Genomic DNA, 52803 nt, shown 5'->3' on the forward strand with positions numbered 1-52803 from the left:
ATTTTGGCGCCGACGGTGGTGTCGAGCATGTTGAACAGTTTCACGATGGATACGGCGGGGGTGGTTGGGGACGCGGTTCGGGGTGATGGGAAGGACGGTCCGAAGTCGGGTGGTGTGTCGGCGGATGTTGATCCGGACACGGTCGCGGATCGGGATCCGGTGCCGCCGTATGTGGCGGTTGATCCTGACGGTCCGCCTGGGTATTCCGGGTCTGCTACCGATTCGCCGCCCGGGTATTCGGGGGGTGGTCCGGGTTCCCCGCCGTCCTATTCGCAGGCTCCTCCGGCAAACCCAGGCTCGGGGTCGGGCTCGAACTCGGGTCCGGGCAGGTCGGGTTCGTCGACGGGAAGTGGTGCCGGGTCGTCGGTGGATGGAGATGAGGTGTTCCTGCCTGGTGTCCCGCCGGCTGGTGAGGTGCCCGGATCCGACGTGATCATCCCGTCGGACGTCATCACCGGACCGGACGTGATTATTCCGCCGGACGTCATCACCGGGCCGGACGTGATTATTCCGCCAGAGGTGATTATCGGGCCGGACCAGGATCTGTCGTCAATGCCGCTGGACACGCCGCCTGTGCTGGTACCGGCCGACCTGCCGGGGCCACCCGTGTTCCTCGCTCCCGTCCCGGGACTCGTCGACGTGGATGCCCCGGCGCCGGGCAGTGACGGCGTCCCACCGAACACCGACACGTCCGGGATGAACGGCGAGCAGGAGCACTGGTTTTCGCCGGGGCCGGGCACCCCGGGCACCTCCGCCGCCCCGGACGTACCCGCGATGCCGTCCACTCCTTCGACGGATACGGCCCCGGAGTTGACAGGACCGGCACCCGTACCGTCCGTCCCGCCCGGTCTGGCCGGTATCGGTCCGGCTGGCATTAGCTCGACACCGGTCCCGGGCACCGTCACGCCGACCCCGACCACATCGGTTTCGACGCCCAGTCCGGTGACGTCGGCCGCCCCGCCGGCCCCGAGCACGTCGGTTTCCACGCCGTCCCAGGTCACACCGTCCCAGGTCACGCCGGCAGTCACGCCCGGGCCAGCGCCCCTCTCCAGCCCTACGCAGATCAACTCGGCGCCGGGAACCGGCCCGGTCACCACGCCGCCCGGTGCTTCGGTCGTATCGTCGTCGCCCCCGACGGACAGTTCGACGCCCGCGCCCGCACGGTCGACCGGTCCGTCCCATACGGTCACCGAGCCTCCCCTCCGTAGCCCGGCCACCACGTCCACCACGTCCACCACGTCCACCCCGGCTACCCCGCCGCCCGGCGAATCTCCTGGCCCGGTCCGGGACGGCGCTGGCGGACCGCCGTCGAAGATCGGCACGGAACCCGGCCCGGTACGTCGGGACGCGCCGGTCGTACCGGATCGACTGCTCCGTCCTGAGCCGGTGGACGCCCTGCCCGACGGCAACCGCTCCAACGGCCAGCGCCCGGACACCGGACCGGAGCAGCCGCGTCGGGTGCTCACGCCGGAGCCCGCCCGAGTGCTTCCGAAGGACTCCGAGGTGCTGCGACGGGTGGCGGCGGACTTCGGGCGACGGGACGTGTCGGCACCCCGGAACCCGCATGAGGTCAGCGCCAGCCTGGGACGGCTGCTCACCGATCCGACCCGACCCACCTGGAACGGTGAGCCGGACTGCTATCCCGGCCTGCTCGCGTCGTACCTGGCGAAACATGGTCGGATTGCCCGGCGGACGGTGGACGAGACGCTGTTGCACCGGGGCGACCCCCGGGAGTTCGCGCATGCCATCGACGGTTCATGGGAACAGTTCGGGGGCGACGCCGACGCACTGCGGAGCCTGTTGACCGATGCTGACGGCGCTCGGCGGGACGGCTGGAGCGCGTACGTGTGGGTACGTCCGCCGGGCGGCGACGCGCACATGTTCGAGTTGCACGCCGACGCGACCGTGCCGGTGGGGGAGCCGGGTCGGCTGAAGTGGGTGGATCTCCAGCGTCCCGCGGGTTGGCAGGACGCAACGTCTGACCAGGGACTGGCGGAGAACCTGCCACTGGCCCGGGTCATGCTGACCGACGCCTCCGGCCGCTGGGTGCCGCTGGCCGGGGAGGCCGGATCGCAGCACGGGCGCGGCACGTCGTCCCTCGTCGACGCGTTGGTGGACTCGCCGCGCAACCCTGGCCCCGGCATGTTCTCCCGCCGTTTCGGGTCCGGGTCGAAACCCCAAACCCGAGTTGAGCAGTTGAAAAAGGAGGCATCCACGTCGACCGTGGTGCCGAAGCCGAGCGGCTCGCTCTACCAGGATCAGCCCGATCTGCTGTACGAGGTGGACGGCGCCGCCGACCTGGAAAAGCTGGTCCACGACCTGCGAATCGATGTCGAGCAACAGGTACGAGCCCGGATTCGGCCAATCGTGCACCGGTTCACCCCGGGCGGCCGACAGGCGATCAGCGTCGACTTCAGCGGCATCGAAAGCGCGCTCCGTGAGGACCTGCAGTCGTTCTTCACCAGCGGTGGGCGTACGTTCGACGTCCGCGACGGCAGCGGTCGTTGGCACAGCGTCACCGTCTCCACGACCCGCCTGACCGACCAGCAGGAGCGGCTGGACCAAAAAGACGACAAGGCCAAGTACGACACCAGGAACGACTTCAGTACGGCGCTGAAGGAGACCGAGAGTTCCGGTGACAGCCTCGCCGTCGGCGCCGGCTTCATGATCGGTGGCCGGTTCGGGCCGGGTGGCGGGGCGTCCGGCGAGGTGGCCCTGGCCCAGGCGGCGGTGACCAGTGAGAGCGGCGCGACCCTCTTCGACTCGCACAACATCCGCAGTGGCGGGCCGTCCCACCTGATGTTGGCGCCGGTGCGGTTCGCCGTGCACGTCGGCAAACCGGGGTCGGTGCCGCCCACCCCGCCGCCGGCCCACCAGACGACGGCAGACGACGCGGGAGTGCCGCCGAACGTGGTCACCGCTCAGGTTGGCTTCCGCACGCTGGACGACATCGCCAAGGCGACCCCACGCACCGACCACATGCAGCGGGGCCGGTTCGACGTGTCGACGCTGGTCCAGAACCTGAATGTGGTCCGGATTCTGGATGCCCGGACGGTGACCGTCGCCCAGCCAACCACCTTCAGTTCGACCGACGGAGCCGTGGCCCCCCTGACCACTATCGAGGACGACGGCGGCACGGATCCGCGGACCTGGAACGAGGTCGTCGAGGAGATTCTGCGCCAGTTCCAACCGACCGGCACCGCCGACCAGGGGAGCCTCAGCCGGGAGCAGCTTCGGACGTTGTTGAGTGAGCCCAGCGTGCTGGGGCAACTGCTCCCGGCGTTGGAGAGCGACGTGAACTCGCCGTTGATCCTCAGCCCGTCCCGCCGTCAGGCGGTGGCCCTTCAGCTCAACGCGGAGGTTACCGGGGTGCAGTTGGTCGCGGACGTCAAGAAGTCCTCGTTCCGGTGGCAGCCCGGGTATACGGTCAACGGTCGGGAGCAGCACATCAGCTCGGTCGGCGGCGGCGGTAGCGTGGTACCGATCCGCTGGGGCTTCGGGTGGGCGTACGTGCAACTGCGACTCAGCGCGGGTTTCCGGCGCAACACCACCACCAGCGCCCGGCAGAGCAGCACCACCCGGACCGGCACCGAGTTCAAGGACATCGAAAACGTTCTGGCCAAGGTGAACGTGCGGCTCACCCTCAACACCGCTACCCGGGTCAATGCCTTCCAGACGCCTTTCCGTTCCGGCGTACGCCCGATCGTGCTGGATCTGAACGTGCTGTCCCGCCTTCCGAAGGCCAAGGCCGAGGAGATGATCAGGAACGCGCGACCGCCGGTGCTGAAGAGGACTGGCACGGCGCCCGGGAGGACAAGCGCCGGGTCGGCCAAGGAAGACGGCAGAACCAGCTCCGATTCCGTCGTACCGCCCAAGGAGCAGCGTAGGACCAGCATCACGTTGCCGGAGTCGCCCAAGGAGCAGCGTAGGACCAGCATCACGTTGCCGGAATCGCCCAAGGAGAAGCGTAGGACCAGCGCCACGTCGCCGGAACGGCCGAGGTTGTTCCGCCGAGACAGCACGGTGTCCATTGCGGGCAGCACCGATGACGACCAGCACGATCCTCAGCAGGAAAGGTTGTACCGCAGGACAAGCACTGTGTCGATCGTTCCGAACACCAAGGGTAAGAACCGCGAGGTCGACCCGGAGGAGGGGCCGGGCAAGCATCCGCCGCCGTTCGCCGACAAGGGCGGGCATGCGATGCCGTACGAGATGAGCCAGTTCGCCGATCTGCATCAGCAGACCGCGCGGCTGGTCCGGCGGTTCGGCGGTGGTTTCCTGCCCCGGTTTCGCCGTGAGGGTGTGGTCCACCGGATGGGTTTTGCCAGCTCCGCGAGCGAACGCCAGCGCAACCAGATGGAGCTGGACCGGGCGCTGTCGGTGCCGGCGTTGCGGCAGAACTACACCACGTTGCTCAACGGCGGGATTGCGGTCCGACTGACGCGGACCAAGTGGTTCTCCAGCCGCCAGGTGGTGGTCCACGTGACCGCCCGGCATCCGCAGCAGTTGGTGCACGACGGTGTGGAGAAGAACGTCGCCGTACGTAACTTCCAGAGCCGTGGTGAGCAGGACAGTGCCGCTGGCGGTGCCCAGTGGCGGACCGCGGTGGCCGTCGAGGGCGGGCTCATCTTCCGGTCCAGCGACGGTGCGGTGAACACGGGTTTCAGCCCAGCGGCCTCGGTCGAGTTGCAGGGACGCCGGGCGCAGCAGGGCGGTGTGGACGTGAGCGCGCAGGACACCGCACTGCACGGCGGCACACCGAGCTCGGAGCGTTACCACGGCGACCTGGAGCTGGTCGTGCGGGTCTACCCGTACAAGGTCGGGCTCGGCCGCGAGAAGGGCTCCCGGATCGGGTTCGGCACCCGGGTCAAGAGCATCCGGCACGTGGACGGCACGACGTTCAAGCGTTGGGACAAGGCGGTGCGGGTCGGTGGGAAGGAACTGCCCCGGTACAGCCTGCGCGAAAGGCACCCGGTCGACGTCCTCTACTCGGCCAGCGCCGCGCCGAAAGAGCAGGTGACCCTCCCGGTGAAGGTCACCAAGGGGCGGCGGGAGCCACTGGCCAAGAGCACCAGAACCGTCCTGAACACCTTGCGCAATTTTGTCAACGACACCCCGACCCAGCCGGCACGCTCCGGTCTCGCCGCCACGCCCTCCGGTTCGGCCCCAGGCCAGAGGGAGGTCAAGGAGTGGCAGTTCGTCGAGTCGATGCCCGGCAGTGGCGAGCTGCTCAACCTCGCCCGGGCCACGATCCGGGAGACACAGCAGTACGAGGACCGTATGTCCCGGCGTCATCTCGGCGGCCTGCGCGGTGACACGAGCCTGAAGGAGGGCATGCCGCTCTGGACTGACCTCACCGACAGTCTCACCGCCGCTCAGCAGGCCACGAACCTCGGCGCCATGACCGAGAAGCAGTGGGATCTCGACCCGCTCACCACGGACATCGACGGTGGGCGGCTCGACGTCTCGATCGCCGGTAAGCTGGTCAACCCGCGACTCGTACCGGTCCAAGCGGAGATCACCACCGAGCACGCGCCGAGCGGCGGGGTGCAGGTGTGGAGCAGCCGTACCCGCGAGACCCAGCTCGTGGCCCGGGGACAGTTCGGTGTCTCGCTGCGGGAGGCGGCGCGCCCCGGGGACAAGTACGGCGGTGGTGGCACCGGTACCGGCGGCTACCAGCGGACGTTGATGTACCGGATGACCCGTAAGCGGAGCAAGGTCAGCGGCGGAATCGAGCGCAACGTCAACAACCGTAAGGGGAAGAAGCGGACCTACCTGGTGGTGGCCGACCTGCGGGCCACGGTGGCCGCCGAGGTGACGAACGCCGCCGATCTCCCCAAGGCGCTGGTACCCAAAGCGTTCCAACCGGACCGCTGGGAGCGTCACAAGTCGGTGCGCCACAGCGCGGTCATCCACAACGCCGTCTACCTGCGGGTCAGCGAGGAACAGGCGGTGGCGATGGGCTTGTTCGGTGACGTGAAGCCGCCGGTGACGTCCGCCCCCACCGGACCGGGATCGAGCGGCAATCCGGTCACCGACGAGGCGCGCGACGCCAAGCTGACCCTGCGGCCGGGCGGGTCACCCGGGCTGGGACTGCAGACCTTCCACGACGTTCCATCGCTGGTGGAACCGGCGATCGCGGCGCTGAGGGACGCGGTGAGCCATCCGAATCCGCAGCCGCTGGCCCGCCCGATCCTGGACACGTTGACCGGGCCCGGGCTGGCGGACCCGATGCTCAACCGGCGCCGGATGCTGCATGCGCTGTCCCGCTCCGGCGTACGGCGGAACTGGGCGGCGCTGTTCGACGGCGGTGTCGCCTGGATCCACGCCGAGCCCGGGATCTTCAGTCAACGGCTCTACGAGGTACGCCTCGATGCGGTCCTCGACAACGGGATGACGTTCGACCAGTTCGTCGCCAACCACGACGACATTGATGTGCGTACCGTTGGCGCGCAGGGGCAGACCGACCTGATCCGGACGGCCCGGGGCGGGGGGTTCTACGCCAACGTCGCCGCGTCGGCGGTGCTCAACCCGCACGGTCAGCCGGTCGCGATCGGTGGTGGCTACCAGTACAACACCAGCAGTCTGACCACGACCACGACCACGACCGAGTCGGAGCAGCGGACCACCGACATCAGCTCCGGTCGAGGGGTGAAGGCGCGGATCACGCTCGAGCCCCGGTTCCAGCTCCGGATCTACCACCGGGGGAAGGCCGTGCCGGGTGGCGCGATTACCTTTCGGGCACCGGTGACCGTCGACCGGTGGGCCGGTGATCTGCGGCTCCCACCGCCACCCCAGTCTGCCGTGAACGCCCCGAAACCGTACCGACCCGACCCGACACCCGGCCCGGAACCGGGCTGGCAGGTGAGCAACGGTCTACTGTTGCCGCCCCGGTACGCGCCGGAGGATCTCTTTGGTGCGACCCACCTTCAGGAGGCGACCCAGGCGTTGCTGGCCAACGCCGCGGATCGTTTGCATGTCTCCGGTTACGTCGGGGCGCACCAGGTGCATCAGGGGTTCACCCCGGAGGTGTTGCTGCCGAACGTCGGGCGGGCCTTCGACACGGACGGGTTGGAACTGCCGCCGGTACCGAGCGCCACAGTGTCGATGCAGGAGGCACTGATCAAGGTTGGGCTGAAACCGGTGGCGGCCAGGCTGGCTGGCGTCGACTCCGCCGTGTACCGGGAGCACGTCGCGCAGAACACGGCCAGCATCAGCAGCGGGTCGAACCGGCTCACCCAGTCGCTGCACGCTCCCCGGCTGCTGCTCGGCCGGGGCTACCTGGGCGATCCGTACCAGGCGCTGGAGAGCAGCAACAGTGGTCCGGTCAGTGGCGAGACGGTCGCGTTGGCGGCCGGTGGGGAGAACTCGTCGACCAGCTTCGGCAACGTCAAGCCGGAGGGCCGGTCGGTCCTGATCGAGTACGTCTGCGAGCCGACCGTCACGGTGACCCTGCCCCGCACCGCGCGCGCCGACCGGCATCACAGCGACAACCGGGTCCCGCCGGTGATCGTGACGGTGCGGATGTCGCTGGACGACGCCCGGCGGGTGCTTGGCATCAAGAGCGGTGCTCCGGACAATGCACGCCGCGATTTCGAGGCGATCGTGACGCAGGAACAGAAGCTGGCCCGCCTCGGTGACGAATTCGTCGCGGCGGGGGAGGCGGAGGCGGCAGCGAAGTACGCGGCCCTGGGTAGCCAGATAACCAACCCGTCCGAACCCAGGCCAGCGGTGCCCCACGGCAAACCAATGGACCCGGCTCTGCGTGAGCGTTGGCGGGACGCGATCGAAAAGCGGGAGTTGGCCGAGGCCGCGTGGTGGAAGTCGATGCAGGACCACTACCAGCAGCTCGACGAGTTCAGCGCCAAGTACGAGGCCAGGCCGGACGCGAAGAACGACTCGAAGTCCGGCACGGTGCCAGAGGTCAAGGTGGTTCCGAAGAGCGATCCGCCGCCGCTACAGAAGCCGCCGCCACCTCAGAAGCAGCCACCGATCGACGAGCTGCCGCCGCTACAGAAGCCGCCATCGCTACAGAAGCAGGCACCGATCGAGGAACCGCCGCCGCCCAGAATGCTGGCGCCGATCATGGAGATGCCACCGGCGCATCTGCGGCGGATCACCGAGGAAGCCGAGCACCTGGAGCCTGAGCGCAGGAGGAGAAACGATGCCCTGACGGCGACGGTGCCGCCGCCGCTGCTGTTCCGGCCGCAACGCGAGCAGGATCTGCCTGCGCTGGACCACGATGCGGTAGATGAGGAACTGGCCGGGCGTACGCCAGCCGAGCGGAAGCAGACCCGGCTGCTCGCCGACGCGGTCCAACGCCCGTACGCGGGCCCGCTGCCGGTCTCCACCCAAGATGTGGTCGACGCGCACTCTCGGACGACAGCGGCACTGCTCGGTGGCGCTGACCCGTACACCGTGTCGACGACCCTTGGCAGGGGCCGGTCGACCCGGCCGCGCGATGTGATCATCCCGGCGGAGGAGCCGGTCGTCCCGCGCCGGGTCGAGCAGTTGGCGAAGGAGCCGAAAGCGCCGCACCGGGAGGAGGCCGCATCGGCGCTGCCCAAGCAGGCCGAGACGGTCCCGGCCGTACCGGTACCCACGGATCCGGCCGTACCGATGCCCGTACCCGTACCCGTACCCGTACCCGTGCCCGTGCCCGCAGCTCCGCGACAGCACTCCGTCCCGCTGGACTCGCGACAGCATTCCGTCCAGCCGGATTCGCGACAGCACTCCGTCCAGTCGATTCCACCGGCACCGGTGGTGGAATCGTCGTGGTCGGTCCCTCCGCCGGCCGGGTCCACGTCGGCGAGTGCCACCCAATCGGCTCCGGACAACATGTTCCTGGCCGCCGAGGCCATGGTCCGCCCGTACCGGCGGATGCCGATCCAGACGGAGGATCCGGACTTGAACCGGCTCTGGAAGGTCGCGATCGATGCGTTGTCCGGCGGGGCCGACCAGGCGGAGGCGGCCCGGCAGGTGGGGGATGTGGCGGCGTCGCTCGGCCGCACCGCCACACCCCACCAGCCGAACCTGACTCGCTGACCGAAGGCCGGGCGCGGGCCGACGCACGATGGCCGTCAGACACCGTTGTCGGCGATCACCCTCCGGTACCAGTGGGCGCTGCGCTTGAGGATGCGCCGCTGGGTGGGGTAGTCGACGTAGATCAGGCCCCAGCGCTGGTCGTACCCTTCGGCCCATTCGAAGTTGTCCATCAGTGACCAGACGTGGTAACTCTCCAGCGGCACCCCGTCCCTGATCGCGCGGTGAGCGGCGGCCATGTGGTCGCGCAGGAACGTGATCCGGCCCGGGTCGTCCACCGTGTCGCCGTCGAGAGTGTCCGGTGTGGGCAGGCCGTTCTCGGTGATGGTGAGCGGCAGAGGGCCGTATTCGCGGTGCACCCGGTTCAGGATGTCGTACATGCCGTCGGGGTAGATCTGCTGCCAGTTCGCCTCCGAGGTGGGCCATTTCTGTTCCGTGCCGCCGCTCGGCGTGACGTAGATCGGGGTGTAGTACTGCACGGCGAGCAGGTCGACCGGGGCGGAGATGATCGTCAGGTCGCCGTCGCGGATAGCCCGGACCATCCGGCTGCGCGGGCCGAGGTCGTCGAGCACGTCAGTGGGGTAGCTGCCCTTGAAGATCGAGTCCAGGTAGAGCCGGTTCTCGTACCCGTCGTAGAGCCTGGTGGCGGCCTCCGCCTCGGCGCCGTCCACGGCGGGGTAGCACGGGTGCAGGTTGAGCGCCGGGCCGATCCGGCCGCTGCCGCCGGTGGCCCGGAGCGCGGCGACGGCGAGGCCGTGGGCGAGTTGCAGGTGGTGGGCGACGAGGTAGGCCGCGTCCGGGTCGCGGTGTCCGGGGGCGTGATGGCCGTGCAGGTAGCCGTTCTGCACCACGGTTTTCGGCTCGTTGATGGTCAGCCAACTCGCCACGTTGTCGCCGAGGGCCCGGAACACGTGGTCGGCGTAGTCCGCGAAGCGGTAGGCGACATCGCGTGATTCCCAGCCGCCGCCCTCCTGTAGCGACTGGGGCAGGTCCCAGTGGAAGAGCGTGGCCATCGGGGCGATGTCGCGGGCCAGCAGGCCGTCGACCAGCCGCCGGTAGAAGTCGAGTCCGCGCTGGTTGGGCGAGCCGGTGCCGTCGGCCTGGATCCGGGACCAGGAGATGGAGAAACGGTACGTCCGTAGTCCCAGCTCCCGCATCAGGTCGAGATCCGCTTCGTAGCGGTGGTAGTGGTCGGCGGCGACGTCGCCGGTGTCCCCGCCCCGGGTCCGTCCCGGGGTGTGGCTGAAGGTGTCCCATACCGACTCGCCCCGGCCGTCGTCCTTGGCCGCTCCCTCGATCTGGTACGCCGAGGTCGCCGCGCCCCAGCCGAAACCGTCCGGGAACCGTAGCCCGAGCCGACGCTCTGGTTCCGGCCCCGGGTTCGGCTCGGAGTCGGTTTCGCAGCCGTCCAGGGCGGCGCTCGCCGCGACGGCTGCCGTTGTCGCCGCGCCCGCGCCCACCCGGGAGGCGGTGGCGGCGCTGGCGGAGAGCGCGGCGCGGCGCAGCAGGTGGCGCCGGGTCAGTACGGACATAGGGCTTGTCTCCTCGTGTGTGGGGGCACGTCCGCGTCGCGTCGGGAGCGCTCCCATCACAAGGTAGCGGCTGCCCAGGTAGTTGCGTATGGGTTGTTCGGTGGTCTGGCGGTTTTGGCGCCAGGCACGCAACAGGTCGACCGGGCGGCGCGGCGCGCCTGTCCTGTCGACCTATTTCCCCTTCGCTGAAGGGGGTATAGCGTGGGGACGGGGAGGGCAACCCCCGTCCCCACCATCAGTTGCACACACACGAACGGAATTGGCGTCCAGGTCGTGCGTGTCGCGCGGGAGCCGGGCCACGCGAGTGGCTCTGGTTCCACCTCCTCTCGACGGTGGTGAGTTGGCTGGCGATGGAGTCCGGGCTGGCCCACCGTCAGCCCCACGGCTGGAGGTCCGCGTTGCCCTGGGCAAGGGTGACGCGTTGACCGGAGGTCGGTGCGGGGCCGGGCAGTGCCGGTTCCGCACGTGTACCCCGTAGTTGCCATAAGGTCGAACACTTACACAGGTATCGATGGAAGCGCTCCCATCGACGTTGATTGGACTGTATCCCGCGTCACGGGTTTGTGAAAGACCCAAAATAAGATCGAAACATCAGACCAACGTCAATGTAACGCTGATGTGTTCATCTTGATCATTCTCAATGCAGGTCAGCGCGAAGACGGTCTGTCTTCAATGGAGTCAACTGGCTTCCTGCTTGCTGCGGGAGCGCTCCCATGCAAGACTGTCGAATTATCGCGGAGCGGGAGCCATGCCGACCGCGGGCAGCCGAGGGCATCCGACATTTTCGGTACGGCGCCCAGCACCGACCAGAGCCGCCACCTCCGGTGCTCTGCGTCGATCGCCGACCCCGGTCCGGGACGGGTCGACCACCTTCCCGGCGCCTTCCACCCACGCGCGGCCCCACCATCCACACCCGCGCACGAAGGCGCCCAGCCGAGGCGGCAACCGCCCCGGCCTGGTCCGCGAGGAGAAGTCAGGAAATGAAGCTCATCGCAAGAAGACGCCGGGTGGCGATCCTGGCCACCGGTGTGCTGGCAGCGCTCGGCGTGGTCGTCGTCCCCGGCGCCGCCCAGGCGGCCCCGGCCTGCGACGTGGTCTACGCGACCAATGACTGGAACAACGGGTTCTCCGCCAGTGTCACGATCCGCAACACCGGCGACCCGATCAACGGCTGGACCCTGCGCTTCGCCTTTCCCGGCAACCAGCGGGTCACCCAGGGCTGGTCGGCCAACTGGACCCAGTCCGGCAACCAGGTGACCGCGACCAGCATGTCCTGGAACGGCAACCTGGCCACCGGCGCCTCCACCAACATCGGCTTCAACGGTTCCTACTCTGGCACCAACGCCAAGCCCACCTCGTTCTCGGTCAACGGGGTGACCTGTGGCGGCACCAGCACGCCCCAGCCGCCGACGGTGAGCCTGAGCATCCCGGCCGGCCCGTTCGTGGCCCCGGCCGACGTGCCGCTCACGGCCACCGCGAGCGACCCGGACGGCACCATCGCCCGGGTCGAGTTCTACCGCAACGGGTTGCTGGTGAACACCGACACCACGGCGCCGTACAGCTATCTGCTGGAGGACCAACCGGCGGGCAGCTACACCGTCCAGGCGCGGGCGTACGACAACGCGAACCTGACCGCGACGGCGGAACGGGCCTTCACCGTCAGCCCCGGCAGCGGGCCGGTGCTGGTGGCGACACCGACCTCGGTGAACGTCGCGGAGGGGAGCACCGCCTCGGTGAACCTGCGGCTGAGCGCCGCGCCGTCGGGCAACGTACCGGTCACCATCGCCCGGACAGGTGACACCGACGTCACCGTCACGCCGACCTCCGCGACGCTCACCACGGCGAACTGGAACACCGGCGTCAACCTCACGGTCGCCGCGGCGGAGGACACCGACACCGCCGGTGGCACCGCCACGCTCACCGCCTCGGCCACCGGATACGCCCCACTGTCGATCGTCGCCACCGAGATCGACAACGACACCCCGGGCGGTGGCGACAACGTCTACACCGCGCGCTTCCTTGAGCAGTACGGCAAGATCAAGAACTCTGGCTACTTCAGTCCCGAGGGCGTGCCGTACCACTCGATCGAGACGCTGATCGTCGAGGCGCCCGACCACGGGCACGAGACCACGTCCGAGGCGTTCAGCTTCTGGATCTGGCTTGAGGCGCAGTACGGCCGGGCCACCCAGAACTGGGCCCCGTTCAACAATGCCTGGACCGTGATGGAGCGCTACATCATTCCGTCGCACAACGACCAGCCGACCGCAGGTGTCGCCGGCACCCCGCAGTACGCGGCCGAATACAACCTGCCGAGCCAGTACCCGTCGCAGCTCCAGCCCTCCGTCCCGGTCGGCACCGACCCGCTGCGCAACGAACTCCAGTCGACGTACGGCACCGGCGACATCTACGGCATGCACTGGCTGCTCGACGTCGACAACACGTACGGCTTCGGCCGCTGCGGTGACGGCACCACCCGCCCGGCGTACATCAACACCTTCCAGCGCGGCCCACAGGAATCGGTCTGGGAGACGGTGCCGCAGCCGTCCTGCGACACCTTTGCCCACGGTGGCCCCAACGGCTACCTGGACATCTCCATCGGTGACCCGAACAGTCCCGCCAAGCAGTGGAAGTACACCAACGCCCCGGACGCCGACGCACGCGCCATCCAGGCCGCGTACTGGGCGCTGACCTGGGCCAAGGCGCAGGGCAAGCAGGCCGACGTGGCCGCCACCGTGGCCAAGGCCGCCAAGATGGGCGACTACCTGCGGTACGCCATGTTCGACAAGTACTTCAAGAAGATCGGCAACTGTGTCGGGGCGAGCACCTGCGCCGCCGGCACCGGCAAGGACTCCGCCCACTACCTGCTCTCCTGGTACTACGCCTGGGGCGGCGCGACCGACCCGGCCGCCGGCTGGTCCTGGCGGATCGGCTCCAGCCACAACCACTTCGGATACCAGAACCCGTTCACCGCCTGGGCGTTGACCAACGTGACCGAGCTGCGGCCCCGTTCGGCGACCGCGGTGGCGGACTGGACCAACAGCATGAACCGGCAGTTGGAGTTCTACCAGTGGTTGCAGTCGGCCGAAGGCGGCATCGCCGGTGGCGCGACGAACAGTTGGAACGGCTCGTACGCCCAGCCGCCGTCGGGTACGCCGACCTTCTACGGCATGTTCTACGACGACCACCCGGTCTATGAGGACCCGGGCAGCAACCAGTGGTTCGGGATGCAGGTCTGGTCCCTGCAACGGGTCGCCGAGTTGTACTACGTGACCGGCAACGCCAAGGCCAAGGCCATCCTGGACAAGTGGGTGCCCTGGGCGATCGCCAACACCACCATCGGCACCGGCGGGAACTTCCAGATCCCGTCCGACATGCGGTGGACCGGTGCCCCGGCCACCTGGAACCCGACCACCCCGGTGGTCAACAACAACCTGCACGTCGAGGTGATCAGCCACGGCACCGACGTCGGCGTCGGGGCGGCGTACGCCCGGACCCTGATGTGGTACGCGGCCAAGTCCGGCAACGCGGCGGCGAAGAACACCGCCAAGGGCCTGCTCGACGCCATGTACGCGCACGCCGAACCGAGGGGCATCTCGACCACCGAGACCCGGGCCGACTACCAGCGGTTCGACGACGTCTACAACGCCTCCACCGGACAGGGTCTCTACCTGCCACCGAACTGGCGCGGGGAGATGCCCAACGGAGACGCGATCGCCCCGGGCAAGAGCTTCGTCGACATCCGCTCGTTCTACCGCGACGACCCGGACTGGCCGAAGGTCCAGGCGTACCTCAACGGTGGGGCGGCACCCACGTTCAACTACCACCGGTTCTGGGCCCAGTCGGACATCGCGATGGCGTTCGCCGATTTCGGCAACCTCTTCCCGAACGGCTGACCCTCTTTGATCGGCCTGATTCCCACGGTCAGGCCAAGCAGTGGTGAGCCGGTCGGCTCGGCCAACGCAGCGGACCGGCCGGCTCACCACCCCGGCGTAACAGCCGGTTCACCAGCACCGGGCGGGTGGCACCACGGTGTCACTCGCCCGGCTCCACCTGCCGTACGGATGAATCCTTTTCGGGCAGCGCTTTCCCGGGTCGCGCGCGGCCGTCGTGCGGAGTACCGTCTTGTTACGGAGAGGCCGCTCCCCCCGTGGCGGCCTCTCCGCTTACTTTCACAGCCCATCGGCCACGTTCTACGCCCCGCTTTCTACGCCCCGCTGACCACGCGTTCGGCCGGATGCCGCAGCCCCGGATGGCCGGGTGGCAGCGTCCGTCGGATCACCCACCAGCTCACCGCCACGCACGCGGCGACCAGCGGCCAGGTCAGCACCACCCGGGCGGCGACCAGGGCAACCACCTGGTCGGCGGCGTAGAGCGGGAGGAAGACCGCCAACCGGACGGCGTACTGGCAGACCCAGACCCAACTGCCCCGCCGGTAGGCCCGCAACAGGTCCGGGTCTCGCCGCCACCGCCCACGCTGGCCGAGCAGGGTGCCGACCACCACGCCGAGCAGCGGCCAGCGCAACACGATGCTGACCAGCCAGGCGAGCGCACTGGCCGCGTTCGAGACCAGTTGCAGCAGGAAGAAGTCACTGGCCCGTCCGGTACGGAGCACGACCAGCGCGGCGAGACAGACGGCGAGCAGACCAACGAGGACGGAACCGGGGCGATCACCTCGTCGCAGTCGCCACCCGGCGACCAGGACACCGCAGACGAGGGCGGCGACGACGCCGTACCAGACCGAGCCGCCGCCGATCAGCCAACCAGCGCCGAACGCGACCGGCGCAACGGTGGCATCCACTCCGCCCCGGCGCCCTCCGAGCAGGTCGGTGAGGGACTCCGGGCGGTCCCGGTCGGACGCCATCAACCACCCCCCACTCGTCTTAGGAGAGCCTAACCTACGGGTACGTGACGAGCCCGTCACCCACCCGCTGGCAGGCGTTGGTGGTGCGCGCCGCCCGCCAACTTGCCCCGATTCGTGGGTTCGTTACCGTGTCCGGATGCATGGGCGCGCAAGGGCGTTGACGGTGGCGTGGCTGGTCCTGCTGACCGCGCTTCAGGTGCTGGCATTCGTCCTGCTCTGGCGCTTCGCCGTACGCACCGAACACGGCCAGTTACTCGACACCATCGCGCTCACCGGGAACAGCATCGGCCAGGACCGGATCGACGGGCTGGTCGGCACCGTACTCAACGCCATGTCGGTGGTCTCCCTGCTCGCGGCCACCGCCGTCATCGGTTTCATCGCGCTGATCCGTCGCCGGGTCGCGCTCGCGGTGGTGGCGACCATGCTCGTCGCCGGCGCCAACGTCACCACCCAGGTGCTGAAATACCTCATCCACCGGCCGGATTTCGGCGTCGACCCGGAGCGGGCCGGTGCCGGCAACAGCCTGCCGAGCGGGCACACCACCATCGCCGCCGCGGTCGCCATCGCCCTGGTCCTGGTCCTGCCCCCCAAGGTCCGAGGCTGGGGGGCGGTGCTCGCCGCCGGATACGCCGCCCTCGCCGGGGTGGCCACCCTCTCCGCTGGCTGGCATCGGCCCAGCGACGCGATCGCCTCCCTGCTGATCGTCGGCGCCTGGGCCGCCGCCGGCGGCATCCTGCTCATGGTGACCCAGCGGGAGCACGCACAGGTCGAGTCGGCGGACGCGCACGGGCGCAGCGTCGCCCTGCTCGGGCTGGTCGGGCTGGGCCTGCTCGCCGTCGCCGCCTACGCGCTGCGCTCGACCGACGAGGTGCTGACGATCCCGGTCGAGGAACTCAACCGACCCCGGCTCTTCGACGCCTACCTCGGCGGAGCGGTGGGGATCGCCGGCACGGCCAGCTTGGTGATGGCGCTGGTGCTGACCACCGTGCACCGCGTGGTGCCCCGGCGCAACGGCTGACCGTGCCCAGCGATCACGCGGTCGGGGCCGGGCTCGCCCGCAAGGCGCGCCACGGGGTACGTCGATCACTCATCTTCAAGGTCTGGCATCTCCTTCGCGATGCACCAACTGTCGCCCTCGTTCGCCATCGCGTAGACGACCTTGGCCTCCAGTGGCTCGGTCCTGCTGAGCACGGAAACTGACTGCTCCGTGCGGACGCGGAGTTGTCCTTCGTGGATCGTGACGTCACCGACCGAGAAGGTCATGAGCGTGAACCGCTTACCGAAGCTGCTCGCCGATGTGGTGAGGGCGACGTCGAAGTCCGGGCGCAGATCACCGTCCGGCCACTGGTCGCGTCCTTGGCCTTCACCCTTCAGTGGGACGACCAGATCGTGTCGCGTGACCAGGGCCTGGCGTTGTTCGACGCTCTGGCGTCGGCTGAGAAGACGCTGCACGTCAACCCCGGCAAGCATGGGGATGTGCCGCCTTTCGAAGCGGACAACTCGCTGAGGTTTTTCGCCCGGCACCTGAGCTGACCCGAGGTAGCGGTGTCCCGACGTGCTGGCCGGAGGTCGTTTCCGGTCAGCACGTCGGGATCCTGGTCGAATCGTTCGCCACCTGCGCTACGTCGATAACCTCATCCACCTGTATGGCGCGGATGGGCGCGTCGAGGGGATTGGCTCGTTGGGTCCGAACCGATGCCGCAGCCGTACCTCCGAGGATGCAGCTTTGCCCCCATAGTGTCGGGTTTGCGAGGATTTCACCCTTGATCAACTTGGGTTCGGGGGCTGCCGGCGGAATGTTGGCGGGGGTGGGGTCGTTATACATCGCGTACGACCGGAGCAGCGCCGGGGCAGTGTTCTTTCCCGCCTCATAGAGCCTGTGGCCTCGTACTTCTTCCCGAGTGACGCACCTGTTTCCCCCTGTTACGTGTGTGCGGCTCGGTACCCCCGATTGGAAGGTGAACCATCGTGAAGACGACTTTCACCGCTGTTGCCAAGACTTCGTTCGTTCGTAGGACCGCTCTGGGTGTCGCCAGCCTCGCCTTCATCGGTGGTGCTGTCGCCGGTCCCGCGTCGCACGCGTTCGCGTCCCCGGCCGGGCACACTGCCCCGGCGATGACCACCGTCGCGCAGGAGACTGCCGTCAAGCCGGGCATGGACAAGCTCGTGCCGCACGGCACGCAGGGTGCGCAGTCGCAGATCAGCCTGTCGAAGGAGCAGCTCGCCAACGCCAAGGCGATCACTGATACCGCCAAGAAGCTGGGTATGGGTGAGCGTGGTGCGGTGATCGCGGTCGCTACGTCGATGCAGGAGTCGAAGTTGGAGAACCTGGGTCATCTGGGTGACATGAACGACCACGACTCCCTGGGTCTGTTCCAGCAGCGCCCGTCGTCTGGTTGGGGTACTCCGGCCCAGATCACGGATCCGACGTACGCGGCGACGGCGTTCCTGAGCAATCTGAAGCAGGTGGATGGTTGGCAGGACCTGCCGTTGACGGTGGCGGCGCAGAAGGTTCAGGTGTCGGCGTTCCCGGACGCGTACGCGCAGTGGGAGAACCAGGCCGCCCACATCGTCCAGGACGTCTGGACCAAGTAAGCAACCAGCACAACAATGCGAAGCCGGGCCCCGGAAACGGGGCCCGGCTCTTCGCGTACCCAGGAGATCTTTATTTGGCGAACACCTGGCTCTCGTCGCGGAACGCCTTGAACTCCAGGGCGTTGCCGGCCGGGTCGCGTACGAACATGGTCCACTGTTCGCCCGGCTCACCGGCGAACCGCAGGTACGGCTCGATGACAAACCTGATGCCACCGCCCCGGATCCGTCCCGCCAGGTCGTGGAAATCCTCCACCGACAGCAACAGGCCGAAGTGCGGCACCGGCACCTCGTGCCCGTCGACCGCGTTGCGCCCCGCGTCGACCCGCTCGGACCCCGGCACCACATGGGTGACGAGCTGGTGGCCGTAGAAGTTCCAGTCCACCCAGACGTCGGTCGAACGGCCCTCGTCCAGCCCGAGCACACCGCTGTAGAAGGCGCGTACGCGTTCCAGGTTGTCGACCGGAATCGCAAGGTGGAAACCAGGACGGGTCATCGCGGACTCCCTTGTCGTCGTCAGAAATTCCGCCCACCACCGGCCCCCACGCGGCCGGTGCGACAACGGGTCGGTGGGACGGCGTCGGCGCTACAACGGCGATGATGGGGCGGGTCTGTCGCCCCAACAGGTTGTCAGACTGTTGATCAATCCGTCAATGTCGATGGCCAAACTCTGGATGCGTCGAAGATGCGCGCAGGGGGCGGGCGAGCGCGTCAGGGGTCGAGGCGGGCGATCGCGCCGGTTTCGAGGGCGGCCCAGACGACGCCGCCGGGGTCGACGGTGATGCCGTGCGGCTCCGAGGCAGGGCTCGGCAGGTCGTGATGGGTGAACTCGCCGGACGGGCTGACGCGTCCGATGCGGTTCGCGCCCCACTCGGTAAACCAGCATCCGACCGCCGGGATGGCGGCGATCGCGTGCCACAGCTTCGGCACGGTCGAGGCAACTGTTGTCGCCGTCCGGTGGCGACGCAACCGATCTGCCGACGTACGGGCGCAGGCTGCCCGACGACCGTGCCCCCGCACACCGCAGGCTCAGGACAACGTAGGCCGGTAGGTTCGGGGGTACCGGCGTCAAGCCGCGTCGTGTCATCCTGGCCGGATGCGAGTCGCCTCGATTCACACGTACCCGGTGAAGGGGTGCCGCCGGATGGATCGCGACACGGCGCGAGTCGAGCCGTGGGGCCTCGACGGCGACCGACGCTGGCTGATCGTGGACGAACACGGGCTCGGCCTGACCCAGCGCCAGCACCGGGAACTGGTGACGATGCGGGCGGTGTCCCGGCCCGGCGGGCTGACCCTGGACGCGCCGGGGCTGGCCCCGCTCGATCTGGCCGAACCGACCGGCGGCGAGGCGATCGAGGTTCGGGTGTTCCGGGGAAGGCCGCCGTCATCGGTACGCGCCGCCGGCCCCGAGGCGGACGACTGGCTGCACCGGCTGTTGGGGCGCACCGCCCGGCTGGTCTGGCTCGGTAACCCCAGCGGCAATCTCGTTCCCTGGGCAGTTCCGGCCGGTTCCGGCGCCGAGGTGAGCTTCGCCGACGGCACTCCGCTCCTGCTGGCGAACACCGCGTCGCTGGACGCGTTCAACGACTGGCTGCTGGAGTCGGGCAGCATCGAGGGACCACTGCCGATGATCCAGTTCCGCCCCAACCTGGTGGTCAGCGGTGCCGCTCCGTGGGCCGAGGCCGAGTGGGTCGGCCGGCGGATGAGGATCGGCGGGGCGGTGTTCCACGGTGTCGGCGAGTGTGGGCGCTGCCTGGTCGCGACGATCGACCAGGAGACGGGGGAGCGGGGACGGGAGCCGCTACGGATGCTCGCCGCGCGGCGGAACATCGGCCAGAAACTTCTCTTCGGTCTCCAGATGACGGTACGCGCCGAACCAGGTGAACCTTCCCCCGAAGGTCGTACGGTCAGCGTCGGTGACACCGTGGAGGTGCTGGACTGACCGGAACGGCCCGCTCGGGCGGCGTCACACAGGGGGGTGCGGCGCCATCAGGCGCCGTCACTGGATCAGGCACGAGCCCCGAAGAGCGGCTCTGACAGGTCCGCATCGAACCATCGAGCTTCATTGCGGTCGTACGCTAGGTTGCCGACATGTCCCTTCTCGGCCGTATCCGTAGACGCGCATACCGGCCGCCACTCCTTCCGAGAACGTTGATTGTTTTCTCCGTCCTGTCCCCCACGTTCCTGCTGATCGGCATCTTCACCAGCCCGACTCCTCCAGTGCCCGCAGGTGAGTTGTTACCGGGCACGGTGGTCGCGGTCGAGCCCTTAGGTGACTCGGCGACAGTGCTGATCCAGGTGGAGACGGTGGACGGGCCGGTCTTCTGCGGGATCGGCAGCCGGGATTTTCCGAAGGGACAGGCGCCCGGTCAGGGGGAGCTGCTCACGGTGGACTACCAGCCGGCCGGTTGTGCCCCGCCGCCGGACTCGGACCAACTGCCGCGCTGGTTCTATCCGGTGCTCGGTGGGCTCGGAACGATTCTGACCGTGGTGTACCTGTGGTTGGTCTGGCCCATCACCTACGACGCGTTCGTCGCCGCCTGGGTGGGCGGCTACATCGGTGGGCGCCGTTAGCCGGGCTGCACCGCGAGAAGATCCGGGTCGTACCAGACATCTTCGTGACCGGGTGCCAGCAGCACCCGCCATCCCGGCGGTAGCGCCAGATACGGCATCAACTCGGGTGCGTGGTCCCGAAGGTGCGCCACATGGAGGGTGGCGAAGAAGTCGTCCTCGTCCTGCGGGATTTCCGACCCACGCCAGACAAACCACCCGTTGCCCTGGCCGCTAACAGGGTGGCGGAGAGCGTGGAGTGGTACGAGGTCACGTCGCCTCGACAGGGCGACCCCGATCATCGTGCCCCGCGCGGGAAAGTGAGGCGTCACGGCGAAGCGGCGGCAGGTTCGGCGCTGCCTCCAGGCGATGGGCACCAGACATGTTGACACTGAGGACGGGTCGCCTTGCGGACCACCCACCGGTTTCGTCAATGCGCCCGCTCGTCCGGCAGCTCCACGAGCTGTGGTGCGACATCGCGGACCGCCGCGACCGCGTCCAGATAGATCTGGTGCAGATGGGGGGACGTGTTCTGCCGTGCGAGGCCACGCAGCACGTCGAGTGTCTCGACAGCCTGATGCACGCGGTTGACCCGGGCGAGCTGGATGGCGGTCACTTTGAGACACCAGGCGTGTTCTGTGTCGTCTTTACCCGGCTCGGTGCGGGACAGCGCCTGGTAGACGGTGGTGGCCCGGTCGAGGTCGGGTACCGCCTCCGCGGGCCGGCCGTTGTCGGCCAGGTACTTCGCCCGGCGGCACAGCGAGATCGCCAGACTCCGACGATTCTCTGGTGTCGGGTCGAGCCGGGTACGGATGGCGATCACCTCGTCCAGGTGCGCGATGGCCTCTTCGACTCGACCCGTGTCGGCGAGCGTCAGGGCCAGATTCGCCAAGGTGAGGGCGAGTGACGACTGATGGACGTCGTCGGTGCCGCTTCGGTAGATCGCAGCGGCTTCTTGATAGGCGGCGGTCGCCTCCTCGGCGCTGAGGCTCGCGTCGATCAGCCGGTTCGCGAGGTTGTTCAGCCCCCTGGCAAGGTCCGTCTGATCGGCGTCCGGCTGGCTCCCTGTGAGCCGACGTCTCAGGGCTACACTTTCCCGGGCCGGTTGCACCGCATCGGCTTCCTGCCCGGTCCGTGCCATCAAGAAGGAGAGCGTGTAGAGGCAGGCGGCGAGCATGTCCAGGTGCGAGTCCTGCCCGTCGTCGGCGAGGCGACGCGCGACGGTAGCAGCCTCACTCGCGGCATCCCTCGCGTTGACGAGGTCGTCCGCGTCCTCCAGCCGGTTCGACCAGGCGTCGAGGGCCTCAACGAATCGTGGCTCCTCGGCGGGGTCATTGGCTGCCGCCTGACGGTAGAGCTCCACTGCTTGCCCGTACGCCGACGATGCCTCGCCAAACCGGTGGAGCGCCGACAGCGTATCGCCCAACGCCCACAGATCGTCCGCGTGTTGGGCCCGGTGTTCCTCGGGTTGTGCGGACGACAGACCGCTACGGATCTCGACGACCTCGCGTAGCGCGGTGACGGCATCCGCAGGGCTGGTCGAGGCACGGAGGTCGGCCCAGGAGCGCAGCGCGTCGGCGAGTTGCGCCTGGTGGGCCGGGCCGCGATCGGATAGCGATCGACACAGGGTCACCGCGGACCGGGCGGCTTTCGCTGCTCGCTCATGGAGCCCCAGCTCCGCCGCTGTCCTCGCCTCCACCTGGCGAAGCCAGGACAGATGGGACCCGAGGGTGGTCGGGTATCGCCAAGCGAGTACCTCCGCCGCCGTCAGTGCCGCATCCAGGTGGACGAGGGATTCCTCGTGTCGACCCACGATCCGCAGGTGATCGGCGAGACGGACCCGGGCAGCGCTCGCATGGTAGATGTGACCGACGTGTGCCCGCAGTGTCAGGCGTGGGTACAAATCGACGGCCTCACTGCCGACGGCGACGGCTTTTTCGTACTGACCCAGCCGGCCCAGGGGTACCGCACCGAGACTGAGGGCTCGGGCGAGGCGGTACCCGTACCGCTTCGGGTTGCTCGGCAGTAGCGCCCGCCAGGCATTGATGGCATTTTCGGCCGCGACCAACGCCTCGTCCGGCCGGTCTTGAGAGATCAGTGTCAGGGCCAGCATGCCGTCTGTCTCCGCCAGTCCGGCCGTCACCCCCTGCGGCGATGTGTCGCGGGCCGCCTCGTAGTGGGCGCGCGCCTCCGTGAGTTCGGCCAGTGCCTGATCGAAGGCGCCGCCGCTGTGTTGGCACGCGGCGTGCTGACCCACCGTCCTGGCCAGGAGCAGCGTGTGCTTGCCCGGGGCTGCGGCGGCGAGTCGGCGGGCCAGCCGGACGGCCTCGGCGGATGCCGCCTCGGCGGCCTCCGTCCGCTCGCCGAACGACTCGAAGTCCGACAGTTTCATCAGCGCTGCCACCAGGAGTGGCTGGAACGGTCCGGGCCAGACGGTGGCCAGTGACCGCAGAACCATCAGACGGATCCGTCGCGGGTTCTTTCGCATGTCGTCAGTCTCGGTCACCGGTTCAAGCCGTGCGGAGGACAACGACGATCGATTCGCGGCGGGCTGCCTGCGCGGCAGGGTTGGTGGGTCAGGTGACTGCCAGCAGCACGGCTTGGCCCTTCGCGGCCGCAGCATGGTGAAACCAGCGAAGTTCGACGTGAGGTAGCCGGTCAGCTCGACCTCCCGCGTCGGCGGGCAATCGACCGGAGGGGTCAGCCCTGGGCCACGGCGTAGCCGAGGATCACGGCGGCGGAGACCACGATGTGACCCGGAGCGAGATCCTGAGCTGTGGTGGCGGCGGCTTCGGCGTGGCTACGGTAGCGGGAGGTGCCCGGCTGTTCTGGGTCGACGTCCTCGACGTGCAGGACCGCGCCGACGCGGACGCCGGCGGCCTCGGCGTACAGGTCGGCCTTTGCGCGGGCGGCGGCGACGGCCTTGCGTCGGGCCTCGGCCCGCAGTTCACGCTTGGCGATCACGTCGAAGTCGACGCCCTCGATCTCGTTCGCGCCGGCCGCCACGACGTCGACGAGCAGCGGCTCGACGTCGTCCAGCACGCCGGATTCGATCGCGAAGGCGGCCTGGCACTGGTAGCCGACAAAGTTGCGCGCCCCGCCCACGTACTCGGTGGCGGTCTTGAGGTCCAGCCGGGAACCGTCAACCGCCGAGTCGTCAATCCGGTGCTGCCGCAGGACGCCGCGCACCGCCCGTACGGCGGCACGGGCCGCCTCGAACGCGGCGGCCGGGGCCTGCTCCACGCGAACGATCTTGAACCGTATGCGCACGAGGTCCGGGACGGCCTTCACGCTCGCCGCGCCGAACGCGGTAATTCCCCACGGGCGTTCCACCATCTGCATGGCTGTTGATCCAAGCAGATGGTCCGCCGTTCCGTTACCCCGACTGAACCGCATGGGTCGGTGGCCACGTCACGAGGGGCTGTGCGGTCGAACGCCTACGCGTCAACGCCTCCCACGCGTCCCGCTCCGCACCCGTCAACTTCAGCAGGGCCAACTTCGGCCCACGACCATCACTCATACCAGAACTAACAGGAAACTACGGACTCAGTACATTAGGCCGGGGCTGGGTCTCGGCCGGGCGTTGACGTGGGTGCCGGGGCCGGGCGTGGAGCGGGAGCAAGCAACACGGTGGCCGTGGCGACCAAGGCGAGCACGATGGCGAACGGCAAGGTGCTGGCGGCGTCGGTGGTCGCGTTTCCGAGGAGAACGAAGAGCACGACCGGCGCCAGCAGGACCAGCGCCAGGCGGACCAGAACCGGCACGACGCCGACCGCTCGCCGTACGGCCTGTGCCGCTGGATCCTGTGCCGCCGCGAGCCACGTCACGGCCGCGACCACCACCGTCCCCAGTACCGCCTGCACCCAACCGCCGGCCAGGCCGAGCAGTAGTACGGCGGTGACCACCACGCGGATGGCCAGCCGTGCCGACTCCGGCAGGCGAGCCGAGAGGGGCACGACCGGGTCGGCTTGCTCGTGCTGCTGCCGCAGGCTCTCCAGGGCGGGGAGGTCCGCCACCAACTGCTGGGCCACGAGGCGTCCAGCGGTGGCCACGACCACGATCGGCACGAGAATCCAGGGATTGGAGAAGATCTCGGCGGGCGGCTGGTGCAGCCACACCACGACCGGGCGTACGAGCGCCGGAGCGGACCAGCACCACTGCAACGTGAACAACCCGGCGATGAAGACCCAGACGCCCTGACGTAGGAGCGCTGACCGGCCCAGCGGTAACCCCACGGCCAGCGCCCGCGCCACGCTCGGCACACCGAAGGCGACCAAAGCAACCGCGATGGCCACCACCGGGACGACACCGTGCGCGGCGGCGCCGACGACGAGCCCGACGCTGAACCAGACGCCGAGCCCGGCTGCGCCCGCCACGACCGCGGGGATGAGCACCCACGCCGGCGCGGTCTGCGTGGTGAGGAGGCCACCGGCGAAGCCGGCAGGCGCCACCACCCACGGGGCGAGCCAGCCGAGCGGCACCGCCGCGAGCCAGGCGGCGTCGGTGAGGGTGCCTGCCAGCCCGGCCCCCAGTCTGCGGGCGCCCAGCGGCAGTGTGCCCCAGACGAACCGAGCGCTCATGCCGTGGTCCCCCTCTCTTCGCGGCTCAGGGCGGCCTCGGCGAGTTGGTTGCCGGCCGGGGTGTTGCGCAGCCAGGCGATGTCGCCCGGGTTCAGGTCGTTGATGTCCATCGTCGACAATTCGGCGGAGATTCGGTCCGCCGCCTCATCGGGCGGTAGCGGCCAGGCGACGAAGCCCTCTCGGTCGACGTCACCGGCTTGCATGGTGGCGTCCCGTAGGGCGCGGCGGACGGCCGCGACCGCCAGTTGGGGGTCGAACGTGGCCTCAAAGACAACCTCGGTCATGGTCACCCAGTCATCCAGGCCCCGGATCAGTACGCGCTCATATATGTCGATCATGGTTGGTGGTTCTCCGGTCTGATGTGGATCTTCTTCAGGTCTCCGTTGGGCAGCCTGAGGTCGATTGTGGGACCGAACTCGCTCGATCCCTCGCGCAGACCCACGCCCACGCCGTCCGGATGCTTGACAACTGGACCCGGGTACTCCTTGCCAGGTTTTCCCCACGTGGTTGGTTCACCGCCCCGGATCAGATCCTGGTGGATCTCACGCAGGCGGGCCTCGTTCTCGACAAGCCGCACGTCCTGAGCTCTCCGGCCGGTGTTGCCGCCGAGCGGCAGTTCATCAAGGTAACGCGTGGTGCGGCTCAAGGCTCCGGCCTCCTCCGCGGCATGCGCGGCCCGCCCGGCCGTGGTGAGTCCCTCCGCGGCGTGCGCCGCCTTGCCGAGTTTGCCGAGGCTGGTGACCTTGCCGAACGGGACGACGTTGAGAACTCGTTCCCACGGGGCCAGCGGCGCCCGGGTGACGAGATCGACACCCGTGCCGGCCTCGATGACCCCCTTGCCCGTGCCGACGACGGGGATGAACGACAGGCCGATGCTCACCAGTGTGAGGACGAAGAGTCCGGTGACGGCGTCTCGGCGCCACTCGACGCGACCCTGGAGTGTGGGCGCGACGCCAGGCCCGCGAGCATAACTCGTTCGCGCCCACGGTTCTACAAGCTCACAAGGACAGTTCGGGGGATTCTGTGGGCCCAGGTGGGTGACCGTTGCGGACGTTCCGTCTGGGGCGAGATCGATACTTATGCTGCCGTCGCCAAGAAATTCGCAGGTAGATGCGTAATGAAAGGCACGTTTGCCTTCCAGACGATTGCCGTCACGGATGACATGTATAGATTTGACGGCATCGGTGCACAGGTACCGTTCGATGTCATACGGGCCTGGTGACAAGATGATCTCGTACGAATTCGGGCCGGTCGGCACTGCCTGATAGCGACTGCCGACAGGCCCCCACTCTCCGGCGAAGATGTCCTGCGGGCCGGCGGGAGCCGGTGCCGGCTCGGCACTCGCCGCGCCGACGGCGAGCAGGCTCAGCAGACCGCCGAGGACCACGCCCAACGCGGCGAGCACCCAGAGGCGGGCCCGGTGGTGAGCGCGCAGCAGCATCGATGTCTACCTCTCATGGGACGAGATGCAGCAGCGACGTTAGGGCGTAGCAACCTGATCGGGAATCAGGCGAACGGTGGTTCCGACGCCACGACCGTCCACTCACGACAAACGCGATGCCGCATTTCGAATCGCCGAGCAACCGCATCCCGGTGAGGTACGACCCGGCCTGGCATGTGCGTCGGCGAACTCCCGCGGCGTCGGCAACCCAGCCAACGCCGGATCCGGGCCGCGCACTCGTGGCCGATTCCCCGCCGTTTCAGGGGCGGGAGCGCAGGTGAGACAGGACCACCGGGTCGATTCTCCCCGGCACCATCCGCTCCTCCAGGTTCTCCACCCCGGCCCAGTCGGCGAGGGCCGCGTCGACAGCGGCGTCGCCGGCCTCGGCTGGGGCGTGCCCGGCCGCAGTCAGCAGGGCCGCGACCTCGGTGGCAAGCTCACCGGTCAGGTCCAGCAGCGTCGCCGGGTCGGGCTTCTCGAAGAGCATGACGTGTACGTCCAACAGCCGGGCCAGCTCCGACACCGGATCGGCATGGTCGTCGACCCGCAGGTCGATCACCACATCGGTGCCGCCGCCGTACCCGCCCCGCCGGGCGACCACCAGCAGCGCGGCGCTCTGCCGTCCACGCCGGTCACCGCCAGCCTCGTCACCGGCGCGCAGCGCGTCGAGCAGCCGTTCGGCGAACCGTCGCCGGGCGTCGCCACCGAGCCAGGCGTCCCGCATCGCGTCGACCACCTCCGGCCCGACCAGGATGTTGCCCTGCGCGGCCCAGCCGTCGCCGGCCTGCCCACCGGCCCAGTCGTGACAGTCAGGACCGGTGTACGTGGCCGCGCCGCCCTCGGCGTCGACCACACCGAGCTGTCGGCTGGCCCGACCCGAGTCGGCGGCGGTCAGCCCGGCGATCACATCGGCGGCACCGAGCCCGGTCCGGAGCAGAGCCAGCCCCTGCGGCCCGTACGCCAGGTTGGCGTGGGCCTGGGTGGCCAGCGCCCCGACCTCGGCCTCGGCGGCCGGCACCAACGCGCCGACGGCAAGGAACTTGCTGGCTACGGCGACCCCGTGGAACCGGCCGTCGTCGGATCGCGCCACGATCGAGAACGTCACGCGGTGAGGCTACAACCAGGCACGTTCCCCGGTGGAGCCTGCCTCGTCGGGTGGTGACGGTACGACCAGGATGTCCTGCCCGTAGATATTGCCCCTACACCGGGTGAACGGGCACGATCGACCGGTGACGAAACGTTGGGGCATCACGGTGCCGTTCACTGGGGTGCCGCTCGCCGATCACGCCACGGTCTACGCGGCGCTGGCCGGGGCCGGTTTCACCGACCTGTGGTCCGCTGAGGTGAACGGGGCGGACGCGTTCACCCCACTGACCCTGGCCGCCGCCTGGCGTCCCGACCTGCGCCTCGGTACGGCGATCGCACCGGTCTTCACCCGTGGCCCAGGGCTGCTGGCGATGACCGCCGCCGCGCTGGCCGAGGCCGCCCCCGGCCGTTTCGCCCTCGGCATCGGTTCCTCCTCACCAGTGGTGGTGGGGGACTGGAACGCGGTCGACTTCACCGAGCCGTACCGGCGTACCCGGGACATGCTCCGGTTCCTGCGTGCGGCCCTGCGGGGCGAGGCGGTCGACGAGCGGTACGACACCTTCGCCGTACGCCGGTTCCGGCTGGATCGGCCGCCGGCCGTACCGCCGCCGATCCTGCTCGCGGCCCTGCGGCCACGGATGCTGCGGCTGGCGAGCGCCGAGGCCGACGGGGTGATTCTCAACTGGTTGGCCGCCACCGACCTGCCCCGGGTCCTCGTCGAACTCGGCGAGCGGCGGGCCGGCTTCGAGGTCGCCGCCCGGATCTTCGTCTGCCCCACCGAAGACGCCGAGTACGCCCGTAACCTGGGCCGACGCATGATCACCAGTTATCTGACCGTGCCCGCCTACGCCGAGTTCCACCGATGGCTGGGCCGGGAGGAGGTGCTCGGTCCGGTGTGGCGGGCGTGGGAGGCGGGTGACCGTCGGGGCGCCGCTGCTGCCGTACCCGACAAACTGATCGACGAACTCGTGCTGCACGGCACCCCGGAAACCTGCCGGGCAAAGGTACGTGAGTACGCCGACGCCGGGGTGGACGTTCCGGTGATCGGGCTCCTCGCCACCCCCGAACTCGCCCAGGGCGGGATCGCCGCGCTGACCACCCTGATCGCCCAACTCGGCCCGGCACCGTCCCCGACGCTGGTGGTGACACCCGAGCCCGTACCGACCCCGGCCGCCGCTGCGGATCGCATCTGACCGCACCGGTGCCGCCGCATCGGTCAGCGACGCCAGCGGAGCGGGCCCGGATGCACCGACCAGAGCGCACGGCGCCACCATGGCCGGACCGCGCGCAGCGCGGTGGCGTACGCGACCGCGAGTGTGCCGGCCCGCCGGGCCTGCTCGTCGCTGGCCGTACCGGGGGCGAAGGTCGCCACGTTGACCAGGGTCGCCAGCTCGTCGATCGGCGGCACGGCGACGGGGGCGGCCGGCACCGCCCCGGCGGCCTGCGCCGCGTACGCCGCCACCTCCGACGCGTCCAGATGCGACCCGACCGGGTGACCGGCCAACCGCAACGCGTCGGTCACCTCACGCCACGCCCCGGCGATCCGCTGCGCCGGGGCACCCTCGCCAAGCCGGCGCCGCCGCAACCCTCGACGCATCGTCAGGACCGCCACCACGAACCCGGTCAGCACCAGCAACAACCCACCGGAACCCGCGCCGGCCAACACCGACACCGGGCTACCCGACCCAGAAGCCGGACCGGTCCCCGGGACGGCGGCCACGGTCGGTGGCGCGCTCGGCTCCGGCGTCGGTTCGTCCTGCACCGGCGGCGGATCCTGCGGTTTGGGCGTGAAGTCCTCCTCGACCGGCCGCGGTTCGGTCTCCGGTCGGGGCAACGGGTCGAACGACACCCAGCCGAGCCCGTTGAAGAGCACCTCCGGCCACGCGTACGCGTCACCGCCGCGCACCGGGCCCTCCCCGGTCGCCGACTGGAAGCCGACGACCACCCGGGTCGGCAACCCCATCAACCGTCCGAGCACCGCGAACGTGGCGGCGAACTGCTCCGAGGTGCCGCGCTGTCCGCCACCGTTACGGGGACCGAAGAGGAAGAAGTTCAGGTTCGGGTACGCGTGCCCGCTCGGCGCGTCCGCCACCAGGCGGTAGTGCTCGGCCAGGAACTCCTCGATCGCGACCGCTCGTGCGTACGGCGCCCCGTTGTCGGTGGCCAACTGGTCGGCGAGCCGGCGCAGCGGGTCCGGCACCCCGTCGGCGACCCGCAACACCCGGGCGACCGTGTCACCGGACGGTACGTCGGCAGCGGTGAGCAGGTTCGGGTCGGGGTGCTCACGGGCGGAGGTGACGGTGTACCGCAGTCCCTCGGTCAGCCCTTCCGGTCGGATCAGGGTGCCGCTGCCGGGGTCGTACGCGACCCGCGCCCCGGTGACCTCCCGGGGCGTCGGTACGGCCGGCAGCAGCCGCCCGGCGAGTTCACCGATCGTGATCTCCTGCCGTACCCGGTCGACGGTGACCCCGTCCGGCGGCTCGACCGTGGGCAGGATCCGGCCGGCGTTGCGGTAGGTGGCCCCCACCCGCCAGGTGACACCGTCGTAGTCGTTCAGGACGGCGAGCCGGATCTGGGTCCTGGCGGAGCGGGGCGTCTGCTCGGTGGGGGAGTCGCCCACCCGGTCCCCGGCCTCCGGTTCGGCGTCGTCGGGCGGGTTGTCGCCGTCCCCTGCCGGCGGTGGGATGTCGCCGGGCGATGCCGCCGTACCGGTGGTGTGCAGGTCGAGCAGCTTCTGGTCCGGGTTGAGCGCCCAACCGGAGATCCGGATCAGCGGGTTCTCGTCCAGGGCGTCCACCTGGGGCGGCTGCACGTACCGGCGAGGGTCGACCGGGGCGTTGCCGACCTGCCCCGCCACCAGCGGCGCCAGCAGCGCGGCGAGTGCCACCACCACGACCAGGCCGGCGGCGGTACCGGCGAGCACCCGTACCCGGATCGCGGCCCGCACCGCCGGGGGAAGTGTCGGCGCCGTTTCGGCCGGTGTGGACACGGACGTCGCCGCCGGGACGGCGAGACCGATCGCGGCGGCGGCGACAAAGGCCACCGTCCACCAGATCGCCGGCTCGGCGTTCGGGCCCACCACGTAGAGGGCACCGGCGTAGAGCAACGCCGGTGGCAGGTAGCCGAGCAGGACCCGGTCGGCGCGTACCGCCACCTCGGCCCCGGCCAGCCCCGCCAACCAGGCCGCGACCAGCGGCACGATCACCGTGTCCGGCACCGCCTCGACCGGGATCATGGCGGTGAGCAGCCGGGGGATGCCGTTGCGACCGGCCTCGGCGACCAGGTCGGCGAGACCGCCGGGAAGGTCCGCGCGCTGTGCGGCCAACCGCAGCGCGAAGGCGGCGTAACCGGCCAGGGCGAGCACCGACAACGGCGCGACCAGCCAGGACGGCAGCCGCCGGGCGGCGACACTCACGCCGACCGAACCGACCGCCGCCCCGAGTATGAGCTGCGTCAGCAACGGTCCGGCGTAGACCCGGCCCAGCACGGCACCGGCCAGCCCGATCATGGTGATCAGGGCCACTGGAATCGGGATCGACCGCAGCAGCGGGCCGACCCGGGGGCGGCTCACCACCGACGTACCCCGTCCCACTCGGCGGCGAACTCGGCGCCGCCGGCGACGTCGAGCACCCGTACCCCGGTGGTTTCCCCGACAGTGGGCACCGGGTCGCCGAAGACGGCGGCCAGCACCGACGGGTACGCCGGGCGGAGCGCGCCGAGCTGACCCAGGTCGTCGCGGGCACCCGGACCGGTGAGGAAGACCAACGTGTCGCCGAGGCGCTGCTGACGCAGCCGGTTCAGCACCGCACCGAGCGGATCACCGGCCGGGCCGGCGGTCGACGCGGACCCGAACGGGTCACCGTCGGAGACGTCCCGGGCGAGCGCCGGCGCGGTACGCAACTCGGCGGCGGCGAGCCGGTCCAGGAAGTCGTCACCACCGCCCGCGTCGACGACCAGCACCAGGGCGACCGGCAACTCCTCCCGGCGGGCGGCGGCGACCACCGACGCGGCGGCCTCGCAGGCCGACTCGAACGTCTCCGCCACCCCGTCGACCAGCACCGGGTGCGCGGCGGCCCGGTCGTCGAGCACGACCACGAGCCGGGGCAGACTGGTGTCAAGATGCTCCCGCACCATCAGTTCGCCGATCCGGGCACTGGTCCGCCAGTGCACCCGGCGCAGTTCGTCGCCGACGACGTACTCCCGTAAGGAGTCGAAGGTGATCGACCCGTGCGGCACCCGGTCGATCCTTCCGTCCATGCTCCGCGCCACGCCGGCCGGTACGGCGCTCAGCGGATGAATCCGGGGATGCACCCACACCTGGGCGACCTCACCGTGTGCACGGGCCACGACCACCAGCCCGAGCGCGTCGCGTCCGGTGACCCGCAGCGGCCCGACCGGCACCACGCCCCGCCGGTGGGTCGGCACCGGGTAGCTGACCGTGGTGTCCCGCCCGGGGCGCAGTCGCAGCAGCGGAACCGGCACCGGGCGGCTGCCGCACCGGTCCTCGGCGATCATGTTCGCCGAGCGGAACCGGTCGTTGTTGCGTACGGTCAGCGCCATCGTCGCCGGCTCACCCCGCCCGACCCGGTCCGGGTCGGCCCGACGCTCCACCTGCAACCGTGGGCGCCAGGCGGCGACCGCGACCGCGCAGCCGACGGCGATCGCCGCCGAGGTGCCGAGCAGGGTCAGCTCGGGGTAGCCGAACCGGAATCCGAGCAGCAACAGGAGACCGGCACCGACGAGCAGGCCGATGCCACGGGAAGTGATCTTCATAGGGGCGCCGGGTCAGGCTCCGGTCCGGGCAAGCTGTCCGGAGGGGAGCGGCACCGGCACCGAGGCCACCGCCTGACGCAGCACCTCGGCCGAGGTCAGGCCCCGTACCTGGGCGTCGGGGGCGAGCAGGATGCGGTGCGCGAAGACTGGCTCGACCAACGCCTTCAGGTCCTCGGGCTGGATCCAGGCCCGCCCGTCGATCAACGCGTACGCACACGCCGCCCGGGTCAACGCGATCACCCCGCGCGGGCTCACCCCGACCCGCACCTGCGGGTGGGTACGGGTCGCGGCAGCCAACCGGACCGCGTACGCGTAGAGCGGGTCCGCGATGTGCACCCGCTGCGCCATCCGCACCATCTCGCCGACGGTGGCGGTGTCCGTGACCGGTTCGAGTGCCTCCGGGGAACGGACCGTCGCCCCGCGCAGCACCTCGATCTCGACCGCCTCGTCCGGGTAGCCGATCGTCAGCTTCACCAGGAACCGGTCGAGCTGCGCCTCCGGCAACCGGTAGGTGCCGTCCATCTCGACCGGGTTCTGGGTCGCCACCACCAGGAACGGCGAGGGAACCGGATGCCGTACGCCGTCGACGGTGACGGTGCGCTCCTCCATCACCTCCAGCAGCGCCGACTGGGTCTTCGGCGACGCCCGGTTGATCTCGTCCGCGATGACGATGTTCGCGAAGACGGGACCCGGGTGGAACTCGAAACCACGGGTCCCCTGGTTGAAGATCGTCACCCCGGAGACGTCCGAGGGGAGCAGGTCCGGGGTGAACTGGATCCGCCGCCACTGCCCGCGTACGGTCGCCGCGATCGCCCGCGCCAGGGTCGTCTTACCCACCCCGGGCACGTCCTCCAGCAGCACGTGCCCCTGGGCGAAGAGCGCGGTCAGCGCCAACCGGACCACCTCCGGCTTGCCCAGCACCACCGAACTCACCGCCTCGGCGAGCTGGGCGGCCAGTGCCGCGAAGCCCTGTACGTGCTGCGGGCTGAGCGGCTCCTGGCCGGTCATCGACGCGACTCGTGGCTGGTCATGACGGATGGTGCTCCCTGTTCTTGTTCTTGTTGTTCAGCAGTTCGGTAGCACGTTGATGTCGACGCCACCGTCAAGGTTGAGCCAGGCGAACGGGATGTAGTTGCGCCCGCTGTAGTCCACCTGCACCCACCAGGTGCTCTGCTTGTGGTTGTTGTAGATGTAGGAGTCGACATCCTCGCCCTGCACCTTGCAGTACGTCCGCAGCCGGGTCCCGGGCTCGGCCCAACCCGCCTGCCGGTCGTTGTCCTGCCGAGGCACCTCGAAGATCTCGTTCCCGTTGCGACCGGACCGGTCATCGTTGCAGTAGGTGCTGGTGGCCGGATCGGTGGTCTTCTGGTTGTTGCAGGTCGCGACCCCGTACAGGGCGGGAGTCGACTGGCTGCCCGTGTCCGTGCCGGCACCGGCGGCGTTGTTCGCCGTCACCGTGAAGTCGTACGCCGTACCGGGAGCCAGCCCGGTGACCCGGATGCTGGAGCAGGCACCGGCGACCGCCGCCCGCCCGGCCACCGTCACCGAACAGGTGGCCTGACCACCGCCCGCGTCCACGGTGAAGTTGGCCGTGACCGAGGTCGCGTCGGCGCCGCCACCGGTGACGGTCACCCGAGGCGGCGCCACCGTACGCGCCGTCGCGGTCGCGTCCGCCCCGGCACCGGCCTCGTTGACCGCGTGCACCTTCACCGCGACCGTCTGACCGTTGCCGAGACCGGTCAACTTCGCCCGGGGCTCGGTCACCTCGATCGTCCTGCCGCCCGCCGCGACCACGTACTTCGTCACCGCCCGGCCGTTCTCCTTCGCGTCGGCCCAGACCACCGACACCGCACCGGCCTCACCAGCCACCGTCGTCGCGGTGAGGTTCGTCGGCGCACTCGGCTTGGTGAACGGCACCACCGAGTTGCTCACCGGCGACGGAGTCGAACCGGCGCCCTTCTCGTTGACCGCGACTACCTGGAAGGCGTACTGGGTGCCGTACTCGAGTTCACCCGCCGGGATGACCAGCTCGGTCTTCGCCGACTCGCCAGCCTGCGCGCTCGCGCCGGCCGAGACCCCCGTCACCACGTACTTCGCGATCTTGTAGCCCTGGCCGTTCGCCTCCGGCCACCGCACCAGCACGGTACCGTCCGGCCGCTCCTGCGCCGTGACGCTCGCCGGTGCGTCCGGCACCTCCGACGTCGGCACCACCGCGTTGCTGTTCTTCGCCGGCCCCGTGCCCTTGGCGTTCACCGCCCGCACCGAGAACCGGTACGTCTCCCCGTTCGTCAGGCCGGTGATCTCCAACGACCGCTGGTTCGCACCGACCTGGTACTCCTTGCCAGCACCCTCCACCACGTAACGGGTGATCGCCGAACCGTTGGCCGGAGCGGCCCGCCAACTCACCCGGGCCTGGGCGTTGCCAGCGGCAGCCGTCACGTTCCGCGGCGCACCCGGCTTACCCACCAGCGGCTTCGGCGGCGGAGGCGGCGGCGGAGCAGCCGGCGGCGGATCCCCACCGAGAATGTCGTTGGCGTACTTGTTCACCGGACGAGCCGTGTTCTTGTCGTCGACCACCTGCGCGTTCGCCGAGTTCGGCGCGTTGATGAACAGGTGGTTCTCCCGCACCTCCAACTCCAACGGGCCGTTCGCGCCAGGCACCTCGATCTTGTCGATCTGCTTGCCGTCCGCGTCGAACGAGTACACCGTGCCGGTCTGCTCCTCGGCACAGTAGAACCGGCCCGCCCAGGCGACCGCCGGACTCAACGTGCCCGCACCCGGAACCGAGAACTGCCGCTGTACGGCACCGTCACCAACCACGTACACGTTCCGGTCGTCCGGCACCGTCACCGCCACCCGGTCACCGTTCGTCCGCGCCGGCAGGACCCCCGGCCCACTCGTGGTCAACGTGACCGTCTTCGGCTGCTCCTCACCGCGCACCGTGGTCAACACGCTGGTGGTCCGGTCAAGCACCGCCACCCCGCTGTCCAGCGTGGAAAGCGCCAGGTCATGACTGGGCTCGGCGACCGTGAGGCTCCGCACCTCCTTCGGCGCCAACCCCGTGCCGGGCTGCCCACCGGCGGTCGCCGCCGCCGACGGCAACGTGGCCGCGCTGATCGCCGACACCGTGCCCTCGCTCGGCACCCCGATCCAGAGCCGACCCTCACCGTCGAACGAACCCCCGGTGATCCCCGGCGGGAAGCGGACCGGCTCACCGATCGGCACCAGCGAACGCGGGTCGAGCTGCCGCACCAGACCCTGCACCGCGTCCACCACAAAAGCGGCATCCTCGTGCAGGGCGACGTTGACCCCGAGCCCCGCAACGGTCTTCGTCCGCGCCACCACCTGCAACGTCGCCAGGTCCAGGGAGCTGACCTGACCCGTGGTCAGGTCCCGCAGGACCAGCAACCGGTCGGTCTGCACCACCTGCATCGGGTGGCTGCGGCCGTCCGGCACCTGCGTCCGGGTGTCCACCCGGGCGGTGATCCCGTTGACCCGCGCCAACTCGCTGCGGGCCGCGCTCCACAGCCACGCGCTCGCGTCGTAGCTCGCCACCGCGTTGTCCGCCGCACCGAGCCCGAGCACCGTCAGCCCCATCGCCGCGACCAAAGCCCCGACCGTGCCGATGGTGACCAGACCGCCGCGCATCCGGGACCGGCGCCGGACCGGCGTGCCACCGGTCGTCGACTCCGGGCCGTCGCCGGGCTCGTTGGTGCTCGTGGTGCCGTTGTCTGTGGTGACCACAGCCGGCCGCCTTCCCAACTGATCGCGGTCCAATACGACCGCGCGCCTCCCAGGAACCGGGTGCCATCATATGGGCTGGTCAATACAGGTGGGAACCCGCCGGGTAGACCTGTGGACACAGCCGGTGCAGGCCGCGGAACCGTCCTGTCGGGTCCGACAGTTGTCGCAGGTCCGGGCGATGCGACCCGTTCAGCCGCGAGTCGTACAGGCCCGTTCAGTTGCGGGTCGTGCACACCTGTTCCGAAGTGGTGACCACCTCGGTCGAGTAGACGGCGACCACGGTGAAGCAGTAGTCGACCCGCGCGTTCAACCCGTTGACCGTGTAGCTCGTACTGCCCGGGTCGATCGTCGCCATCGGACCGAGCGGCTGCGAGCGGCGGCCACCGGCCAGGATGAACGACACCGTACCCGCGCTCGGGTCGGTCCAGCTCACCGTGATCGCCGTACCCTCGTCACGAAGGGCCAACCGGGTCGGTGGGCTACCGCCGGCCTCCGGCCCGGTGTTCGCCCGGCCACTGGCTTCACTGGTCGGATCGGCGACAGGACCGGTCGGCTGCGCGGGCTGATGATCGAGCAGGGTCACGACCACCACCACGGTCGCCGCCAGCACCGCCGCCGCAGCCGCGATCCCGGCCGCGATCACCGCGCCGTAACTGCGGGCCGCCGGGGCGGGCGCCGGCGCCGCCGGAGGCGGCGTGGAGATCGTTTCGTACGCCGGCAGCACCTGGTTCGGCATCACCGGGTAGGTCGACGGTGGCGTCACCGTTGGTGGCGTTACCAGCGGTGGTGCTACCGGTGGCGGTGCTACGGGCGGTGGCGTCACCGGCGGTGGTGCTACGGGCGGTGGCGTTACTGGCGGTGGCGTTACCGGCGCTGGCGGCGCCAGGGTCGGTAGAGCCTGGGTCGGTGCGGCTACCGCCGCCGCTGCGTCGCTCGACACCATCGGCGGACCCGACACGGGTGGGGCCGACACTGGTGGCGCCGGCGCCGGCCGCTGCCGAGGCACCTCGTACGGCGCGGGCGTCAGGGGCGGCGTGGAGGCGGGGATCGGGGCGGTCGGCAGCGCGACGGTCGCCTCCATCGGTGGGTGTACGGGCGCGGCCGGTTCGCCGACGCTCGCACCACCACCCGTCGAAACCGCACCACCGCCCATCGGAACAGCGCTGCCGAGGTACTCGCGCGCCGCCCGTACCGTCCAGTGGTCCTCGCCGAGCGCCGCCGGCCCGGCGGTGGCCACTCGGGTGAAGTTGCGGCGGGCCTCGTGCCGGTTGCCCAACTCCTCGGCGACCGTCCCCAGATCGAACGAGATCGCCAGGAGCAGCGGATCGCTGTCCCCCCAGCGGCGCAGACCCGCGGCCAGCGCCTCCTCCAACACCCGCCGGGCAGCGGCCGGGTCATCGGCCTGGGTGTGCAGCCGCGCGAGCAGGTGGGCGGTCGCGAGCACCTCCCGGTCGTCCTCTCCGTACGCCGGTCGGCCGGCCTCGATCGCCTGGGCGAGCAGCCGGCGGGCGGCAGGGGAGTCACCGGCATCGGAGAGCGCCTGCGCGTTACGTCGGACGGCCGGCAGGGGCGGGGGCTGGGACACGCCCGTCATCGTGCCTGCCCCACCGGCCACCTCGCCACCCGGCCCGTACCCACAGCCGGGCCCCGGAGGTGGACCGACCGGCACCGGTGTCGGGTACCGGACAACGTTGTCCCGCAGGTGCGGGAAAGTCCCGCCGACTGCGCACCGACGGCCGGCTCCCCCCACCCTTCGACGGAGGCCGTCCCCTCCCCCCGCAGACCGAGCCCGTACGCGTGACCGTCTCGGCCGGCGGAGGAGGAACGGTGGGGTGGGGGCTGCCGAAAGTCCCCTCGATCGGAAGTTTGTCCTGGTCAGAGGGGGTGTCAGGTGGGCGTTGTGCATGATCCACGTCTGCCGTGTACAGTAATCCACCGAGCGGCCCGCCGGGAAGCACTTGGAAGGTAAAACCGACCAAGGTCAACGGCGGAGACGACATGTAAGTCCGGGTGGCGGAATGGCAGACGCGCTAGCTTGAGGTGCTAGTGCCCGTATAGGGCGTGGGGGTTCAAGTCCCCCCTCGGACACGTACCAATACCCCACGGTGCGCATTGAGATCAATCTCGGTGCGCACCGTTTGTGTTTCCGGGTGGTAGGTCAGTCGGAGTCCGAGTTGTCGGTAGACCTCGGCCTTGTCGGCGGGGTCGGCGTCGTGTAGCACGGTGACGATGTCGCCGAGTGCCTGCACGAGGGATGTGATCTCTGTGCGGCTCATTCGTTTGGGTGTGGTGTGTGTCTGTGCGTGTAGGTCGGCTTCGGCGCGGGTGCGTTCGGCCTGGGTCTGGGTGATCCAGGCGGTGACGACCGTGGGGTCGGCGCCGGCGTCGAGGGTGGCTCGGTAGCGCTCCAGCTTGGCGTCGCACTCGGCGATGATCGCTTCGGCTGCTGTGGTGAGGGCGGGTGGGTGTTCGGCGGGTTGGGCGTCGGTGATCGCGGTGATCGTTTTTTCGATGTGGTGTGGGGCGAAGGCGGAGGCGAGCCAGGTGTCGAGCGTGTCGGTGAGGGCGTCTTCGCGGAGGTAGACGTTGCGGGGGTGTTCGATCTGGTTGGCGAGGGCGTATTCCTGGGGGAACCGGCAGCGGTAGTAGGCGGCGCCGTGGTTGTACTGGCCTTGCATTCGTCGGTCGCAGGCGGCGCAGTGGATCCTGCCGCGGAAGATGTATGGGTTTCGGGTGCGGTGCTTGAGGTGTTGACCACCGGTTCCTCGGCCGCGTCGTTGTAGGAGGGCTTGGGCCTGTTCGAAGGTGGTGTCGTCGATGAGTGGTTCGTGGGTGATCTCTTTGGAGATGATCCACTTGTCGGTCGGGTTCCAGCGGAGGACACCGGTGTGGCCCATGGCGACGTCGTCGACATCGAGGAGTACTTCGTCGGTTCGTTGCTTGTTCCATACTTGCCGGCCGGTGTAGCGGGGGTTGGTCAGGATGACGCGGACGGCGCTTTTGGACCAGGCGATGCCGCTTCGGTGCCGGTTGCGGGCGCGGTCGTGGGCTGAGGGGCAGGGGTGGTGGTCGGCGGTGAGTCCTTCGGCGATGGTGAAGATTCCGTTGCCGGTGAGGAATTCGGTGAAGATCCGCTGGACGATCGGTGCGGTCTGCTTGTCGGGGGTGAGGCCGCGTAGCTGTTTGCCGTCGGCGGCCTTGGCGGGGTTGGGGTGGGGGCCGAGGTCGCGCAGGGTGTAGCCGTATGGTGGGCGTCCGCCCAGGTATCGGCCTTCGAGGAGGGTCTGGGCGGCCATGGCGGTGCGGACGCGGAGTTTGATTCGGTTGCGTTCGCCCTTGCTCATGCCGCCGAAGACGGACATGACCAGTTCGTGGGCTTCGTTGTCGGGGTCGATGGGGCCGCCGATCTCGGGGACCCATAGTTCGACGCCGTAGTGGGTGAAGAGCGGCACGGTTAGTCCGAACTGGTTGCCGTAGAAGGCGCGGTGTGGTTCTCCGACGACGACGGCTGAGAAGCCGCGTGATGGATTGCGTAGGGCGGCGAGGAGCAGACTTGCCTGGGTGCGGCGTTGCCAAGGGAGAGATCGGCTTTGGCCCACGTCGAAGAATTCCGCCGCGATGTGACCCCCGTGTGGCTGGATCAGGGCGTTCGCGCGGGTGAGTTGCCAGCCGCGTGACGAGTCGGGGTCCTGGTTGTCTTCCGTTGATACGCGTCCGTAGAAGGCGAAGGGTCTCTGTTGGGGGGTGTTCACTGCTACTCCTGTTCCTGGATGTTTCGGCGTTTGTCGCTCACGTGCTGGAGGAAGGCCAGTGGGGCTGCGGCGGCCCCAGGGGAGCGGGATTGGGTGCGGCGGTGTGCCTCAACTGTGCGGAGCCGCGCTGGCTCGGTGTTGGGCCTGTGTGTAGAGGTGGTCTGTCTGTCGTGTGGTTCGAGGTCGCTGCCTGTGACGTGCCTGAGGCATAGGTGGAGGTTTGCGTAGATCGTCCTTACGGGTTGTGATCGGCTCTTTACGGATGGCGGTGAGTTGATCTAACCTTCCGGCCGCACTGTTCATTGATCATGGGAGTCAAGGTGGCTGAGCGCCGCTCATCCGCGCCTAACGGCAGCGTTCGACGGACACGCGCGCGCTGGTGGCTGGCGTTGCTGGCTACCGCCGCGACGGTGGCAGCCACCGTGGGTGTACCGGCGCAGGCTGCCTCAGCGTCGCCGCAGGCAGTAGGAAAGCAGGCGGGTCCGTTGGTGGCCCCGAACGCCTCGGCTGCCTCGACGGTGGCGCGGTCGTCGGGTGAGCGGGTGGAGGTGGCGTCGGCGACGTCGGAGCTGACGCGGGTGTTTGCGAAGCCGGAGGGTGGGTTCGAGTTCGAGTCGGCGGTTGTGCCGCAGCGTGCTCGTCGTGCGGATGGTTCGTGGGCCGATATCAACCTTGTTCTCAGTCGCGGCGGTGATGGTTCATGGCGGCCGGGGGCTTCGATCGCGGATGTGCGTTTCTCTGATGGTGGTTCGGGTCCGTTCGTCACGCTGGTCCGGGACGGTAAGTCGTTCTCCCTGTCTTGGCCGGGTGGTTTGCCGACGCCGACGGTCTCCGGTGAATCGGCGACGTATGCGGAGGTGCTGCCTGGTGTGGATCTGGTGGCGCGGGCGACGCGGACCGGGTTCACCCATGTGATTGTGTTGAAGACGGCTGCGGCGGCTGCGAACCCGGCGGTACGCAGGATCCAGTTCGAGACGAGCGGTGACGTCCGGGTGGTGAGCCTGCCCGGTGGTGGGTTGCGTGCGGAGGCGGATGGTCTGGTGGTGGCTTCGGCGGAGCGGCCGTCGATGTGGGACTCGGCGCCGCTGTCTGACGCCACCCGGTCGGCGATGGTGGCTGGTGGTGGGTTGCTGGAGTCGAAGGGCGAGTCGACGCCGGCGGGGCCTGGGGATGCCGCGGTGACGGCGCCGGTGCGGTCGGAGGTGACGGGCGACGGTGACCTGTTGCTGCACCCGGACGCGGAACTGCTTGACAGCGACACGGCGGTGTTCCCGATGTACGTCGATCCGCCGTGGTCGACGGCGAAGTCTCGTTGGTCGTATGCCACGAGCGATAACAGGAACAACGAAGATCTTTCTGTTGCTCGGGTGGGTAAGAACCCTGAGCGTGGGGAGATTTACCGGTCGTTTTTCGACTTTCCGCTGGGCGTGCTCGCGGGCAAGCACATCGAAGACGCGTATGTGCAGGCGAAGTTGGACCACTCGTGGAACTGCAAAAACTGGAATAACTGGCTGTATCACAGTAACGGTATGGGTGCGCCTCCTCGTACGACTTGGTCGCCGAAGTTGAACTCTCGTATTGGGGCGACGAACGCGAACGCCTACGCGAAGGGTGGGTGCAGGCCGGCTGATGGCACGCCGGTGAACTTTGACACCCCGGAGATCCTCAACCTGATCCAAACGCACGCGACGAACAAGTGGACGAACGTCACGATGGCACTCTGCGCGTGCAGCGCGACGGACGGCACCGACGAATCAACCGTCGAGCGGTGGAAGAAGTTCTTTCCGGATTCGATGAAGCTGGTCGTTGATTTCGACTCGAAGCCGCTGCCTCCGACGAGTCTGCAGGTTTCGGGTGTCGCCTGCGGGTCGGGACCGATCACCATCGGTACATTGACGCCGACCCTGTCGGCGGTCTTCCCGGACCCGGACACCGAGCAGGCACTGACGACGCAGTTTGAGTGGCTGGAGATTCCGGCATCGGGAACATATGGCGACACGACCCCTCGCAAGCCTGCCCCGCCCGGCATGTCGGTGCCCGCGAACGGGAGGGCGACGACTGCGGCCCTGTCGGGAGTGCAGGCGGGGAAGTCTTACGCGTTCCGGGCCCGTGGTACGGATCCCGCTCCCTACAGCCTAACTAGCGACCCGTCGTCGTGGTGTGAGTTCAAACCCGACACCACGGTCCCACAGGTGTCTGTTGCAGTGACGTCACCACCGACAGGGCCGGGTCAGCCAGTTACGTTCACGATCACCTCGACGAAGACCACGGTCACGAAGTTCCGTTATGGCTGGGGAGGCCCGACGACCGAGGTCGCGGCAAGCGGTACGACAACGAAGTCGGCGACAGCGACGCTGACCGCTCCGAAGTACGGCGAAAACATCTTCCGCGTTTCTGCCGTGGACAGCACCTTGAACGAGGGGTACGCCTCCGTGCAGTTCACCGTCCCCGGGCCGACTCCTCCGGTCGCCAGATGGGGACTTGAAAGCTACCCCGGCGCCACCCAGGCCCAGGCGCTGGCCGACCAACGCCCAGGCGCAGGTGCTACGCCCGATACGCCGCTGGTGCCGGACGGTATCGGCTGGAAGGACGACGCTCGCCTGGTCGGAGGGGAGACGGCCAGCTTTAGCGGCGTACCGGCGGGCGCGAAGACGGGCGGTCCCGTGGTGGACACGTCGAGGTCGTTCTCGGTGTCGGTGTGGGTACGACCAGGGCCGTGTGTTGCCAGTTCGGGCACCGCGCTATCTGCCGAGGGCGTACACGGTAGCGTTTTCATGCTCGATCGCATGTGTTCCAATAACACTTGGAGGTTCGTCACGCATGCCAGCGATGAATGGAACGCTCCGGGGACCGCTGTCTGGGCACCCTCGACGGTCGTCGAAGGGCGGTGGCAGCATTTGGCCGCGGTATTTGACAGCACTGAGAAGCAACTACGCCTCTATCAGGACGGCACCCTGGTCGCGAACACCCAGGTCTCGAGCGTCTTCCGCGCCAATGGGCCGTTCGTGGTCGGTGCCGCCAAATGGAACGATACTGCCACGCAGTACTTCTCAGGGGAGATTGCTGACGCGCAGGTGTTCGACCGGGTACTGGTCGACCATGACTTCACCGGTCAACTTGCCACTGACCCCTTCTCAGGCGGCGTCGATGAACCGGGGTTCCTGAACCCGATCCAGGTCGGCACATGGAACTTCACCAGCATCACGCCCTGCGACGAGGAAGTCATCGATGATCCCTATTTCTGTACCGCGCGAGATCACTCCCCGTTTGGCCGCAGGCTGGGAACCACGCCGGGCACTACCAGCGGAGCCGGGCACCAGGGTGACGGCCTATTGCTGGACACCATGTACACCGACGACCCATCCGACCCGAACTATGGTAAGACATCCCCCTACGAGTACGGTCGATCGCAAAAGAATGTTGGTGTCGACGGTAATCCGATCTGGCAGGACACCCCGGTCCTACGCACAGACGATTCGTTCAGCGTGTCAGTGTGGGCGCGACTGGATGACCAAGTCAACCATCACACAGTCGTCGCTCAACCCGGCAGCCATGAGTCAGCCTTCTGGCTGAAGTACGAGCCAGCATCAGGCAAATGGCAGTTCCTTCTGAGCGACGAAGACAACCCTTCGGCTCTCCAACTCGGGGTCGAGTCAGCAGCCCCTCCCGCAGCGGGGGCCTGGACTCACCTGGTCGCTGTCTACGACGCGGGCAGATCTGAAGTACGCCTCTACGTCAATGGGCAGCGTTCAAATTCAGCGCATCTGTCATATGTGCCGATGCTCTCAACAAATCCGCTAATTGTTGGCCGGACACTGTGGCGTGGTCAGCTTATCGACCAGTGGATCGGCGGCGTCGATGATCTGAGCCTCTACCAAGGGGCACTGAACGACGTCGCGGTGAAGCAGCTGTTCGAGTCGCAGCCCGCGGGTTTGTAATCCAGTCGGGAAGGTGCGGCGGGCGTGACTCGGGCCTGCCGCACCAGACCCCTGTCACCGGGTTGACCGATGTTCTTCCGTGATTTCCTCGGGATCGGCGTGTGGTGGAGGCAGTAGTGAACGGCAACAGCCCCCAGGTAATGGTGGATTCCATGCTGGCTGCTAGGCAGGGATTGCTGCGTAAGCGTTTCAGGTCGATACTCGCCGCGGTGCTCAGCGGTGTCGTGGTGGCGTCGCTGGCGGCGGTGGCACCGGCACAGGCAGACCCGAAGGCACCTTCTGGTCAACACCTGATGGCGCAGGTCGAGCCGTTGGACAACGTCGGGGAGATGACCCGCGGAGTGGCATGGCCGGTGAAGCCGGCGGTGGATGTGGTTCGGCCGGCGCCGGTGTGGCCGAGGGCGGGCACAGCGTCCGTGACCCTGACGCAGGCAGACGCGCGTCGGACCGGCGGTGCGGCACCGATGGCGCAGGCTGGCAGGTTGCCGGTGTCGCTCGGCCGCGCGGCGGGTACGGCGGGAGAACGGCTTTCCGAGCTGACCGTTGAGGTGCTCGACCGGGCCCAGGTCTCCCAGCGGTGGGACGATGGGCTGCTGATGCGGGTCGCTCCCGCGGCGAACACGTTCGCGGTTGCGGGCGCGGCTGACGGGGCGGCGAGCCTTTCCGTGGACTACAGCGGCTTCCGGTACGCCTACGGTGGGGACTGGGCATCACGACTGCGGCTGTGGCAGTTGCCGGGCTGCGCGGCGAAGACCCCCGAACGGTCGGAATGCGCGCCTACACCGTTGAAGTCGACTAACGAGGACAAGCTGTCGAGGGTGTCGGCGGAGGTTCCGGTCTCGGCGGCTGGCACGCTGGTCGCGTTGGCGGCGGCACCGTCGGGACCCGAGGGTGATTTCAGTGCCACGTCGTTGTCGCCGTCGGCGACGTGGTCCTCCGGTGGCTCGACCGGTGACTTCTCCTGGTCGTACCCGATGCGAGTACCGCCGGCGATCGCCGGTCCGGCTCCGGGTCTGTCGCTGTCCTACTCGTCGTCCTCCGTCGACGGCATGTCGGAGACGACGAACAACCAGCCGTCGTGGATTGGTGAGGGGTTCGACTTCTCGCCTGGGTACATCGAGCGCCGCTACGTGGCGTGCGCCGACGACACCGAAGGCAGCGCCAACACGGAGAAGACTGGTGACCTGTGCTGGCGGTCGGACAACGCCACCATGTCGCTCAACGGGCGCGGCTCCGAGTTGGTGTTCGAACAGGGCAAGGGTTGGCACGCCCGGTCGGAAGATGCCTCGAAGATCGAAAAACTTCCCGGGGCGGGTAACGGTGCGTTGAACGGGGAGCACTGGAAGGTCACCACCGGCGACGGCATGCAGTACTTCTTCGGTTTGGATGATCTCCCGGGGCAGTCGACCGCGACAGATTCGACGAACACGGTGCCGGTGTACGGCAATCATCCGAACGAGCCGTGCAACGCGAGCACGTTCGCCGGGTCGAGGTGTGTGCAGGCGTGGCGTTGGAACCTGGACTACGTCGTCGACCCACGCGGGAACACGATGTCGTACTGGTACAAGAAAGAGGCCAACAACTACGCCGCCCGCAACACCGCCTCTGACGTGGTCTCCTACACCCGGGCCAGCACACTGACCCGGATTGACTACGGCACCTGGGACAGGGGCACCGCCGACCGGTCGGTCACCCCGCTCGCGCAGGTACTGTTCCAGACCGCCGAGCGGTGCGCGACTAACTGTTCCACCCACGAGCCGGTGAACTGGCCGGATGTGCCGTGGGACCAGGAATGCGCGCAGGGGGCGTCGTCCTGCGACGACTTCGCACCCACGTTCTGGTCGACCAGGCGCCTGCAATCGATCACCACCCAGGTGTGGGACACCACGCCGACCCCGGCAAGGTGGCAGCCGGTCGACTCGTGGACCTTGAGTCACAGCTACCCGGCCGCGGGTGATGGCAGCGACCACGCCGGCTTGTGGCTCAACTCGGTCGTCCACGCAGGGCACGTGGGTGACACGAAGACGATGCCGCCGGTGACGTTCGAGCCTGTGTCGAAGCCGAACCGGGTCCTTGAGGCGTACAACACGTCGAACAATCGGCAGCGGATCGCGAACATCATCAGCGAGACCGGTGCGAAGCTTCAGGTCACCTACAGTCAGCCCGACTGCACGAAAGACAGTCTGCCGTCGGCGCCGGAGACGAACACCCAGCTGTGCTACCCGGTCATCGGCCCGAATCCGACCGTCCCGGGTGGGCCGGAGACCACCCAGTGGTGGCACAAGTACGTGGTGGAGCGGGTCTCGGAGTCCGACCTGCCGGTGAAGACCGCCGACGGTGTGGATCATGGCGGGCCGGTACAGAACACGTCGTACCGCTACCTCGGGGACCCCGCCTGGCACTACGCGGACGATGACGGCCTGGTGCAGCCGAAGCGTAAGACGTGGAACCAGTTTCGTGGCTTCAGCACGGTCGAGACCCGGCAGGGCGATGCCCCCGCTCAAACCCTGACCACCACCACCTACCTGCGCGGTATGCACGGCGACCGGATTGCTCCAGCACCCTCCACCGGTACCCGCGACGTCACCGTCCCCGCCTCCCTGGGCGGAGAGACGGTCAAGGACGAGGACCAGTTCGCCGGTCTCGTCCGAGAACAAATCGTCTACAACGGTGACGACACCAAACCGGTCTCCAAGACGGTCAACGTGCCATGGATGTCCCCACCGACCGCGTCACGCACGATCAACCACGACACCGTCACCGCCCGATTCAGCAACGTCAGGATCACCTACAGCGCGACAGCGTTGGGCGTCAACGGTCAGAGCGGATGGCGCACCACCCGTAGCGAGTCAAAGTTCGACGACACCTACGGCAACCCGGTCTGGTCCCAGGACGACGGCGACACCACCAAAACCGGTGACGAGCAATGCGTCACCTACACCTACAACCGAGAACCCACCCGCAACCTGCTCCAAACCGTCAAGCGCCTAACCACCACCGCGCTCACCTGCGGCCAGGCCCCGACCAGCACCGACGACGTCATCTCCGACGTGCGCAACTACTACGACGGGGCGAGCAGCCCCGAAACACCCCCCACCATCGGCGCGATCACGAGCGTCGACCAGCTCAAGGACTGGACGGCAACGGCCGGCACGGTCTGGCAGACCGTGAGTCAGACGACCTACGACCCGTTCGGCCGCCCGAAGACCGTCACCGACGTCCGAGCCCGCACCACTACGACCACCTACACGCCGGCGTCCGGCGGCCCGCTCACCAAGGTCACGACCAGTTCCCCCGACCCGAACGGCGGTACCGTCGCCTGGACCGGTGTGGTCGAGACGAAACCGTACTGGGGCGCACCAGTCAAAACCACCGACATGAACGGCCGCACCAGCGATCTTGAGTACGACCCCCTGGGACGACTTGCGAAGGTGTGGAAGGTCGGTTGGGCGAAGACCACGGCGACAGCGAACAAACCCTCCATCGAGTACACATACGAATACTCGGCGAACCGGTCCGCTTACCCCTACACGACGGCGAAAGTATTGAACGCCGCCGGTAATTACGTCACCGCCTACCAGATTTACGACGCGTTCCTGCGACCCCGTCAGACCCAGACGGCCGGTGTCGGCGGAAACCGGGTGGTCGGCGACACCCTCTACGACAAGGTCGGACGCGCCAACGTCAGCTACTCCGCGCACGAGGAACCCGGGACACCGGAGGGCATCCTGTGGTGGGAACCCGAATGGTCCGTACCCGCGGTCAGTAAGACCCTGTACGACAACGCGTCCCGACCGACCGACCAGGTCCTCCTCGGCACCAATGGCATCGACAACCTCGTCGAGAAGTGGCGCACCACCACCACCTACACCGGCGACACCACCGCGGTCACCCCACCTAAGGGCGCTACCCCGACGACCACGGTCACCGACGCGCAGGGCCGTACCATCGAGCTGCGCCAGCACACCACCGACCAGGGCATCGCGGGCCCGTCGCAGTCAACGCGGTACACGTATAACCGCAAGGGGCTACTCGTCAAGGTCGCCGACCCCGACGCCAATGAATGGACCTACACATTCGACGTCAAGGGCCGGCAAATCGAAGCCAAGGACCCGGACAAGGGCAAGACAACAAGCAAATACAATGACTTCGACGAACTCGTCGAGACCAAAGACGCAAACAACAAAATTCTTGCCTACGACTACGACGACATCGGGCGCAAAGTTGGCCTGTACGACACGGTCATCTCCGCTGCGACGAAACGTGCCGCCTGGGTATACGACAAGATCTACGGCGGAGACGTCGTCCGCGGGCAACTGACCAGGTCTCTACGGTACGAACCCGTTGGCTCCACCAACGCTTACGAGCAACGGATCTCGGATATCAACACCCGGTACCAACCCACGGGGATCGCAACTGTCATCCCTTCGGCGGAGGGTGCTGGCATCGCCGGCACGTGGGCTACGGAATACGAATATTCCGATGCCGACGGATCACTTATCAGTACAGGCTACCCCCAGGTTGGCGGGCTGAGCGCAGAGCAGGTCAGCACCACCTACGACGCCACTACTGGCCTGCCAGCCACACTAACGACCACCCTTATTAACGAAGGCAGCTACGTCACCGGGCAGACGTACACCAGATACGGCGAGCCAGAGATAACCACCCGGAAAACCAGTGGCCAAGAATACGTCGACGATATAACCGAATACGACCCCATCACCCGACGCGTCACACACAGCAGTGTGAAACCGCAAAACGCGACGGGAACCGTCTCCGACCGTCACTACGAGTACGACGACGCCGGAAACATCACCTCGATCAACGACACCCCCGCAGCCGGGACAACAGACAACCAGTGCTTCACGTACGACAACCTGAGCCGCCTCACCTCCGCCTGGACACCAAAAACCGGTATCAGCTGCGACACCGCCCCCAGCACCGCTAACCTCGGCGGCCCCGCCCCCTACTGGCAGGACTGGACCTTCGACAAGGTCGGCAACCGCCTCCAAGAAATCACCCACACCACCGCCGGCGACACCAAACGCACCTACACCGTCCCCACCGGGGGATCCACGGTCATCCGGCCCCACGCCGTCACCGCAGTCAAGACCGAGGCACCGGGACAAGCACCCGTCACCACCAACTACGCCTACGACGACACCGGCAACATGTCCTGCCGGCCCACCGGAACCACCGCCAACACCTGCCCACCCGGAGCCAACTCCCAAACCCTCCTCTGGGATCCCGAAGGACACCTGTCCACCGTCTCCGGACCCGGGCAAAGCAACATCTACGACGCCGACGGCAGCCGGATCATCCGCCGCGACAGCACCGGCACGACCCTCTACCTCCCCGGCCAAGAAGTCCGCCGCCAAGGCACCAACGGCACTGTCACCACGACCCGTTACTACACCTTCGCCGGCAAACTCATCGCCTCCCGTACCCCCACCGCACTCACCTGGCTCTACACCGACCACCAAGGCACCCAACACACCACCATCGACGCCAGCAACCCCAAGGCAATCACCACCCGACGACAAACCCCCTACGGCGGACCCCGCGGCACCCAACCCGTCTGGCCCACACCAAAAGGCTTCGTCGGCGGTGACAACGACCCCACCGGCCTCACCCACCTCGGCGCCCGCGAATACGACCCCACACTCGGCCGCTTCACCAGCGTCGACCCCATCCAAGACCTCACCGATCCCCAGCAGTGGCACGGATACGCCTACTCCCACAACAGCCCGGTGACGTACAGCGACCCATCCGGCATGATCGACTGCGACTTCGCCAGCTGCGGCATGGGAGGCCGCAACAACTCCGGCCCCAAGAGCCAAGGTCAAGCCGGCGGAGGCAAGCCCGGAGGCGGCCGCAGCGACAGTGATACCCCTACTCCGGAGAAACCCGATCTCCGATGCCAGCGTGCCGGAACGTGTGACCCTGCACCCGAAAGTCCATTCAGCGAGCCGGTCCTCACGCCGGCCGAATGGCTAGAAGAAATGACTGGCAGAGCTGTCGCTGATCTCGGTTCGCTGGAGATCAGGAACGAGCTACAGAAGCGCTTCTGTCATTACAACCGGTCGGTCTGCGATCAGCTTTCCGAGGACTATGACGCGCTCTTCGCGGCAATGCTCCGTGACCTTGCCCTTGACATGAGCGGTGTTACAGACGCCCAGGAATGCATCGAAGGGAGCGTAAGTGGCTGTGCATGGACCGCAACAAACTTCATTCCCTTTGGCAAGTTGGGCAAGGCCGGTAAAAGCCTCTGGGCGCTGAGAGCGTTAGGTAAAGCCTGCAGCTTCAGTGGCGACACCGAAGTCCTCATGGCCGACGGGACTACGAAGAAGATTGCCGAAATAAAGATCGGCGACGAGGTCCTGGCCAGCGACCCCGAGACCGGTGAGCAAGGCCCGCGCAGAGTCACCAACCTGTGGATCCACCAGGACAAGGTCACCGGATTCTCCGTGGCAGGCCAAGTCCTCACTACCACAGAAGACCACCCATTCTGGAATAACACCGACAAGGAGTGGCAGCGCGCGGATGCCATCGACCGAGGCGACATGCTCCTTGCGGCCGACGGACGCGGCGTAGTCGTAGACGGTCTTGTCGTACGATCGAGTCGTATAGCAGACGCGTACAACCTGACTGTTGACGGCATCCGTACGTACTATGTGATGGCTGGCAAAACGCCGGTACTGGTTCACAATACTAACTGCGGTAATCTGTGGGGCGGAAAGCAAGACGGTTGGCAGCATGTCTTGGATGAGCACGTGAACGGTAGTCCGGGCGTAGTTCCTGGTAACACGACGTTCTCGGACCACCTGGACCTGGACGATATTAGTGACTTGATCGAGGATACTGCTCAGCGGCGAGGGGTTCCTAATCACGGAACAAACCCCCTCACTGGCCAGACTCGTGACGGCACAATACATAGGGAGAATTTCGGTTACCCAATTGGATCGAATGGTGAGAATTCGGTAGAAGTTGTCCTGAATCCTGATGGGTCACTCCGCACTGCATATCCTGTATTTGGTGGTGATCAGTGAATATGGAAATAACGTGGAAGAGTAGCGGGATTGGGCGTGCGATCCTCGCCTTGAGCTTGTCCGGGATGGCTGTCGAGGTACATACCACTTATATCGGAGACGGGCTTCGATCGGTCGTGCAATCCGCGGTAGATCTTAGTCGGGGATCTAGTTCGGCGATTGCTTATCTTCCGGTTGAACCCGGAGGGACATGCATGTTTTTCGGCGGCGCGAAAGACGAAGTGTATTTGCAAATCGTCCGCTTTGCGGACATGCAATCACTCGCGCGTAGGTGGAGCGGGGGGCAGCTGGTTTGGGCGGGTTCGATCGGAGTCCGAGAATTTGTCGGCCAGGTATTGGGTATGGCGGAGAAAGTTCTCATTGATCACGGTAGTGTGGATTCTTATGCGGGATCGTGGGGTGGAATTCAATTTCCATTAGATTTGCTTCAGGAGTTGCGGAATATTTACGATTAGAGGGGAATGGATGACTGCGGCGTGTGCTGGGGCGTGACCGTAGCTCGTAGGGTGCCAAAACTAGATTCCGGCTGCTGACCTGCGGTTTCGAGGATTCGTTCAGGCGGCTCGGTGGTACTCGTTGATGGTTCCTTCCAGCCGTCGTCGGCGTTGGACGACCCGTCGATCGGTACAAGTACCTTCGGGTCGTGGTTGGGTGGCAGCTGTCCGCGCCCTTGGTGCGGTCGGTGATCGTTGAAGTGTTGGACGTACTCGTTGAGGATCGTCCTGGCGTGCCGCTGGCTGTAGATGAGGAGGTGGTCGGTGCATTCCTCGCGCATGCTGTGGCCCCAGCGCTCCACGAAGCAGTTGGCGCGGGGCGTGCGAGGTGGCGTTTTCACCACCTGCACGCCTTCATCAGGGAGCACTGCGTCGAAGGATGCACCGTATTTGGTGTCGCGGTCGCGGATCAGAAACTGGAGGCGTTGGTTCGTTCTCCGAGGTCCATGACCTGGTTACGGGCCTGTTGGGTCACCGGTCCTGGGTCGGGTGCTCGGTTACGTCGAGGATGTGCACTCGGCGGGTGGCGATCTCCATCACGGCCAGCGGGTAGAGCCGGCGCAGCATAGTCGTGTCGAGATGAAGGAAGTCGCCGGAGTCACGATCCGGTGGGCGCGGACCGGACGGGGTGGGAGCCGGGCGAGTGCGGACAGGATTGTCCGGTCTGGCCAGGACAGCCGTGGTCGGCTGTGGATCTGGCGGCGGAGCACCGCGACCTCGTGGTGCAGCGCCAGCAGCTCCGCGAGCATGGCACTGTCACTGCGGGCCGCAGCGAGAAGGGCGTCGAACACGCGGATCGCGAGCAGATAGATCAACCAAAACGCCGTGACCATGAAGGTGCCTCAAACTTGCGAGGGACCAGCTCACAGCGCGTGCGACAGGTATTGGCACGGCGGGCATCGAGGCCTTGATTGCGTCTATGATGTCTCGTGCTACTGACTGTTCCTAATCTATCTTCCAGTCACGTCGCTGTAGCTCGCTTCTTACTCTGCCTAGGCGCACGGCCCAGAAGATGACAGCATCGTCATGGTCATCGGTCACGAACTTGAAGCCGTCGGCCAGGACAGGGATCCATCCAAAGCGCACGATAGAGACAATATTCGTTCGCGTGACATGACGTTTTCCGAATATCGACGAGATCTGAATGTGCTCGTCGCAGATGCGAAGTCGAGCGAATGGCCACGTGGCACTCTTGGCTAGCAAAGCCCTGGCCCCACCCCATCATATCTGTATTAATATACGCGACGCCCCGGGACTGTACAAATAACGGCTGTTCGACCGATCAAGGGAGAGACGCCAGATGACGACCGAGACCACCGTGGGACAGCCGGCCGTGGAGCCGGTGGATGCGGTCACGGATGAGCAGTTG

The 52803-nt window shown here is 67.9% G+C and carries 29 protein-coding genes and 1 tRNA gene; 11 read left to right on the forward strand and 19 right to left on the reverse strand.

All coding sequences use genetic code 11. From position 1 onward, the window contains the following. Positions 1-1386: 1386 nt before the first annotated feature. Complete coding sequence (locus tag ACIBF5_RS30175) at positions 1387-9045, forward strand: hypothetical protein (protein ID WP_396816331.1); 7659 nt, start codon at positions 1387-1389, stop codon at positions 9043-9045. A 35-nt stretch (positions 9046-9080) separates the two neighbouring features. Here ACIBF5_RS30175 and ACIBF5_RS30180 read toward each other — a convergent pair whose 3' ends face one another. Then, positions 9081-10574: a GH1 family beta-glucosidase gene (locus tag ACIBF5_RS30180; protein ID WP_396816332.1), complete on the reverse strand. Its 1494-nt coding sequence runs from the start codon at positions 10572-10574 to the stop codon at positions 9081-9083. 989 nt (positions 10575-11563) lie between these two features. Between ACIBF5_RS30180 and ACIBF5_RS30185 the strand changes: the two genes are divergently transcribed. After that, positions 11564-14467 (forward strand): glycoside hydrolase family 48 protein, encoded by a 2904-nt coding sequence (locus ACIBF5_RS30185; RefSeq protein WP_396816357.1) that lies wholly within the window; start codon positions 11564-11566, stop codon positions 14465-14467. 311 nt (positions 14468-14778) lie between these two features. Here the strand turns inward: ACIBF5_RS30185 and ACIBF5_RS30190 are convergent, their stop codons facing one another. Next, positions 14779-15435: a DUF3159 domain-containing protein gene (locus ACIBF5_RS30190; RefSeq protein ID WP_396816333.1), complete on the reverse strand. Its 657-nt coding sequence runs from the start codon at positions 15433-15435 to the stop codon at positions 14779-14781. Positions 15436-15571: 136 nt separating this feature from the next. On the opposite strand from ACIBF5_RS30190, the gene ACIBF5_RS30195 reads away from it, so the two are divergent. The 3 genes from ACIBF5_RS30195 to ACIBF5_RS30205 all read left to right on the forward strand — a co-directional run bounded on the left by ACIBF5_RS30195 (position 15572) and on the right by ACIBF5_RS30205 (position 18030). Further along, the gene (locus ACIBF5_RS30195) at positions 15572-16453 is read left to right on the forward strand and encodes a phosphatase PAP2 family protein (protein WP_396816334.1); all 882 of its coding nucleotides are present in this window, start codon (positions 15572-15574) and stop codon (positions 16451-16453) included. 212 nt (positions 16454-16665) lie between these two features. Continuing rightward, a complete protein-coding gene (locus ACIBF5_RS30200) occupies positions 16666-16968 on the forward strand; it encodes a hypothetical protein (RefSeq protein ID WP_396816335.1) in 303 nt (100 codons plus the stop codon). A gap of 435 nt (positions 16969-17403) precedes the next feature. After that, positions 17404-18030, forward strand: coding sequence for a hypothetical protein (locus tag ACIBF5_RS30205; RefSeq protein ID WP_396816336.1), 627 nt, complete (start codon positions 17404-17406; stop codon positions 18028-18030). 70 nt (positions 18031-18100) lie between these two features. Here ACIBF5_RS30205 and ACIBF5_RS30210 read toward each other — a convergent pair whose 3' ends face one another. Together ACIBF5_RS30210 and ACIBF5_RS30215 are read right to left on the reverse strand one after the other, a co-directional pair. Next, positions 18101-18523: a VOC family protein gene (locus ACIBF5_RS30210; protein WP_396816337.1), complete on the reverse strand. Its 423-nt coding sequence runs from the start codon at positions 18521-18523 to the stop codon at positions 18101-18103. Positions 18524-18738: 215 nt separating this feature from the next. Continuing rightward, entirely contained in the window at positions 18739-18957 is a 219-nt protein-coding gene (locus ACIBF5_RS30215) for a hypothetical protein (RefSeq protein ID WP_396816338.1), read from the reverse strand. 166 nt (positions 18958-19123) lie between these two features. Here ACIBF5_RS30215 and ACIBF5_RS30220 point away from each other — a divergent pair, with 166 nt between their 5' ends. Both ACIBF5_RS30220 and ACIBF5_RS30225 read left to right on the forward strand, forming a co-directional pair. Beyond that, the gene (locus tag ACIBF5_RS30220; protein ID WP_396816339.1) at positions 19124-19969 is read left to right on the forward strand and encodes an MOSC domain-containing protein; all 846 of its coding nucleotides are present in this window, start codon (positions 19124-19126) and stop codon (positions 19967-19969) included. A 209-nt stretch (positions 19970-20178) separates the two neighbouring features. Then, positions 20179-20601, forward strand: a complete 423-nt coding sequence (locus tag ACIBF5_RS30225; protein ID WP_396816340.1) for a hypothetical protein — start codon at positions 20179-20181, stop codon at positions 20599-20601. Here the strand turns inward: ACIBF5_RS30225 and ACIBF5_RS30230 are convergent. The 7 genes from ACIBF5_RS30230 to ACIBF5_RS30260 all read right to left on the reverse strand — a co-directional run bounded on the left by ACIBF5_RS30230 (position 20598) and on the right by ACIBF5_RS30260 (position 27703). Continuing rightward, complete coding sequence (locus ACIBF5_RS30230) at positions 20598-20909, reverse strand: hypothetical protein (protein WP_396816341.1); 312 nt, start codon at positions 20907-20909, stop codon at positions 20598-20600. The genes ACIBF5_RS30225 and ACIBF5_RS30230 overlap by 4 nt on opposite strands. Positions 20910-21007: 98 nt before the next feature. Next, on the reverse strand, positions 21008-22834 hold the full coding sequence (locus tag ACIBF5_RS30235; protein ID WP_396816342.1) for a tetratricopeptide repeat protein: 1827 nt from the start codon (positions 22832-22834) through the stop codon (positions 21008-21010). Between the two features lie 443 nt (positions 22835-23277). Next, positions 23278-23973, reverse strand: a complete 696-nt coding sequence (locus tag ACIBF5_RS30240; protein ID WP_396816343.1) for an SIMPL domain-containing protein — start codon at positions 23971-23973, stop codon at positions 23278-23280. A gap of 158 nt (positions 23974-24131) precedes the next feature. Then, complete coding sequence (locus ACIBF5_RS30245) at positions 24132-25157, reverse strand: hypothetical protein (protein ID WP_396816344.1); 1026 nt, start codon at positions 25155-25157, stop codon at positions 24132-24134. Then, positions 25154-25495, reverse strand: a complete 342-nt coding sequence (locus ACIBF5_RS30250) for a hypothetical protein (RefSeq protein WP_396816345.1) — start codon at positions 25493-25495, stop codon at positions 25154-25156. The genes ACIBF5_RS30245 and ACIBF5_RS30250 overlap by 4 nt, the downstream gene beginning before the upstream one ends. Further along, positions 25492-26598 (reverse strand): pre-toxin TG domain-containing protein, encoded by a 1107-nt coding sequence (locus ACIBF5_RS30255; protein ID WP_396816346.1) that lies wholly within the window; start codon positions 26596-26598, stop codon positions 25492-25494. The genes ACIBF5_RS30250 and ACIBF5_RS30255 overlap by 4 nt, the downstream gene beginning before the upstream one ends. Before the next feature lie 259 nt (positions 26599-26857). After that, complete coding sequence (locus ACIBF5_RS30260; protein ID WP_396816347.1) at positions 26858-27703, reverse strand: DUF1028 domain-containing protein; 846 nt, start codon at positions 27701-27703, stop codon at positions 26858-26860. 142 nt (positions 27704-27845) lie between these two features. Between ACIBF5_RS30260 and ACIBF5_RS30265 the strand changes: the two genes are divergently transcribed. Next, positions 27846-28877, forward strand: coding sequence for an LLM class F420-dependent oxidoreductase (locus ACIBF5_RS30265; protein WP_396816358.1), 1032 nt, complete (start codon positions 27846-27848; stop codon positions 28875-28877). Between the two features lie 23 nt (positions 28878-28900). On the opposite strand, the gene ACIBF5_RS30270 is transcribed toward ACIBF5_RS30265, so the two are convergent. The 5 genes from ACIBF5_RS30270 to ACIBF5_RS30290 all read right to left on the reverse strand — a co-directional run bounded on the left by ACIBF5_RS30270 (position 28901) and on the right by ACIBF5_RS30290 (position 37786). After that, positions 28901-31258 (reverse strand): DUF3488 and transglutaminase-like domain-containing protein, encoded by a 2358-nt coding sequence (locus tag ACIBF5_RS30270; protein ID WP_396816348.1) that lies wholly within the window; start codon positions 31256-31258, stop codon positions 28901-28903. Continuing rightward, positions 31252-32457, reverse strand: a complete 1206-nt coding sequence (locus ACIBF5_RS30275; protein ID WP_396816349.1) for a DUF58 domain-containing protein — start codon at positions 32455-32457, stop codon at positions 31252-31254. Before ACIBF5_RS30275 ends, ACIBF5_RS30270 begins: the two co-directional genes overlap by 7 nt. Before the next feature lie 12 nt (positions 32458-32469). Next, positions 32470-33465, reverse strand: coding sequence for an AAA family ATPase (locus ACIBF5_RS30280; protein ID WP_396816350.1), 996 nt, complete (start codon positions 33463-33465; stop codon positions 32470-32472). Between the two features lie 57 nt (positions 33466-33522). Further along, entirely contained in the window at positions 33523-36105 is a 2583-nt protein-coding gene (locus ACIBF5_RS30285; RefSeq protein ID WP_396816359.1) for a fibronectin type III domain-containing protein, read from the reverse strand. Positions 36106-36415: 310 nt separating this feature from the next. Further along, positions 36416-37786: a tetratricopeptide repeat protein gene (locus tag ACIBF5_RS30290; RefSeq protein ID WP_396816351.1), complete on the reverse strand. Its 1371-nt coding sequence runs from the start codon at positions 37784-37786 to the stop codon at positions 36416-36418. A gap of 419 nt (positions 37787-38205) precedes the next feature. On the opposite strand from ACIBF5_RS30290, the gene ACIBF5_RS30295 reads away from it, so the two are divergent. Then, positions 38206-38289: transfer RNA gene (locus ACIBF5_RS30295), tRNA-Leu, on the forward strand. On the opposite strand, the gene ACIBF5_RS30300 is transcribed toward ACIBF5_RS30295, so the two are convergent. Further along, complete coding sequence (locus ACIBF5_RS30300; RefSeq protein WP_396816352.1) at positions 38271-39953, reverse strand: recombinase family protein; 1683 nt, start codon at positions 39951-39953, stop codon at positions 38271-38273. The two genes, ACIBF5_RS30295 and ACIBF5_RS30300, sit on opposite strands and share 19 nt — an antisense overlap. A 320-nt stretch (positions 39954-40273) precedes the next feature. Here ACIBF5_RS30300 and ACIBF5_RS30305 point away from each other — a divergent pair, with 320 nt between their 5' ends. Together ACIBF5_RS30305 and ACIBF5_RS30310 are read left to right on the forward strand one after the other, a co-directional pair. After that, positions 40274-43891 (forward strand): LamG domain-containing protein, encoded by a 3618-nt coding sequence (locus ACIBF5_RS30305; protein ID WP_396816353.1) that lies wholly within the window; start codon positions 40274-40276, stop codon positions 43889-43891. Positions 43892-44007: 116 nt separating this feature from the next. Then, positions 44008-50940 (forward strand): polymorphic toxin-type HINT domain-containing protein, encoded by a 6933-nt coding sequence (locus ACIBF5_RS30310; protein ID WP_396816354.1) that lies wholly within the window; start codon positions 44008-44010, stop codon positions 50938-50940. 451 nt (positions 50941-51391) lie between these two features. On the opposite strand, the gene ACIBF5_RS30315 is transcribed toward ACIBF5_RS30310, so the two are convergent. Further along, a complete protein-coding gene (locus tag ACIBF5_RS30315) occupies positions 51392-51802 on the reverse strand; it encodes an integrase core domain-containing protein (protein WP_396816355.1) in 411 nt (136 codons plus the stop codon). Positions 51803-51970: 168 nt separating this feature from the next. Next, positions 51971-52267: a hypothetical protein gene (locus ACIBF5_RS30320; RefSeq protein WP_396816356.1), complete on the reverse strand. Its 297-nt coding sequence runs from the start codon at positions 52265-52267 to the stop codon at positions 51971-51973. Between the last annotated feature and the right edge of the window lie 536 nt (positions 52268-52803).

The organism is Micromonospora sp. NPDC050417 (assembly GCF_044458865.1).
Taxonomy (GTDB): domain Bacteria; phylum Actinomycetota; class Actinomycetes; order Mycobacteriales; family Micromonosporaceae; genus Micromonospora_G.

What these genes read in the sequence shown, in the direction of transcription:
- ACIBF5_RS30180 (WP_396816332.1), bottom strand. Translation starts at nt 10,574, where the DNA reads ATGTCCGTACTGACCCGGCGCCACCTGCTGCGCCGCGCCGCGCTCTCC.
- ACIBF5_RS30190 (WP_396816333.1), bottom strand. Translation starts at nt 15,435, where the DNA reads ATGGCGTCCGACCGGGACCGCCCGGAGTCCCTCACCGACCTGCTCGGA.
- ACIBF5_RS30195 (WP_396816334.1), top strand. Translation starts at nt 15,572, where the DNA reads ATGCATGGGCGCGCAAGGGCGTTGACGGTGGCGTGGCTGGTCCTGCTG.
- ACIBF5_RS30210 (WP_396816337.1), bottom strand. Translation starts at nt 18,523, where the DNA reads ATGACCCGTCCTGGTTTCCACCTTGCGATTCCGGTCGACAACCTGGAA.
- ACIBF5_RS30220 (WP_396816339.1), top strand. Translation starts at nt 19,124, where the DNA reads ATGCGAGTCGCCTCGATTCACACGTACCCGGTGAAGGGGTGCCGCCGG.
- ACIBF5_RS30240 (WP_396816343.1), bottom strand. Translation starts at nt 23,973, where the DNA reads ATGCGGTTCAGTCGGGGTAACGGAACGGCGGACCATCTGCTTGGATCA.
- ACIBF5_RS30245 (WP_396816344.1), bottom strand. Translation starts at nt 25,157, where the DNA reads ATGAGCGCTCGGTTCGTCTGGGGCACACTGCCGCTGGGCGCCCGCAGA.
- ACIBF5_RS30250 (WP_396816345.1), bottom strand. Translation starts at nt 25,495, where the DNA reads ATGATCGACATATATGAGCGCGTACTGATCCGGGGCCTGGATGACTGG.
- ACIBF5_RS30255 (WP_396816346.1), bottom strand. Translation starts at nt 26,598, where the DNA reads ATGCTGCTGCGCGCTCACCACCGGGCCCGCCTCTGGGTGCTCGCCGCG.
- ACIBF5_RS30275 (WP_396816349.1), bottom strand. Translation starts at nt 32,457, where the DNA reads ATGAAGATCACTTCCCGTGGCATCGGCCTGCTCGTCGGTGCCGGTCTC.
- ACIBF5_RS30280 (WP_396816350.1), bottom strand. Translation starts at nt 33,465, where the DNA reads ATGACCGGCCAGGAGCCGCTCAGCCCGCAGCACGTACAGGGCTTCGCG.
- ACIBF5_RS30285 (WP_396816359.1), bottom strand. Translation starts at nt 36,105, where the DNA reads ATGCGCGGCGGTCTGGTCACCATCGGCACGGTCGGGGCTTTGGTCGCG.
- ACIBF5_RS30320 (WP_396816356.1), bottom strand. Translation starts at nt 52,267, where the DNA reads ATGGTCACGGCGTTTTGGTTGATCTATCTGCTCGCGATCCGCGTGTTC.